Genomic DNA, 57,671 nt, shown 5'->3' on the forward strand with positions numbered 1-57,671 from the left:
CCCACCCCCGGCACGACCCCCGCCCGGGCGCCTCCCGCCCGTCGACCTGGCCCCCGGGGGCCCTGGACGCGTCCCCGGCCCCCGGGGCGCCCCGGAGCCGTGCGAGGGCCTGTGCGGGGCGCATGTGCCCCTGGCATGCGCGAGGGCGGCCGCTCCTGGTCGGGAGTGGCCGCCCTCATTGCGCCTCGAAGGGTTACTTACCCTTGGCGGCTTCCTTGAGCTTCGAGCCCGCGGAGACCTTCACGCTGTAGCCGGCGGGGATGTTGATCGGGTCGCCGGTCTGCGGGTTGCGAGCGGTGCGAGCGGCACGGTGGGTGCGCTCGAAGGTCAGGAAGCCGGGGATGGTGACCTTCTCGTCGCCCTTGGCGACGATCTCACCGACGGTCTCGGCGAGCGCGGCCAGCACGGCGTCGGCGTCCTTGCGAGTCACCTCGGCGCGGTCGGCCAGGGCGGCCACCAGCTCACTGCGGTTCATGTTGTTACTCCCGTGTTCTTCTTGCCTGTGAGGCGTGAGATCGAAGCCGATGCTGCCAGGGCCCTGTGAGCAGTCCCCGGACCCGGGTCTGATGTCAGACCCTCGCGCCCGATTACGCATCCTGCCCCCACCTGCGGCGGGAAAGCCAATCCGGAACCCTTCAGGGTCAACGAAAAGCGCCACTGTCTGCTCGTGGTGACGTTCCGTCGGCTTCCCTTTGCGGTCCGCAGCGGATGCCGGGCCCCGCGGGGCCCACTGCCCGCCCACCCTAAAGGGGCGTTTGGGGCGCCGCGACCCGCGACGCGCCGTACGGCACGGGCGGGTGCGGCCCGGGGTCTTTCCCGCGTACCCCTTGAGGACGCCGCGAAACGGGTGGGGTCAGACGGAGGCGGAGGGGGCCGATCCGGTGCCCGGGGTGGCCTTGGCGGCCGCACGGACGGCTCCGGCGACCGCACCGGCGACCTTGTCGTTGAAGACGGAGGGGATGATGTAGTTCGCGTTGACCTCGTCCTCGCCGACCACATCGGCGAGGGCACCGGCGGCGGCGAGCATCATCTCCGTGTTGACGGTGCGGGACTGAGCGTCCAGCAGACCGCGGAAGACACCCGGGAAGACCAGCACGTTGTTGATCTGGTTGGGGAAGTCGGAACGGCCGGTGGCCACGACGGCGGCGGTCTCACGGGCGACCGCCGGGTCGACCTCCGGGTCCGGGTTCGCGAGCGCGAACACGATCGCGCCCTCCGCCATCGCCGCGACGTCGTCGCCGTTCAGGACGTTGGGGGCGGAGACGCCGATGAAGACGTCGGCGCCGACGACGGCCTCCTTGAGGGTGCCGGTGACGCCCTCGGGGTTGGTGTTGTCGGCGATCCAGCACAGCGGCGAGTCCGGGGCGGCGGCGACCAGGTCCTCGCGGCCGCTGTGCACCACCCCGTGGATGTCGGCGACGACGGCGTGCTTGACGCCGGCGGCGATGAGGAGCTTCAGGATGGCCGTACCGGCGGCTCCGGCACCGGACATGACGACCCGTACGTCACCGATGTTCTTGCCCACCACGCGCAGGGCGTTGGTCAGCGAGGCCAGGACGACGATGGCGGTGCCGTGCTGGTCGTCGTGGAAGACGGGGATGTCGAGGGCCTCGCGCAGCCGGGCCTCGATCTCGAAGCAGCGGGGGGCGGAGATGTCCTCCAGATTGATTCCCGCGAAGCCGGGGGCGATGGCCTTGACGATCTCCACGATGGCGTCGGTGTCCTGGGTGTCCAGGCAGATCGGCCAGGCGTCGATGCCCGCGAAGCGCTTGAAGAGGGCCGCTTTGCCCTCCATGACGGGCAGCGCGGCCATCGGGCCGATGTTGCCGAGGCCCAGCACCGCGGAGCCGTCCGTCACGACTGCGACGGAGTTGCGCTTGATGGTGAGGCGGCGTGCGTCCTCGGGATTCTCGGCGATGGCCATGCAGACCCGGGCGACGCCGGGGGTGTAGATCATCGAGAGGTCGTCACGGTTGCGGATGGGGTGCTTGGACGCCATCTCGATCTTGCCGCCGAGGTGCATGAGGAACGTACGGTCGGAGACCTTGCCCAGCACGACGCCCTCGATGTCGCGCAGACCTTCGACGATCTCGTCCGCGTGCGAGGTGGAGGAAGCGGCGATCGTGACGTCGATCCGCAGCTTCTCGTGGCCGGACGCTGTGACGTCGAGGCCGGTGACCGACCCTCCGGAGGACTCGACCGCGGTGGTGAGCTGGGAGACCGCGGTGCCGCTCGCGGGCACCTCCAGCCTGACCGTCATCGAGTACGAGACGCTGGGCGCCGTTGCCATGGCCGAGTCCTTCGCTTTCCTCAAGCTTCATTGCTTCGCATCCGGAACCCTCGTTCCGGTCACGCTTCCCGATCGTCGCACCTACCGACTGGTAGCCGGTAATGAGCGCCGCTTTTCGGAAAGCAGTTTCCACCATACGAGAATCCACCCGTTCGGCGGAACCCTCGACGCCGGAAAACACGGCAGGCCGACCCGAGAACGAGAACAGACCCGCGCCACCATCAGGTGACGCGGGTCTGTCTTTTTCGTTTGGGTGGCACCGACCCGCCATGCTCGCCTCGCGGCAAGTGGTCGCTCGAAGCGACGAAGGTTGGGCCCGGGGGCTTGGATCGAGCCGGTGCCACTACCACGGTAACAAAGACCCCGGAGAAGTGATTCCCGTGCGACGGGTTGACTCGCCCGCCGCCGCTCCCGCGGCACGTCCGGGTCAGTCCCGCAGCAGGTCCGGCACCCCGTCCTCGTCCGGCATGTCCCGCTCCCCCGACACCACCGTGAGCTGCTGGGTGGCCCGGGTCAGCGCCACGTACAGCACCCGCAGCCCGGCCGGGGACTCGTCCGCGATCTCCGCGGGCGAGAGCACCACCGTGGCGTCGTACTCCAGGCCCTTCGCCTCCAGGCTGCCCAGCGCCACCACCCGCTCCCCCAGCTCCGCGAGCCACTCGCGGGCCTGGGCGCGGCGGTCCATCGCCACGACCACACCGACCGTGCCGTCCACCTCCGCCAGCAGCCGCCGCGCCTCCTCGCGGACCGTGGCGGCCAGGTCGCCGTCCCCCACCGGCACGAAGCGCGGCACCACCCCGGTCGAGCGGACCGCCGACGGGGACTCCATGCCGGGCATGGCCAGCGCCAGCACCTTCGCGGCCAGTTCCGCGATCTCGGCCGGGTTGCGGTAGTTGACGGTGAGGGTGAAGCGGCGGCGCGGCCGGGAGCCGAGCGCCTCGTCCCGGGCCGTGGCCGCCTCGTCCGGGTCGGACCAGGAGGACTGCGCCGGGTCGCCGACGACGGTCCAGGTGGCGTGGCGGCCCCGGCGGCCGACCATCCGCCACTGCATGGGCGTGAGGTCCTGCGCCTCGTCGACGATGACGTGGGCGTACTCGGTGCGCTCGGCCGCGAGCCGCTCGGCCCGCTCCCACTGGGTCTCCTCGCGCCGCGGCATCAGCTCCTCCAGCCCGGAGAGCTGGTCCAGCGGGTCCATCTCGCGCTTGCGCCTGGGCCGGACCACCGTGCCCAGCAGCGCCTGGAGCTCGTCCAGGAGCGCCACGTCGTGGACGGAGAGCGGGCCGCTGCCGTCGGCCGCGTCCAGCCGCCTGAGGGAGCGCGCCAGGCGGCGCACCTCGCCCTGGTTGAGGATGCGCCGGGACCAGCGGGCCAGCCGCTTCTCGTCGGCCATCGCGGCCAGCACCCGGCGCGGGGTCAGCTCGGGCCACCACGCGTTCAGGAACTCCAGGAACGGCGTCTCGGTGGAGACGTCCTCGTCGAAGGACGAGCGCAACTCCGCCACCAGCTGCGGGTCGGTGTAGCGGCCGCGCCCCGAGGACCTGCTCCACAGGGCGTCGAGCAGCAGCTTGCGGGCGCGCGGGCGCAGCAGGTTGACGGGGGCGGTGCCGCTGAGCACGTTGTTCCGGATGCGGCGGAGCTCGTCGGCCTCCAGCTCGACCCGGGCGCCGAAGGCGACGACGCGCAGCCGGGTCGGGGTGCCGGTGGGGACGCTCCGCGCGGGCTCCTCGCCGAAGGAGAGCTGGCCGTCGGTGTCCGCCTTCGGCGCCTCCAGGGCGCCCCGGGCCGCCTTGCGCAGCACGTGGAGCATCCGGGAGGAGCCCTTGATCCGGGCCACGGCCGGTTCGTCGTAGGTGGTGGCGCCCTCCACCCCGGCCGCCTCCTCCGAGAGCGAGCCGACCGCGCGGATCGCGACCTGGCCCTCCTCACCGAGCGAGGGCAGCACGCCCTCGGTGTAGGCGACCAGGAGCGGGGTCGGGGAGACGACGAGGATGCCGCCCGCGTACCGCCGCCGGTCCTGGTAGAGGAGGTACGCGGCCCGGTGCAGGGCGACGGCCGTCTTGCCGGTGCCGGGGCCGCCGGTGACCTCGGTGACCGAGGCGGCCGGCGCCCGGATCACCAGGTCCTGTTCGGCCTGGATGGAGGCGACGATGTCCCGCATGGTGTGGCTGCGGGCCTGGCCGAGCGCCGCCATCAGGGCGCCGTCGCCGATCACCGGCAGCTTCCCGCCGTCCAGGTACGCCGTCAGCTCCGGGCGCATCAGGTCGTCCTCGACCCCGAGGACCCTGCGGCCCTTGGAGCGGATGACCCGGCGGCGTACGACGCGGCCGGGCTCCTTCGGGGTGGAGCGGTAGAACGGGGCGGCGGCCGGGGCCCGCCAGTCGATCACCAGCGGCGCGTAGTCGGAGTCGAGGACCCCGATCCGGCCGATGTGGAGCGTCTCGGCGATGTCGGCGGTGGCGTCCTGGCGTACGGCGTCGTCGGCCGGCTCGACGGAGGTGAACGCGCCGTCCGGGCCGCGCTCACCGTCCTTGCCGAGGAGCAGGTCGATGCGCCCGAAGAGGAAGTCCTCGAACTCGCTGTTCAGCCGGTTGAGGTGGACGCCCGCCCGGAAGACCTGGGCGTCCCGTTCGGCGAGGGCGCCGGGCGTGCCGACCTGCCCGCGTTTGACGGCGTCGTGCATGAGAAATTCCGCCTCGTCGATCTTCTCTTCGAGGCGGTGGTAAACCCGGTCCAGATGTTCCTGCTCGACACCGATTTCCCGGTCCCGCAGCGAATCGACAGCGGCATCCTGCGCGGCCACCGAGGCCCCCTTCTGACGTGCATTGGGCAGCCGTCAACCTTATGCGACGAGGGGCCCCGGCGCACCTGCCGTCCGCGTCGCGAGTGTTGCGATTGCGCGTCGGAACGTGTGCCGGGGTCACGGAAGCCGAGGCGGCCGGCGCCTCCGGGGCACCTGGGGTCCGTGCCGTCGTGCCGGGGGCGCGGGGAGGTACGCCCGGCCCTGAGGGATGTGCGGGGCCCTGCGGGACTGAGGGGACGCAGGGGGGCGCGGGGAACAGAGCCGGTCGCGCCCTCCGCGGCACGGCGCCGGGTCATGTCTCCTTCGCCGAGAACCCCGGGGCGGCGGCCGTACGGCGCCGGTGCCGGGCGACCCGTTCCCGGTTGCCGCAGATCTCACCGGAGCACCAGCGGCGCCGGCCCCCGCGTGAGGTGTCCAGGTAGAGCCGGTGGCAGGACCCGCCCGCGCAGCGGCGCAGCGCGGCCCGCGCCACCGGGTCGGTGAGCAGGTCCACCGCGTCCCGCGCCACGACCGCCAGGAGCCCCGCGCAGTCGGGTTCGGCGCTCAGGGTCCGTACCAGGGAACCGCCCTCGCCGCGCACCGCGCGCGGGCCCGGCGGGGCTTCCGCCGCGAGGGAGTTGAGCCGGTCGATGGCGTTCCCGTCGCCCGGTCGGCCCAGTTGGGCACCCGCCGGGTCAACTCGTACGTCGGTGTCGGCGAGTTGGGCCGACATCAGCAGGCCCACATCCGCGCGCAACGCCCGGAACCGGTGCAGCCAGCCGGCGTCCAGCGCGCCCAGCGCCGTGCCCGGCGGGACGAGTCCGGCGGCGGCCAGCCACTCCGCGAGCCGCGTGGGGCCGTCCAGTTGTTCCCGGGCGCGGGGTGTCCCGCCCCCGGGCCCGGTGGCCACCAGGTCGAGACAGATCCGGCCGGAGTCGAACCGCCACGCGTACGCGCCCCTGCTGCTCGCCATGCGCCTGTCACCGCCTCGGGATCACCGGCCGGATGCCACCTTCCAGAGTGCCCCCGGCGGAGCCCGGCCGTAACCCCCGCTGCCGTGACGGCCATGAGCGATCACGGGGGCGAGGGTCACCGCTCAGCGCGCGCCCGGCCTGTCCCCCGCCGGGTCCAGCGACAGCCGGTAGCCGCGTTTGACGACGGTCTGGATCAGTCGCGGCGCCCCCAGCGCGGCGCGCAGCCGGGCCATCGCCGTCTCCACCGCGTGCTCGTCGGTGCCGCTGCCGGGCAGGGCCCGCAGCAGCTCGGCGCGGGCCACCACCCAGCCGGGGCGGCGGGCCAGGGTGCGCAGGAGGGCCATGCCCGCGGGCGGCACCGCGCGCAGTTCGTCGTCGACGAGCACGGCGTGGCCCCGGATCTCGACGCGGTGGCCGGCGATGGGCAGGACCCGGGCCCGGGTGGGGAGTTGGGCGCAGACCAGCTGGACGAGGGGGCCCAGGCGGAAGCGTTCGGGCTGGACGACGGGGATGGAGCGGGCCTGGAGCGGGAGGGCGGTGACCGGTCCGACGCAGGCAGCCAGGACGTCGTCGCGCAGCGCCCCCAGGATCTCCGGGAGGAGCCCGCGGGTCTCGGCGCGGCCCAGGAACGAGGCGGCGGCGGGGGCGCTGGTGAAGGTGACGGCGTCCAGGCCCCGGGCGGCGGTGGCGTCGAGCAGCCGGTCGAGCGGGGCGATGTCCTGCGGGGGCATCCAGCGGTAGACGGGGACGCCGACCACCTCGGCGCCCGCCGCCTGGAGGGACTCGATGAAGCCGGGGAGCGGTTCGCCGTGCAGCTGGAGGGCGATGCGGCGGCCCGCGACGCCCTCGCCGAGGAGCCGGTCGAGGACTTCGGCCATCGACTCGGACCCGGGTGACCAGGCCTCGGTCAGCCCGGCGGCCCGGACGGAGCCCTTGACCTTGGGGCCACGGGCGAGGAGTTCGACACCGCGCAGCCGTTCCAGGAGCGCGTCGCCGATGCCCCAGCCGTCGGCGGCCTCCACCCAGCCCCGGAAGCCGATCGCGGTGGTGGCGACCACCACATCGGGGGCGTGGTCGATCAACTCCTTCGTGGCGTCCAGGAGTTCGCTGTCGTCGGCGAGCGGAACGATCCGCAGCGCGGGGGCGTGCTGGACGGCGGCGCCGCGCCGTTTGAGAAGGGTGATGAGCTCCTCGGCGCGGCGGGCGGCGGTCACCCCGACCGTGAAGCCCGCGAGGGGGCCGTGCGTCGTGTCGTCGTCCTGCATGGCGGATTCCCGGCTCTCGTGGTGCTGCTGGTGCGCGGTGTGCGGTGGCCCGAGACTGCCAACCGTGCGTGACAGGCTCGGTTCCCCTGTATTTCCCGGCCGTTACGTCGCCCGTGGGCCGGACGGTCCCCCTTCTACACCTCCACGTAACCGACCTGCGGTTTCGCGGGTACCGGCGCGGGGCGGCGAAGGTATACCAACCAGGTGAGCCCGGAGCACACGGCGTAGAAGGCGAGGAAGGACCAGAAGGCGGCCGTCCCGGTGCCGGAGGTCTGGAAGGACTGGCGGAAGGCGAGGTTGATCGCGAGGCCGCCCAGCGCGCCGACGGCCCCGATGAAGCCCATGGCGGCGCCGGAGAGCCGCCGTCCGTGGGCGGCGGCCGCCTCGCCGACGAGCCCCTTCTCCAGTGCCTGGGCGTGGAAGACGCCGGGGATCATCTTGTACGTCGATCCGTTGCCCAGCCCGGTCAGGACGAACAGGGCGGTGAAGCCGACGAGGAAGACGGGCAGGGACGCGGTGGCGGAGGCGTGGATGACGATCGCGGTGGCGCCCCCCATCGCGGCGAAGGCGGCCAGGGTGATGCGGGCGCCGCCGTGCCGGTCGGCGAGCCGGCCCCCGACCGGGCGGATCAGGGAGCCGAGCAGCGGGCCCAGGAAGGTGAGCGAGGCGGCCTGGAGCGGGGTGCGGCCGAACTGGATCTGGAGGACCAGGCCGAAGGCGAAGCTGTAGCCGATGAACGAGCCGAACGTGCCGATGTAGAGCGCCGAGATGATCCATGTGTGCGGGGAGCGGGCCGCCGCCCGCGCGGCCCCGGTGTCGTTGCGTACGGGCCGGAGGTTGTCCATGTACAGGGCGGCGCAGACGGCGGCCACGACGATCAGCGGGATGTAGACGCCGAGCACGATCCGGGGGTGGGCCGCGCCCAGCGTGCCGATGACGAGGAGGCCGACGAGCTGGACGACGGGGACGCCGATGTTGCCGCCGCCCGCGTTGAGGCCGAGCGCCCAGCCCTTCTCGCGGAGCGGGAAGAAGGCGTTGATGTTGGTCATGGAGGAGGCGAAGTTGCCGCCGCCGATCCCGGTGAGCGCGGCGACCACCACGAAGGTGGCGTACGAGGTCCCCGGCTCCATCACCAGAAACGCGGCCAGCGTCGGGACCAGCAGGCCCACCGCCGTGAGGACGGTCCAGTTGCGGCCGCCGAACCGGGCGACGGCGAAGGTGTACGGCACCCGCACCAGCGCTCCGACCAGGGTGGCGGTGGAGATCAGGAAGAACTTTCCGGCCGGGTCGATGCCGTACTCGGGCCCCATGAACAGGACCATCACCGACCACAGGGTCCAGACGGAGAATCCGATGTGCTCGGAGAGCACGGAGAACCACAGGTTGCGGCGGGCGACGCGCTCGCCCCGCTCCCGCCAGAACGTCTCGTCCTCCGGCTCCCAGGTCTCGATCCAGCGGCCTGCCATCACGCGCCTCCACAGGGGGTCGGGGTGTTGTCCCCGACGCTAGGGAGCGCGCGTTTCGGTGCGGTGCCGTGAGGTGACCGGTGGGCAACCTTGCTCTCACCGGGCCGGAGGCGGCCCGGTGAGATGAGCCCCTACGGCCGCCCGTCCGGCCACAGTCGGGGCCGGCGCCTGGCGGCGACGTCCTCGGCCCAGCCGAAGGCGAGGACGCAGAGCGCGATGAGGGCCCAGGTGACGAGGAGGACGGGTATCCAGCTCTCCAGCAGCCAGGGCACGTTCTCGCTCAGGGCGTCCACGGACCAGAGCCGGTCGTAGAGCGTGGCGGCGGTCAGGATGCAGACGTTGTGCCACAGGTAGACGGTGACGGCCCGCGAGTTGAGCAGGGTGATCGGCCGGGCGAAGGGCCGCAGGCGGCTCGGCCACTCGGTCCAGGAGGGGCTGTAGTGCAGCAGGAGCAGCACGCAGCCGAAGGACCACAGGGCCTGGGCGAGCGGGATGGAGTCCAGGTCGAAGCCGCTGCGGAACCCCTCGTGGCTCGCCCACCACAGTCCGGCGCCGGCGAAGACCGGTGCGATGGACGGCACGATGTAGGCGGGCAGCCGCTTGAGGACGCCCTCCTGGTGGGCCATGCCCAGCACCCAGCAGGCGCCGAAGGTGGAGAAGTCGGTGATGGCGGAGTCGAGCCGTTCGGTGGTGGAGAACAGGTCGAGCCGCAGCACGACGGCGAGCGCCAGGGGGGCGAGCAGCGTCGGCCAGGGCAGCCTGCGCAGGCCGCGCAGGATCAGCGGCGAGAACAGGACGAACCAGAGGTAGGCCCGGATGTACCAGAGCGGTCCGGCGAGTTCCTCCGGCCAGCTCGCGCCGAGGACCCCCTCGATGCCCGCCACGTCGGAGGCGTACGGCGGGTCGCTGAGCGGCAGGATCCAGTACGCCAGGTGCTGCCACCACCAGCCGGGGTGGCTCTCCGCGTCCGGGCCCCACCCCTGGGCGACCATGCCGGTGACGCCGATCGCGCCGAGCAGCCACAGCGGCGGCAGCAGCCGCCGGACGCGGCCGCGGATCACCTGGACGGCGGGCCGCTCGAGGGAGCGGGCCATCAGGGTCCCGGCCAGGGCGAACATGACGCCCATGGAGGGGAAGACGATGGGCAGCCAGGCCCAGCCGGTGAGGTGGTAGAGGACGACCCGGAAGAGGGCGAGCGCCCGCAGCAGGTCGAAGTACCGGTCGCGGACGGCCCCCCGGCGCTCGGGAGCCGGAACCCCGGCCCCGGGGGCCGAGGCGGCCGGGCCGGCGGCCGGCAGCGGCGGGCCGGCCGTCAGGAAGGGCGGGCCGGCGGCCGGAGAGGACGGTCCCGAGGCCGGGAACGGCGGGCCGGCCACCGGGAAGGGCGGCGGTGCGGTCATACGTACGGCCTCCGGTCCACGGCCTCGAACCCGGCGTCGGCAGCGGGTGGCTGCGGGCGCTGGGCGGACATCCCGCCGGGCGCCTCCACCGCGCCCGTGCGGCGCAGCTTCTGCCAGCGCAGCCGGCCGCCGGTGAGAGCGGTGATCCACGACTGGAGCAGCACCACGTACATGAGCTGCCGGTACAGGATCTGCTGGAGCGGCAGCGAGATCAGGTGGACCATCCGCTCCTTGTCCAGCCGGAACGCGTACGCGGCACAGACGGCCTGCACCACCAGCACCCCGAACCACGCCGCCACGGTCTTGGCGGTCGGGCCGAAGACCAGCCCGTACAGCAGGAAGACGTCGATCAGGGGCGCCAGCAGCGGGCCGACGACCATGAAGAGGGAGACGAACGGCAGCCCGACCCGTCCGAAGCGGCCCGAGGGCCCGCGCTCGATGACCGCGCGGCGGTGCTTCCAGATGGCCTGCATGGTGCCGTAACTCCACCGGTAGCGCTGCGACCATAGCTGCTGCACGGACTCCGGCGCCTCGGTCCAGGCGCGGGCGTTCTCCGCGTAGACCACGCGCCAGCCGTCCCGGTGCAGGGCCATCGTGACGTCGGTGTCCTCGGCGAGGGTGTCCTCGCTCATCCCGCCGACCCGCTCCAGGGCCTCGCGGCGGAACGCCCCGACGGCGCCGGGGATGGTGGGCATGCAGCCGAGGACGTCGTACATCCGGCGGTCCAGGTTGAAGCCCATCACGTACTCGATGTGCTGCCAGGCGCCGATCAGCGAGTCGCGGTTGCCGACCTTGGCGTTGCCCGCGACGGCCCCGACCCGGGGGTCGGCGAAGGGCTGGACCAGCTCGCGGACGGTGGACGGTTCGAAGACGGTGTCGCCGTCCATCATCACGACGATGTCGTAGCGGGCGTGCCGGATGCCGTTGTTGAGGGCGGCCGGCTTGCCCGCGTTCTGCTGGCGCACCACCCGTACGCCCGGCAGCCGCATCGCCTCGACGAGGTCGGCGGTGCCGTCGGTGGAGCCGTCGTCGATGACGATGATCTCGATGGGGTGGTCGCTGACGGCCAGGGAGCGCACGGTCGCCTCGATGCACTCGCGTTCGTTGTACGCGGGCACGAGGACGGAGACCGGGCGGGTGAGGGGTTCGCCCCAGCTGAAGTCCTTGCGGCGGACCTTGCGGGCGTGCAGGAAGGAGAGCAGCAGCATCAGCCCGAAGCGGGCCAGGACCAGGACGCCGATGGCGGCGAGGCCGACGACCAGGACGCCGGTGACGCGCTCCGAGACGCTGACGGCGGAGACGAACGCCTTGCCCTTCCAGAGCTCGAAGCCGGTGACCGGGGTGTGCGCGCTGGGGGCGTCGAGGGCGGTGGTGAGCCGGGTGAAGGTGTAGCCCTTCTCCTGGAGGTCCGGCAGCATCCGGTCGAGCGCGGCCACGGTCTGCGAGCGGTCGCCGCCGGAGTCGTGCATCAGGACGATGGCGCCCTTGCCGTGCCTGGGGGTGGCGCGCTCGACGATGGCGGAGACGCCGGGGCGCTTCCAGTCCTCGCTGTCGGTGTCGTTGACGACCGTGAGGTAGCCGCGGCTGCCTATGTACCGGGTGACCGGCCAGGACTTGTTGTCCATGGCCGCGGAGTACGAGGAGTACGGCGGCCGGAACAGCGAGGTGCGCACCCCGGCCGCGCCCGCCAGCGCCAGCTGGTTCTGGGAGAGCTCCCGGTCGATGCGGCTGGTGGACTGGTAGGAGAGGTCGGGGTGGTTGAAGGTGTGCAGGCCTATCTCGTGGCCCTCCTCCACCATCCGCCGGACCAGGCCCGGGTGACGGGCGGCCATGGTGCCGGTGACGAAGAAGACGCCGTGGGCGTCGTACTCCTTCAGCTTGTCCAGCACCCTGGGGGTCCAGACCGGGTCGGGCCCGTCGTCGAAGGTGAGCACGACCCGGCGGTCCGGTAGGGACAGGGTCTTCACGTCGGCGGAGCGGGCGTCGATGACGGGCCCGCCCGTGAGGACCTCCTCGGGCACCTGGCTGGTGGGCGCGGGCGGGCGGACCCGGTGGTCGGCGAGGATCTCGCTGTGCACGTAGCCGCGCAGCATCAGCATGGCGAGCAGGGCGACCAGCAGCATGAAGGGCAGGAGGTAGCGCATGGGGAGCTTGCGCCGGGGCCGCTTGCGCGCGTTGCGCTTCCGTGCGGTGCGCGGCGCCAGGGGCGCCTGGGGTCCGGTGCGCTTCCCTCCGGTCCCCTGGGACCGGTCGTTCCTGCCCCGCGGGGCGGGGTGTGTCATTTAGAGGGCGCTCTCTTCTTCCCCCGGAGGTTCCGGGGACTCGGCGGGAGCGCTCGTGCTGACGGTGGGCTCCGGCTCGGGTGTGGGCTTCGTGGGCTCGGCGGGAGGCTTGGTGGCCGAGGTGGTGGGGGCCGGTTTCGTGGCGCTGCCGCTTCCGGTGGGGTCCGAGGGCGTCACGGAGGGCGAGGCGGACGGGGTGCGGGCCGCGGATCCGGTGGGGCCGGTGACGGCGGTGGCCGAGGGAGCGGTGGGGGTGGAGGGGCCCGGCTCCGGGATCCCGGTCGGCCCGGTGGCCGGGGGGACCGGGTCCGGGTCGTCGGAGGGCTGCGCGGAGTCGCTCGGCGCGGGACGCACCTCGGCCTCCTCCGCCTTCGCCTCCTCCTGCCCGGAGAGCGGCAGCCAGGGGGCGGTGGAGTTGCCGCCGAGGACGGCGAAGACCAGCGTCACGGCGTACGCGGCACAGAGCGAGGCGACCACCCAGCCGAGCCGGCGGTAGGTCTTGCTGCGGCGGCCGCTCTCGTCGACGAAGACCGGACCGTCGGAACCGCCCGGCGGTACGGGCTCGCCGGGCAGCTCGGCGAGCCGGTGTCCCAGCCCGTCCAGCTGCATCGTGACGTCATCGGGTTCGTGCGTGTGCCCGCTTCGAGCACCTTCGCGCCAGTTGTCCACAGGTGTAGCTCATCCCCCACTCAACGAACAGGGCGCCAAAATTGACCGGTTCTTTACTGTCGACGAGCCCCACCTCGTCAACGAGAACAAGCGTCCATGCACCCGAAGGACGAATGTAGCGCACGCCATTGACACCCAAGTCCCCCCCAACGAAGTTGATCAGGAACGGTTGCGCATCAGTGACCGGTCCGCCTCCGGAAGCCAGGCTCCGGAGGGGGGCACGAGCCAGCCTTTTTCCGTACCCAACTGGGCAGTAGCACGACGCAGAGCATCCACTCCGGGGTGGCGCAGACCCCTGCGCCAGACCAGCGTCAGAGGCGAAAGCGGAACGGGATCGACGAGCGGACGCACCACGGCCCCCGGCAGCGGAGGGAAGTCCACCACCGCAAGTACGGGGTGTCCCGCCTTCGCGATGACCCGTTGAAATTCGGCCACGCCCACGGCGAGCGGAACGGGCGGGGCCAGCTCGATGCCCCATACGGCGAACAACTGGGCCGCGAGGTCCGTCCACTCCCGCGTCCGCTCGTTGCCCGCCCCCGCGTGAACGGTCGTCCCCGACAGCTCGGACAGCGGGATGGCCGCGCGCCCGGCGAGGGGGTGGGAGGCCGGCAGCATCAGCGCCATGGGCTCGTACCGCACCGGCTGTACGCGGAGCCCGGCGCGCACCCCGGGGGCGAGCCCGGCGGCCCGGCCGAAGGAGACGTCCAGCCGCCCGGCCAGGATCTCGGAGGCGGCCCAGGTCAGCCCGGACTCGAACCGCGCCATCAGCTCGCACTCCGGAGCCAGCTCGCGGGCCCGCTCCAGCACCCGGGAGGCGGTCATCCCGTCGCTGTTCAGGTCGACGAGCAACGGCCGGGCGGGCCCGCCGCTGAAGGCCGCGGCCAGCTCGGCGTGCGCGTCGAGCACCCGGCGCGCGTACGGGAGCAGACGCTCGCCGTCCGGGGTGAGGGAGACCTGCCGGGTGGTGCGGACGAACAGCTCCGCGCCGAGCTCGCGCTCCAGCCGGCGGATGTCCCGGCTCAGCGCCTGCTGGGCGACGAAGAGGCGGGCGGCGGCCCGGGTGAAGTGCAGCTCCTCGGCGACGGCGAGGAAGGCGCGCAGGAGCCGGGGGTCGGTGTCGGGGGTGGGCACGCGCCGAACCTACAACGCTCCGCCCCATTCACAACAGGGGTGCGTGAATGGGTGGGGAGAAGGTGTTGGACCAAAGAGGCGGGGCGGGGCGAGCCTGGCCCCATGCCGAGATCCCCCGCTGCCCGCACCGTCCCTCCCGTCACCCCCCTGCTCACGGTCGCCGGGGGCCAGCTGGTGGCGGCCCCGCGCGCGGGGCGCGAGCGCCCACGGCGGCCCGCGCCCGCCAACCCCTACCTCCGGCTGCTCGCCACCCCCGGCGCCCGCGCCTTCACGGCGGGGAACCTGATCGCCCGGCTCCCCATGGGGATGCTCAGTGTCAGCGCGGTCATCATGATCGCCGGGTCGCGGGGCTCGTACGCGCTGGCCGGGGCCGTCACCGCGACCGGGCTCGCCGCGACGGCGGTCGTCGCGCCCTTCACCGCCCGGCTGGTGGACCGCTTCGGGCAGGCCAGGATCGCGGTGCCCGCGGCCGCGCTCGCCGTGCTCGGCTCGCTGGCGCTGGTGCTGTGCGTGCACCACGACGCCCCGGCCTGGACGCTCTTCGCCGCGTACGCCGCCACCGCGACGACCCCCAACACCGGCGGGATGTCCCGGGCCCGCTGGGCTCACCTGCACCGGGGCGACCCGGCGGCCCTGCACACCGCGAACTCCTTCGAGCAGGCCGCCGACGAGCTCTGCTTCATGCTGGGCCCGGTCCTGGCGGCGACGCTGTGCGGGGCGCTGTTCCCTGAGGCGGGCACGCTGGTGGGCGCGTTCCTGCTGATGACGGGCGTACTGATCTTCGCCGCCCAGCGCGCGACGGAGCCGCCGCCCACCCCCCGCACCCGGACCGCGCTCTCCCCTCTCCGTACACCCGGCATGCCCGCGCTGCTGGTGGTGTTCCTGGCCACGGGGGCGGTGTTCGGGGCGCTGGAAGTCGTCTCCATCGCCCACGCCGGGGGCGCGATCCTGGCGCTCCAGGCGGCGGGGTCCTGCGCGGCGGGGCTGCTCTACGGTGCGCTGCGGCCCGCCCGCGACGTCCGGCGCAGGCTGCTGCTCTGCCTGGCCGGGATGACGGCGCTGATGTCCCTGCCGCTGCTGGCCGCCGCCTCGACGGCCTCCCTGCCCGTCCTGGCGCTCTGCCTGCTGCTGGCGGGTGCGGCGACCGCACCCACCATGGTCACGGGCATGACGCTGATCCAACGCGCCACGCCTGCGGGCCGGTTGAACGAGGGCATGACGCTCTCGGTCACCGCGCTGCTGGGCGGGGTGGCGGCCGGGGCGGCCACGGGCGGCGCGCTGGTGGAGCACGCGGGGACGGTCTTCGGCTACGCGGCCCCGATGAGCGCGGCGGCCCTGGCCCTGGTCATCGCGGCGGCGGGGACGGCTGTGCGGCGGCCTTGAGGGATGCCCCACACGTGGGGACGATGGTCAGCGGTGGCTCAGCACGTTGACCACGCGGCCGTTGGGGTCGCGGACCATGAACCGCCGCACGCCCCACTCCTCGTCCTGCAACGGATGAACGATCTCCGCACCGCTCGCCCGCACGACCGCGTGGGCCGCGTCCACATCGTCGACCTCCACGCTCAGGTCGGGGGTGACGGGGGCGGTCTTGTCGCTGGTCACCAGGCTGACCTGCGCCGACGGGTTGGACGGCGAGGCGAGCGTCACGATCCAGCCGTGGTTCATGACCTCCTCGAAGCCCAGCAGGCCGTAGAACTCCCGGCTCTCCCGCAGGGCTTCCGACCGGACGAGGGGCATGACACGGCGAACGGCCATCGACGGCTCCAGATGAGAGGGGACAGGAACGCTGGGATGTCCACACTTACCAGAACCCGCCCTCGGCACTCACCGTACGTACTTTCGCCACACGCTTTCGAGCGCCTCGGCCAGGTCTTTGGCGGCCAGGTCGCCTTCCACGAGCACTGCGCCTGCCCGGAAGTGGGCCGCGCCCATCAGCGCGAGGGCGGTAAGGACTGTGCGTTCCCTGTCAGAGGGCGGGACGGGCCACGGCCAGCAGGTGTGATGCGGCGGCCAACAACTCGGGGTAGGGCTCGGCAAGGCGGGCGGCAGCCAGCGCGGCCCGGAACAGCGCCAGTGTCCGTGACCGAGGTGCCCGCGTGGAGTTCGGCGGCTTTGACCGCGCCCCAGGCCGGGCCCTCGACACCGTACAGGGCCACCTGCTCCAGCCCGGCGTCCGCAAGTTCCCCGGTCAGCTCGCCGGGGTGTGGAACGCCACATCGGTAAAGCCCCTGTTGGCGATGTAGTGGCCCTCCCGAAGGATCGTTTCCACCGAGTCGTGTACCGGCCACCTGGTGGCGAGGAGCGTGGTGGCGGTGTGCTCGAACAGCGAGGCGTACCGGCCGATGGCGGCAGCGGCGACCAGGCCGCCAGGACGCACAGCGCGGGCAGCTCTCGAAGAGCCTGAAGCCGGTCATCGCCGTCGAGCAGGTGGTACAGCGGCCCCATGACGAGTACGGCGTCGTAGGAACCATCGGCGGCGGTCAGAGCGCGTGCGTCGCCGAGTTCGGCCGTGACGCCATCGATTGCGGCCGCTTGGGCGACGTGTCGGGCCACGGGGTCCACCACGTGAACCGCGTAGCCGTCCTCGGCGAGCCAGCGGGCGTGCACGCCGGGGCCACCGCCGACGTCGAGCACGGTCGCGGGGGTGGGGGCAGGTGTCGGCGCAGGAGTTCCTGTGTGCGCACCATCTCCAGCACGCCGTCTGCCGGTCCGGTCAGACGATCGGATTCGTCGTAGGCGGTCTCGTAGTAATCAGTGATCTTCGCGTCGGTGGTGGGGGGCGTGGGCATGGGCGCCATCCTGGCACCGCGCCGGCTCCTGGCGCAGGGCCACCTCCACGGCTGTTCCCCGGACCACGACGGCCGGTTCCTCTTCCCGCCCTCATCTTCGGCGCCCGGAGGGAAGGCGGTGGCCCGATCCACCGGCCGCGACCGACTGACCCGCCCCCAGGAACCGGCACTTCAGGCCCGTTCGCGGATCCACGCGGCCAACTCGCGTACGACTTCGGCGGAGGCGCCACCGAGGTGGACGAGCGCCTTGTCGGTGATGGTGGGGATGTCACCGTAGAGGGAGGGCAGGGAGAAGCCCGCCAGTCGCAGCGCCTCGGCCAGGTCACGGGCGGCCTCGCTGCCCTCCACGAGCGCTGCGGCATACATCGGTCGGTGCATGGGGGATCAGCCTTTCGACGGTAAAGGGATTACGGGGGCGGCGCATCGGCCCGTCACGAACCGCGCGGGGGCACCGAGAGCACGAACCCCAGCTCTCCGGCGGCGTCCACGACGAGCGACATGAGCTGAGCGGTGGTGAGCGCCTCGCGCCGCTCTCCGTGCGGGCCGAAGAGCAGGACGTACGCGGCCGGCTCCTCCCGGACCAGCGGCACCCGGAGCCCCGGTGTCGTCCCCGGCGCCGGTCCGGACCTGTCTGTCACGGGGCTCCTCCAGAGCGCGGGGGTCTCCGGCCGGGCCGTCACCGGCCCGCGACCGCGGCACGGAGAGGACGAAGTAGGTGGCCTTGCCCCGGGGCAGGGCGCGTACGCCCCAGTCGTCGGCGAGACTCTCCACCAGGAGCAGCCCTCGCCCCGAGGTGGCGCCCAGGTCGCCGTGCCGGACGACCGGGAGACCGCCACCGTGGTCAACGACGGTCACGGTGAAGGAACTTGCGGACCGCGCACAGGTGACACGACAGGAGGGGCTGCCCGTGGCGTGCAGGACGGCGTTGGTGACGAGTTCGCTGACGAGAAGCTCCGCGGTCTCCGACAGCTCGTCACCGAGCCCCCAGTCACGCATCACCCCACGTACAGATTTTCTAGCCGCCCGGACGGACCCCTCGGCGGCGGGGAAAGTAAAGGTCGGCTCTTCGCTGGACACCAGAGTTCACCTCTCGGCATGCGGTGCGGGCAGGCGGAATCCCGGCTCGCACCACGGGCGTTGCCACGCTTCGCCATCATGGGATGACGTTCCGTGACCGACAGGGACACCGTAGCTCTGCATACACCCGATCTGCAACTACCCTTTCGCATGTATGCATATCCTCTTGCTAGCGCTCCCGCCGGAGCAGCGGGCAAACTGAGCACCGACACATTCGAGGAGCGTGATGGGCCAGACGATCAGGAGCCGTCGACTCGGTTCGGACCTGCGGCAACTGCGCCGCAAGGCCAACCTGACGGCCGAGGCGGTCGGCGACGAACTCGGCTTCTCCCAGTCCAAGATGAGCCGGATAGAGAGCGGGGACGTCCGCGTCTCCCGTACCGACCTGAAGGCTCTGCTCGCCCTCTACGACGTCACCGACGAGAAGCAGATCACCGCCTTCGTGGAGGCGGCGAAGGACGCCAAGTCCCGTGGCTGGTGGATCGCCTACGAGGACGCGCTGCCGCGCGAGTACCGCGACTTCATCGCGCTGGAGGGCTCGGCGGCCGGCATCCGGACGTTCGAGGGCATGATCGTGCCGGGCCTGATGCAGACGCCCGACTACACGCGCCACATCATCACGGCCGGACCGGCGGTCCTGCCGCCCGGACATGTGGACTCACTGATCACGGTGCGGATGGAGCGCCAGTCCATCCTGGACGGCGAACACCCGCCGAAGATCTGGGCGATCGTGACCGAGGGCGCGCTGCGCCAGGTGGTCGGCGGCTATGCGGTGATGCTGGACCAGCTCCACCACCTGACGCGCCTCACGGAACGCAGCAACATCACGTTGCAGGTGCTTCCGTTCGAGGCGGGCGCGCACGCGGGCGTACAGAGCCCCTTCGTGCTCTTCGATTTCCCGGCGGACCCCAGCATCGCCTGCGTGGCCAACCTGACCGGGACGCTGTTCATGGACCAGACCGGACAGCTCGACGCGTTCTCGGACGCCTTCGACAACCTCCGGGCCAGTGCTCTGAGCCCGGCCGATTCACTGACGCGCATCACCGACATCATGGGCCTGATGCGCCGCGAACAAGACAAGAGGAAGCCATCATGACCACCGCCACCGCCACCGTCGTCGGCCCGTTCGTCAAGGCCACCGCAAGCGGCCAGCAGGACAACTGCGTGGAGGTGGCCCCCCTCTCCGACGGCGGCCGAGCAGTCCGCGACAGCAAGAACCAGCACGGCCCCCGCCTCCACTTCGCCCCGGCCCAGTGGGCGGCCTTCACCGACGGCGTGAAGAGCGACGCGTACGGGAGCTGACGGACAGCACCAGCAGCACAGGGCCGGGCCGGGCCGCACGGATGACCGCCGCGGCCCGGCCCGCTCATGTCATGGGGCAGGGTGGGGGCATGTCTGCCTACGAGACCATGCCCTTCCACCTGGAGACCGAGCGGCTGGTACTGCGGCCCTGGGCCGAGTCGGACGCGGCCGAGTTCAGCGCCCTGCTGTCCGAACGCGGCGAGGAGACCTTCACGGTCGAGCGCGGCCGGAAGGGGATCGTGGAACTGCTCACCGCGACGGAGACCACGGGCATCGCCCTCCTGCCCGTCCAGCGCCGCGCCGAGGGCGACTTCATCGGCTACTGCGGCCTGATCATCGGCCGCGCCACCCTGGAGGAGCCCGAGATCGCCTACGAGCTGTTCCAGCACGCGCACGGACGCGGCTACGCCACCGAGGCGGCCCGCGCGGTGCTCGACGCCGCCGCCGCGACCGGGCGGAAGCGGCTCTGGTCCACCGTCGGCACGTGGAACACGCCCTCGCTCCGCGTCCTGGAGAAGCTCGGATTCGAGCGGGACCGCGTCTCCACGGAGGGCAGCAAAGAAGTGGTGTGGCTCACCCGCTCGCTGCCGTGAAACGCCTCTGCGCCATGAAAAAACCTCTGCCCCGCGAGCGAACTCGCGGGGCAGAGGTTTACATGGGGTGGTGGAGATGGCGGGAATCGAACCCGCGTCCAACGGTGCGGAACCAGGGCTTCTCCGAGTGCAGTTCGCTACGCTTTTCTCGGCCCCGGAGGTCACGCGAACAAGCCTCCGACAGGCTCAGCCACTGTTTGGTTTCCTTCTCGGCCCCGTGGCCGGGCCGAGAAGTTTAGATCCCTAGTTGATGCCAGGATCCGGGTCGGGATCACCCCCGGGCTGACACTCCGCAGAGTCTTCGCTTAGCTGCTAATTAGGCAGCGAGGGCGAAGGCGGAGGAATCGCGCTTGGAATTGGCGATTATTGTTTGCGACATATGGTTTACGAGATCATTGCCGCTTCCTCGACTCGCTTCCCCTGCTTCGACATCCGCTGTCGAAACCGATCATCCCCATGTTGATTTTTCAAAACGCGCACCTTCGCTGAGGTGCACGGCCCATCGTACGTGAACAACGGCGGACGATGCCAGCGTATTCCCACCGGGGGCGGCGCCCCCGGCCACGGCGGCCCCGGTCAGGCGTTGCGCTGCCGCCTGCGGGCCGCCGAGATCGCGCGGTTCGTCTCCCTCGTGTCCTGCTTCTCGCGGAGCGTCTGGCGCTTGTCGTACTCCTTCTTGCCCTTCGCCAGCGCGATCTCGACCTTGACCCGGCCGTCCTTGAAGTACAGGGCGAGCGGCACGATCGTGTGGCCGCTCTCCTGGGACTTCGACGCCAGCTTGTCGATCTCGGCCCGGTGGAGGAGCAGCTTGCGCTTGCGCTTGGCCGTGTGGTTGGTCCAGGTGCCCTGGACGTACTCGGGTACGTGGATGTTGTGCAGCCACGCCTCGTGGTCGTCGATCTGGACGAACCCGTCGACCAGGGAGGCCCGGCCCATGCGCAGGGACTTCACCTCGGTGCCCATGAGCACGAGGCCGCACTCGTAGGTGTCGAGGATCGTGTAGTCGTGCCGCGCCTTCTTGTTCTGCGCGATCATCTTGCGCCCGGTGTCTTTTTCCTTTGCCATAGTGCGGTCATTTTCGCACTACGACCCACCCCCGAGGCCACTCAATACCGTCTCGGCCCGCTGCTGGGCCCTCTCGCGCACCACCAGGTCGGGTGTGATGCCCCGTCCCTCGACGCTCCGGCCGGCCGGAGTGCGGTAGTGGCCCACGGTCAGCTCGGCCACCGAACCGCCCGGAAGCTCGCTGGGCATCTGCACCGAGCCCTTGCCGAAGGTGCGCGAGCCCACGGTGACCGCGCGGCCGCGGTCCTGGAGGGCGCCGGTGAGCAGCTCGGCCGCGCTCATCGTGCCGCCGTCGACCAGGACCACCACGGGCCGCTCGGTGTCGCCGCCGGGGTCCGCGTACAGGGCCTGCTCCTCGCCGCGTACGTCGTACGTGGCGACCAGGCCGCCGTCCAGGAAGGCGGAGGCGGCGGTGACGGCCTCGGTGACCAGGCCGCCGGAGTTGGCGCGGAGGTCCAGGAGTATCCCGGCGTCCTCGGGGGCCGCGCGGACCGCGTTCCGTACCTCCTCGCCGGTCCCCTTGGTGAACGTGGCGACCTTGAGGAGGAGCGTCGCGGAGGGGCCGGTGCCCAGGCGGCTCACGGTGACCGCGTCGGGCGTCAGACGGGCGCGTTCCAGCGTCTGCGAGGAGGGCTTTCCGTCCCGTACGAGACCGAGGACGACGCGGGTGCCTTCCCCGGCCCCCGTACCGTCCCCGCGGAGCAGGGCGACGACCTCGGGGACGGGGCGCCGGTCGACGCGGCGGCCGTCGACCGTGCGGAGCAGGTCGCCCTCGCGGATGCCGGCCCGGTCGGCGGGCCCGCCGGGCTGGACCCGGGAGACGGCGACGCCCCCGCCGGCCGTGCGGCGGGCGGAGAGTCCGACGCCCAGGTACGAACCGTCGAGGGCCTGCTCGAACTCCTCGTACTCCCGCTCGTCGTAGACCGCGCCCCAGCGGTCCCCGCTGCGGCTGACGACCTCCCCGGCCGCGTCCTTCACGGACTTGCCGTCGGCCTCGGCCTTCGCCGCCGCGTCCTCGATCTCCTCGCGGTCGACCGGGGCGAGGGTGGAGGCGACGGCGCGCGCCGGGAGTTCCGGGAGAGGGTCGGGGTCCTGCGGCAGCGAACCGGTCGCCGCGCCCGTGGCGAGGACGCACCCGAAGAGCAATGCCAGGGCCGCCCCGCGGCAGAGGCCGCGGGGCCGAAAGCGGTGCGAACAACCCGACATGGCGCCGAGTCTAGGACAAGCCTCCTGGGGCGCACGGGTACTTGCCCGCGCGCCCCAGGAGGCGTAAGTCATACCTTCAGATACTTGCGCAGCGCGAAGAGCGCGGCGACGGCCGGCATCAGGAGGCCGATCGCGAGGACCAGCGGCAGCTTCGTGAGGACCGCGTCCCAGCCGATGAAGTTGATCAGGTTCAGCTTCTCCTGGAGCGCGAGGCCGCCGTCGATCAGGAAGTACCGGCCGCCGAGCAGCATCGCGCAGGCCAGCAGCCCGCCGATGAGGCCGGCGACGGCCGCCTCCATGATGAAGGGGGCCTGGATGTAGAAGCCGGAGGCTCCCACCAGGCGCATGATGCCTGTCTCACGTCTCCGGCTGAACGCGGAGACGCGCACGGTGTTGACGATCAGGATCAACGCGATGACGAGCATCAGGATCATCACGTAGATCGCGACGACGTTCATGCCGTTCATCAGCTCGAAGAGGTTGTCCAGGATGGACCGCTGGTCCTGGACGGACTGCACCCCGTCGCGCCCCGCGAAGGCCGTCGCGACGACCTTGTACTTCTGCGGGTCCTTCAGTTTGACGCGGAACGACTCCTGCATCTGGTCGGGCGTGATGTTGCCCGCCATCGGGGAGTCGCCGAACTGCTCCTGGTAGTGCTTGTACGCCTCGTCGACCGTCTCGAAGTGGACCGGCTTCTGGACGGCCTCCATCTTCTCCAGGTCGGCCTTGATCTGGGCCTTCTGCTCCGCGGTGACAGCGCCCTTCGCACACTTGGGCATGTCCTTGGCGTCGTTCTTGTTGCAGAGGAAGATCGAGACGTTGACCTTGTCGTACCAGTAGTCCTTCATCGTGCTGACCTGTTCGCGCATCAGCAGCGCGCCCCCGAACAGGGCGAGCGAGAGGGCGACGGAGACCACGACGGCGAAGGTCATCGTGAGGTTGCGACGGAGACCGACGCCGATCTCCGACAGGACGAACTGGGCGCGCATGGCGTCCTTTCAGTGCTCGATACTCGAAATGCGCGAGGAGCCCGCGGGCCCCTCGGTCAGTGCTGGTAGCCGTAGACGCCGCGCGCCTGGTCACGTACGAGACGGCCCTGTTCGAGCTCGATGACGCGCTTGCGCATCTGGTCGACGATGTTCTGGTCGTGGGTCGCCATGATCACGGTGGTGCCGGTCCGGTTGATCCGGTCCAGCAGCTTCATGATGCCGACGGAGGTCTGCGGGTCGAGGTTGCCGGTCGGCTCGTCCGCGATCAGCAGCATCGGGCGGTTGACGAAGGCCCGCGCGATGGCCACACGCTGCTGCTCACCACCGGAGAGCTCACCGGGCATCCGCTCCTCCTTGCCGCCGAGGCCGACGAGGTCGAGCACCTGGGGCACGGCCTTGCGGATCTCGCCGCGCGGCTTGCCGATGACCTCCTGGGCGAAGGCCACGTTCTGCGCGACGGTCTTGTTGGGCAGCAGGCGGAAGTCCTGGAAGACCGTGCCCAGCTGGCGGCGCATCTGCGGCACCTTCCAGTTGGACAGCCGCGCGAGGTCCTTGCCGAGCACATGGACCATGCCCGTGCTGGCGCGCTCCTCGCGCAGGATCAGCCGCATGAAGGTCGACTTGCCGGAGCCGGAGGAGCCCACCAGGAAGACGAACTCACCCTTCTCGATGTCCAGCGAGACATCGCGCAGAGCCGGTCGGGTCTGCTTCGGGTAGGTCTTGGAGACGTTGTCGAATCGGATCACGGATGCACCACGGTCGGCCGGGAGTAGGTGAGCGTGACCATACGCGAACCGGGCTCACGCGCGCAGGCGGCGTCCGGCAATGGGCGTTTTATGGCGGATCGCCACCCAGAACGCATCGGGTCGGACCACCCCTTGTCCGGCGGGCCGCGCCGAAAGCCGCGGGAGCTGGCACAGTGGTGGGGGGAACGGTTGCGTTTCCCGGAGCGTTGTGCGGAGAGAGAAGCAGTCAGCGGCTCCGCCGCGCGGGAGGAGGAATGCGCATGACCTATGACCGACTGGTGTGCGCGAACTGCGCGGCCCCCGTCACCGAGGGGCGCTGCCGCGTCTGCCGTGCCGTGCGGCAGCAGATGCTGGAGGAGCAGGGGCAGGGCCCGCTGGCCGGGATGAACCCGGCCGCGCTGATCGCCCTGATGGTCGTGCTGCTGGCGGCGCTCGCGCTGCTGGCCCACCAGACCGCCTGACCCCGCCGAACTGCCTGTTCCCCCTGTACGGCCCCTTGGGGGCCTCTGGAAGAGCTGCACCCCCGCCGGGCGCCGTGAAGCGGCGGGGGCCTGAGGGCGCCCGCGTACGGCCGCCGGAGGCGGTTCGCGCACACAGGAAGCACGCAGAAGGGCCCGGGAGGCGTTGTACGGCCTCCCGGGCCCTTCGCTGTGCCGTGCCGACCCCCGTACGGGGTTCAGGTGCGCCCGTACGCGGTGGTCAGCGGGGTCCGCGCGAGACCCTAGGCGACCGTGCGGCCGCCGCCGACCAGACGCGGCAGGATGCGGAAGCCGATGCCGCCGGCGATCATCGTCGCGGCGCCGATGACCAGGAAGGTCGTCTCGGCCGCACCGGTCTCGGCGAGCTCTTCCTTGCCCTTGCTCTGCTCGACCGGCTGGTTGCCGACGCTGTTGGGGCCCGTGTTGTCGGCGCACTCGACCACGCCGGATTCGACGGTGCAGGCGTCGTCGCCACCGGTCACGGAACCGGAGGTGTTGGAGCCGGTGGTGCCGCCGTTGTTGCCGGTGGTGCCGCTGTTGCCGTTGCCGCCGTTGTTCCCGTTGCCGCCCTGGTCAGCGCCACCCTGGTCGGCACCGCCCTGGTCAGCGCCACCCTGGTCGGCACCGCCCTGGTCAGCGCCACCCTGGTCGGCACCGCCCTGGTTGCCACCATTGCCGTTGCCACCCTGGTTGCCGTTGCCGCCCTGGTCGCCACCACCCTGGTTGCCACCATTGCCGTTGCCACCCTGGTTGCCGTTGCCGCCCTGGTCGCCACCACCCTGGTTGCCACCATTGCCGTTGCCGCCCTGGTCGGCACCGCCCTGGTCAGCGCCACCCTGGTCGGCACCGCCCTGGTCAGCGCCACCCTGGTCAGCACCGCCCTGATCGGCACCGCCCTGATCGGCACCGCCCTGATCGGCACCGCCCTGGTCAGCGCCACCCTGGTCAGCACCGCCCTGGTCAGCACCGCCCTGGTCAGCACCGCCCTGGTCAGCACCACCCTGGTCAGCACCGCCCTGGTCAGCACCGCCCTGGTCAGCACCGCCCTGGTCAGCACCACCCTGGTCAGCGCCCTGGTCAGCACCGCCGATGGGGTTCTCGCCGGACGCGCCGCCCTGGTCGGCACCGCCGGCCGGGTTGGCGTCGTTCTGGATCGTCACCTCGGTACCGGAGCCGGCGTCGACCCCGATCTCCAGTGCCTGCGCCGCGCCCGCGGCGGTCAGCGAGGCACCTGCTGCGATAACCGCACCCGCGGCTATCCGCGCGACGCGAACGCGCGTCTTCTTCGTCATCTGTTGCTACCCCCAGTAGCTGATCTCGTCATTGGAGCAGCCATATGCGGGGCCACGGCCCTGCGGGGAATCGCCTCGGCAGGGCCACGTCGTGTCGTGGTCACCCCGCCAGCCCCCCGGTTCACACCTGTCCCAGACATACGCATGCTGCTCTAGCACCCTGGCCAGAGTTAAGGATTCCGTCAAGGCCGTTGTGTGCAGTACACACCCTTATGAGGGTTCTTGACGGCTATTCGGCAGCACGACTGTGACGCATCGGGCACAGCGTCCCCCCAACTCGTCGCAGCGGTGCCCCGACGCGAACGGGCCCGGACAGTTGCCTGTCCGGGCCCAACCTTCGTACGGCCGAGGCTACTTCTCGCGCTGCTTGCGCCAGCGGATGCCCGCCTCGACGAAACCGTCGATCTCGCCGTTGAAGACCGCTTCGGGGTTGCCCATCTCGAACTCCGTACGCAGGTCCTTGACCATCTGGTACGGGTGGAGGACGTACGAACGCATCTGGTTGCCCCAGGAGTTGCCGCCGTCGCCCTTGAGCGCGTTCATCTTCGCCTGCTCCTCCTGGCGGCGGCGCTCGAGGAGCTTGGCCTGGAGGACGTTCATCGCGGACGCCTTGTTCTGGATCTGCGAGCGCTCGTTCTGGCAGGAGACGACGATGCCGGTCGACAGGTGGGTCAGACGGACCGCGGAGTCCGTGGTGTTGACGCCCTGTCCGCCGGGGCCCGAGGAGCGGTACACGTCGACGCGCAGCTCGGACTCGTCGATCTCGATGTGGTCGGTCTGCTCCACGACCGGGAGCACCTCGACGCCCGCGAAGGACGTCTGGCGGCGGCCCTGGTTGTCGAAGGGCGAGATCCTCACCAGGCGGTGGGTGCCCTGCTCGACGGAGAGGGTGCCGTAGGCGTACGGGACCTGGACGGAGAAGGTGGTCGACTTGATGCCGGCCTCTTCGGCGTACGCGGTCTCGTAGACCTCGGTCTTGTAGTTGTGCCGCTCCGCCCAGCGGAGGTACATGCGCTGGAGCTTCTCCGCGAAGTCGGCGGCGTCCACGCCACCGGCCTCGGCGCGGATGGTGACGAGCGCCTCGCGGGCGTCGTACTCGCCGGACAGGAGGGTGCGGACCTCCATCTCGTCCAGCGCCTTGCGCACCGACTCCAGCTCGGTCTCGGCCTCGGCGAGCGCGTCGGCGTCGCCCTCGTCCTCGGCGAGCTCGAAGAGGACTCCGAGGTCGTCGATACGGCTGCGCAGGGCCTCGGTCTTGCGGACCTCGGCCTGGAGGTGCGAAAGCTTGCTGGTGATCTTCTGGGCCGCGTCCGGGTCGTCCCACAGGGACGGTGCCGCTGCCTGCTCCTCGAGCGCGGCGATGTCCGCCCTCAGCGCATCCAGGTCCAGGACGGCCTCGATCGACCCCATGGTCGAGGAGAGGGACTTCAGCTCTTCGGAAATATCGACGACTGCCACGGGTCCAGCGTAACGGCATGGCGGATGAAGCTCGCCCTCCCCCGGGAACCCGTTCCGGCACCCCGCCGCGGAACCCGCCTCTCAGCCCTCCCCCGAACCCTTCCCGGGAAGGCTTCTACGGGATCGCGGGAGCCGAGTTCTCGCTGTCCTGGGGCGTCGGATCCCCGTCCCCGCCGCCCGTGGCCAGCCAGCCGCCCACCCCCACGGCCGCGCACAGCAGGAGGGCGGCGGCGCCCAGGGTGATGCGGCGCTTGCGGACGGCCGCCGCCTTGTTGCGGGCGGAGCCGGGGCGCGGCTTTCCGGGGGCGCGCGGGGCGCGGGCGGTGCCGAGGGGGCCGCCGGCCAGCTCGTCGGGGGCGGGGACGCGCATGCTCGTATGGGTGTCCCGGTTGGAGTCCGGGGCGGAACCCGGCACCAGCGGGACGGCCCCGCGGCGGCGGGGCTCCTCGGCGGACGGGGTGTACTGCTGTTCGTCGTACGCGGGGGCCTGCTGCTCCGCCTCGTCGCCGCCGGGCTCGTCCACGTCCAGCGGCGGGATGCCCGCGAGGAGCGGGAGCAGCTCCCGCAAGCGTATGGCGAGCTCGGAGGCGCGCAGGCGGGAGGCCGGGGCCTTGGCCAGGCACTGCACCAGGAGCTGCCACAGCTCCTCGGGGATGCCGGGGAGCGGGACGACGGTCTCGGTGACGTGGCGGCGCAGGACCGCGCCCGGGTGGCCGCCGCCGAAGGGGGTGAACCCGGCGAGCAGCTCGTACAGCACGGTCGCCAGGGCGTAGATGTCGACGGCGGCGCGCGGCGGGAGGCCCTCGACGATCTCGGGGGCCAGGTAGTCCGGCGTACCGATGATCTTGGTCGCCTTGGTGCGGCGCGGGGTGTCGATGAGCTTGGCCACGCCGAAGTCGGTGAGCAGGGCCGGGTGCGCGCCGCCGGGGCCGAGGGGGCCCTCCATGTCGAGCAGGATGTTCTCGGGCTTGACGTCCCGGTGGACCACCTGGGCCTTGTGGGCGGCGGCCAGGGCGTCGGCGACGTCCGCGATGATCGCGACGGCGGCCTCGGGGGCGAGGCGGCGTTCGCGGTCCAGGCGGGTGCGCAGGTCGGTGCCGCGTACGAGGGTCATGACCAGGGCGAGGTCGTTGCCGTCCACCACGAGGTCCCGGACGGCGACCACGTTGGGGTGGTCGAGCCCGAGCAGGGCGGTGCGCTCCTGTACGAAGCGGCCCACGAGCTCCTGGTCGGACGCGAGGTCCTCACGGAGCAGTTTGATGGCGACCGGGCCCTCGGGCCCTTCGCCGAGCCACACCGTGCCGGCGCTGCCGCGTCCCAGGATCTGGTGGGCCGTGTACCGGCTGCCGATATTCCGTGCCAAGACTGCTCCCTCAGCGGCTGGCGGTGGACCCCCGGTCGACAAAGTTACGCGGCGTTCGGGGTGGTGCGTGCCCGGGACGGTGCCAACCTGCACTTCTCCGGGCCAAATAGGCCCGGAGAAGTCGACAAAGGGACAGGGTTGCCGTCAGGCCCCGTCCGTACCTCCGTCACCGGTGGCCTCACCGATCTTGGAGATCCAGTCGGTGACCGTGCCGAGGGCGTCGCCGATCGCTTCCCAGTAGCCCTTGCCCTGGGCGACCCAGTCCTGGAGCGGGGTCAGCTCCCAGATGAGCCAGCCGGCGATGATCAGCAGCACCACGGTGAACAGGCAGCCCTTGAGGCAGCCGAGGCCGGGGATGCGCATCGGGTTGGCGCTGCGCTGCCGGGGCGGACGCGGCTCGCGCGGGGCGGGCGGCTGGGGCTGCTGCGGCTGCGGGGGCTGCTGCGGCGCGTACTGCTGCCGCTGGGGCTGCTGCGGCGGGGCCTGGTAGCGCTGAGGCTGCTGTTGCTGGTGCTGCTGCTGTTGTGCATGCGGGTACTGCTGCTGGAGCGGCTGCTGCCTGTGCTGCGGGGGCTGCTGCTGCCGCTGGGGAGGCTGCTGGGGCGCCTGGCGCTGGGGGCGGCGGCGCAGCGGGTCCTGGCTCGGGTCCAGGTACTGCACCTGCGTCTGCTCGTTGCGGTCGCGGGCCGCCTGGAGCTGCGACTGCCAGGGGTGCGGGCCGTCCGGCTGCGGCGGCCCGTCGGGGCCCTGCGGGACGGGCGGCATGACGGCGGTCGGGTCGGCATGGCCACCGGGCCCCTGGTTGCCGGGTCCCCGGCCGCCGGGTCCCTGGTTGGAGCCAGGGCCGCCCGGACCCGCGGTCTGCGGGAGGACGCTGGTGGCGGCGGCGGGGTCGTACGAGCCCGCGTTGCTCGGCAGCACCTGGGTGGGGTCGGCGGCTCCGGGCGCCTCCGGGACGGCCGTGGGCGCCGGGTCGGGGGCGAGCAGGGCGCCCACCCCTTCGGCGGCGGCGATCTGGGCGGAGTCGGCGTGGACGCCGATGCCCGAGGCGACCGTACGCAGGCCGCGGGCCAGGTTCTCGGCGCTGGGCCGCTGGTCGGGGTCCTTGCGCAGGCACCGCTCCATGACCGTCCACAGCGGTTCGGGGACGGTGGAGGGGCGGCGGGGCTCCTCGCTGAGGTGCCGGTGCAGGACTTCGAGGGCGGTGCCCCCGGCGAACGGCGGGCGGCCGGTGACCAGCTCGTACAGCAGGATGCCCGCGCCGTAGATGTCCACGGCGGAGGTCTGCGGGCGGCCCTCGGCGGACTCCGGGGCCACATAGGCGGGGGTGCCGACGAACTCGTGCGTCCGGGTCAGGCCCGGGGAGTCGGCCAGCCGCGCGATGCCGAAGTCGGTGAGCATCGGGGTCATCCCGCCGTCGCGCTCGTCCAGCAGGACGTTGGCCGGCTTGAGGTCGCGGTGGACGACCCCGTCGGCGTGGCTGGCGGCGAGCGCGTCGGCGATCTGCGCGGTGAGCAGGGCCGCGGCGACCGGGGTGAGCGGGCCGTTCTCGCGCAGGTAGCGGTGGAGGTCGGGACCATCGATCAGGTCCATCACCAGAGCGAGGAGGTCCCCTTCGACGACCAGGTCGCGGGTGCGCACGATGTTCGGGTGCGTGAGCCGCAACAGGACCGAGCGCTCCCGCAGGAACCGCATCACGACATCGGCGTCGTTGGCCAGCTCCTCCTTGAGGACCTTGATCGCCACGGTCTCGCCGGGCTGACCGGCGACGGCCGCCTCGGCGCCCGCGGTCTCCCGCTGGCGGGCTCGCCAGACGGTGCCCGTGGCGCCGCGTCCGAGCGGCTCCTCGAGCAGGTACTTGCTGCCTACCGGCCGCACGTCATGCGCTCCCTGCTGATCGTGGTGCTTGCGGTCCCCCGGGCCCGCCCGGATGCCCTGGGCCGATACCCCGGCCCATGTTCCGGCCCACTCTAATGCCGCTGGACAAGGGGCCGGGGTGGTGTCGGACAAGGGGCCCGGAGAGCGCGTTCCGGGGGAAGACGCGCACATCGGACAGATGGTTGCCGCACGGGGCCCACGCTCGGGGATCGCAGGCTCGAACAACAGTGCCGTCAGCCCGTCCGGGATGCGGCGGACCGCCCTCGCAACGGCTCCTGAGCGGCGGGAACCGGACGCAAGCAGGCACTTTTGCGCCCACAGCAGACCATTCAAGATCATTCAAAGGTGACCGCCGGGCGTGTTGTCAGTGGCAGGTGCGAGGATGCCTCCAAGGACGGATCTGACGGGCCGGAAGCCCGGGGTCCGTGACGACCTGTACGGACGACCTGTCCGTGCCGGGTGGGGGGAATCACAGGGCGTTTCCCCGGCCGGGCACCCCGCGCAGAAGGGACCGCCGACGGCGATGCAGATCCGGCTGACCGTCCTCGCGCCGCGCAGCGGCCAGACCCCGGCGCGCGCCTGCGACGTGCTCGTCACCGCCCCCGCCGGGACGGCTCTGGCCGCTGTCGCCTCCGGCCTGGCCCAGGCCGTCTCGGGGCCCGAGGGCTCCCAGAGCGGCGGGGCGGTCGTCCTCTTCGCCGGCCGGGAGCGGCTGGACGCCCAGCGCATACCCCTCGGTGAGCCGCCGCTGGTGGACGGGGCGGTGCTCTCGCTCCAGGTCCCCGGCGAGGAGGAGGCGACGGACGACGCCGCTCCGGCCCAGCTCCACGTGGTCGCCGGTCCGGACGCGGGCGGGGTCCACCTGCTGCACGGCGGGCAGATCCGGATCGGCCGCTCCGCCGAGGCCGATGTCCCGCTGGACGACCCGGACGTGTCGCGCCTGCACTGCGCGGTGACGGTCTCCGAGGACGGCCGGGTCTCGGTCGCCGACCTCGGCTCGACGAACGGCACCTCTCTGGACGGTACGGAGGTCCGCGACCGGCCCGTCCGCTTCCCGCCCGGCGCCCTGCTGCGGCTCGGCGAATCGACCCTCCGGCTCACGGCGGGCCCGCGCACGGTGACGCTGCCGACGACCCCGGACGGCGAGGGCCACCTGCGGGTGAGCCGCGCCGAGACGGAGCCGCACGCCCCGGTCCCCCACCGCTCCGGCGGCGCGTCCGCCGCCGCGGCGGCCCCCTCTGCGGCCCACCCGCACGGCAGCGACGGCGGCGGCAGCGGCGGCAGCAGCGGCAGCAATGGCGACGACGGCCAGGGGGACGCGTACGGGCGCCCGTCGCCCTACGCCTTCGGCTCGGAGCAGGCGGGGTACGGGGGGCAGGGGCCTGGCCAAGGCTCCGGGGGCGGCTCCGGTTCCGGTCGCGGCTCCGGGGGCGGGGGTGGCTCCGGTTCCGGTTACGAGTCCGGTCGCGGCTCCGGGGATGGCTCCGGCTCAGGTGCCGGTCACGAATCCGGTCGCGGCTCCGGCTCCGGTTACGAACCCGGTCGCGGCTCCGGTGACGAATCCGGGCACGGTGCCCCCGAGGCGTCGGCGCCCCCGCGTCAGCGCACCCACGGCGGCCGAGAGCAGTTCGGCACCGGTGAGACGCCCCGGCGCGGGGGCATAGGCGCCTGGGCCCGGCGGCTCAAGGGCGGCGGCGGAAGCAGGGGCGAGCAGGCGCGAGGGCCGGAGCGGCCGGGCCGGGACCCGTGGCAGGAGGCGGGGGCCACCCCGTCGTCCGGTCACCCGCACACCGCCTCCCCCGACGCCACGGGCGCAGACCCGTACGCCTCCTCCGGCGACTCCGGGCACCGCCACCTCGCCACCCCCGCCTCGCCGCTCTCCCCCTTCTCCGCCGTGCCGTCCGCGCCCGAGGGCACCTGGCCGGACCCGGCGGCCGTGCTGCTGACCGCGCTGGGCCCGGGGCCCCGGCTCTGGGAGCGCCACGACGGGCACCCGGAGGCGCTGGTGGTGCGGCTCGGGACGACCGACCGGGCCGATGTGCCGTCGGTGCCCGTGACGGTGGGGCTGCGGGAGGCCGGTTCGCTGGGTCTCGCCGGGCCGCGCGCCCGGCTGGCCGGGCTGGCCCGCGCCACGGTGGCGCAGCTCGCCGCGCTGCACTCCCCCTTCGACCTGGAGATCGTGCTCATCTCCACGGACCGCTCCCGCTCATTGGAGGAGCGGCGGCGCGAGTGGTCCTGGCTGGGGTGGCTGCCCCACCTGCGCCCGACGCACGGCCAGGACTGCCGGCTCCTCCTCGCGTACGACCGTGAGCAGGCGGCCGCCCGGACGGCCGAGCTGGTCCGCCGCCTCGACGAGGGGCCGCTCGGCCCCGGCTGGCCCAACCTGGACCGGACCGAGGTGGCCGAGGCGGCCCGCGCCCACACGGGCCCGCACACGGTGGTCGTGCTGGACGGCGACCCCGGTACGGCGGCGCTGCGCGAGACCACGGCCCGGCTCGCCGGTGCGGGGGCGGCGGCCGGCATCCATCTGGTCTGCCTGGCCGAGACCCCGGCCGCCTCTCCCACCTCCCCGGTGGCCGCGACCTACGACGCCGCCTGCCGGGCCTCCATCGCCTTCCGCGAGTGCGGGGCGGTCGCGATACTCAGCGGCGACGTCGCCACGGCGCTGCGCCTGCTGCGCACGGCGGGCGGCCAGGCGGCGGGCCACGGCACGGTGGCCGCGGTGGACGCGGTGTCGGCGGCCTGGGCCGAGCGGTTCGGGCGGGCGCTGGCCCCCTTGCGCGACGAGGGCTCGGCCGCGCTGGCGGGCCGCCCGACGACGGCGGCGCTGCCGCCCTCCGCCCGGCTGCTGGACGAGCTGGGGCTGGCACGGGCGACCCCGGCGTCGCTGATGGCCCGCTGGGCCTTCACGGCCGAGGAGCAGCCGGGCGCCTCGGCGCCCCGGGCCGCGGCCGTCCCCCCGTCCCGGGCGGACCTGGAGTCCCCCGGCTCGGGCCGCACGCTGAGCACGGGCCCACGCGTCGGCCCCCAGCGCACGGCCACCGACAGCCACCGCTCCCCCGACACCCCGGCGTCGGGGCGCACGCCGTACCCGTCGGCGGGCGACCGGGACACGGGCCGTACGCCGTACCCGAGGTCGGAGACGCCGTATCCAGGGGCCGAGGCCAGGAGCTCCGGCCGTACGCCGTACCCGTCGGCCGAGAGCCGGGGCTCGGGGCGCACGCCGTATCCGGGGGCGGACCGCCGTGACTCCAGCCGCACCCTGTCCCCGGACACGGACGACCGGGGCTCCGGGCGCACGCCGTACCCGGCCGGTGAGAGCCGGGGCTCCGGCCGTACGCCGTACCCCTCGGCCGAGCCGCACGGCTCCGGCCGCACACCGCACCCGGGCACGTCAGGCACGGGCACCCGGGGCTCCGGCCGCACCCCCTACCCCGGCACGGACGCCCGCGACTCCGGCCGCACCCCCTACCCGGGGTCGGACAGCCGGGGCTCCGCCCGCACCGCCCCCCGGGTCGGTCCGCAGGGCGGTGAGGCGTCGGCGGGCAGCACACCGCAGGCCGTGCGCGCCGGGCGGCCCGTGCTCGTGCTCGGGGCCGGCCCCCAGGGCGCCCTCAGCGTCGACCTCGCCGACGAGGGCCCGCACCTGCTCATCGAGGGGCCCGCCGGCAGCGGGCGCACCGAGCTGCTGCGGGCCGTCGCCGCCTCCCTCGCCTCCGCCGCCCGGCCCGACCGGCTCGGCATCCTGCTGGTCGACGGCGCCGGCGGCAAGCCCGAGGAGCGCGGCAGCTCAGCACCGGGGCTGCTCCCCTGTACGGAGCTGCCGCACGTCTTCACGCACCTCGTCGCCTCCGACCCGGTCCGGATGCGGGAGTTCGCGCAGGCCCTGGGCGGCGAGCTGAAGCGCCGCGCCGAGCTGCTCGGCCCGCTGGACTTCGCCGCCTGGCACGCCCAGCACGCCCGGCAGGAGAAGGCGGCCCGGCAGGAGGAGTCCCGGCGCGTCGTGGGCCAGCGGCCCCCGAGCGGTGCGGAGCGCCGGGGCGACCTGGACTCCCCGGCCAGTGGGACCCTGCGGCTGCGCACGGTCGCCGCGCGGGCGTCGGACCCGGGCCCCTCGCCGCTGCCGCGCCTGGTCGTGCTCGCCGACGACTTCGACGCGCTGGTCGCCCCGGGGCTCGGCAGCCCCGGCCGCCCCGCCGCCGGTTCCGTGGTGCGGGCGCTGGAGGCCGTGGCCCGGGACGGCGGCCGGCTCGGGGTGCACCTGGTCGCCACCTCGGCGCGCCCGGACCGCACGGAGGACACCGAGCTGGCCCGGGGGGCGAGACTGCGCATCGTGCTCGACGCCCCGGTCCTGCCGCCCTCCCCGGACGAACCGGCCCCGGGGCGCGGCCGGTTGGGGCACCCGGACGGCCGGGTGACCCCGTTCCAGGGGGGCCGGGTCACGGGCCGCATCCCGCGTACGGCGACGCTGCGGCCCACCGTCATCCCGCTGGAGTGGGAGCGGATGGGCGATCCGCCGACCCGCCGCCCGGTCCGCGAGCTGGGCAACGGGCCCACGGACCTGGCGCTGCTCGCCAGCGCCCTGGAGCGCGCGGCCCGTTCGGTGAACGCCGAGCGGCTGCCCCCGCTGATCCCGTTCCCGACGTGAGCCCCGCACCGCACCCGGCGGGGCCTTGACCACACCCTCCCCGGGCCCGACACCCCTGCCACTCCTGTCCCTCCTGCCCCTGCCCGCCCGTCCCTCACCTCATTCCGCTCCTTTTCCCGGCATTCCCTGACGCGACGTCACGAGCCCATCACGATCAGCGTGTTGGGCCGGGCGTCGGTATTGCGGGGCCCGTGCACCGGGCGTAGGACTGTGCGCACGGACGACGCAGCCCGAGCGACGACGACGTGGTCGGGCGCGTACGGAAGAGACGGGGCAGGAATGCGTACAACCCTTTCCATACGCAGGGCCGCACTCGTCTTCACGGCGGTCGGCGCTCTGGCGCTGACCGGCTGCGGGGACGGCGGCGGCGCGGACAAGTCGGACGACGGTGCGGGCAAGGGCACGGACAGCGTGCCCACGGTCACCCTGCCGAAGCTGGACGGGGAGAACATCTCCGTCGCCGCGGTCTGGACGGGACCCGAGCAGGCCAACTTCACCAAGGTGCTGGGCGAGTTCGAGAAGCGTACGGGCGCGAAGGTCACCTTCGTCCCGGCCCAGGACCCGATCGTCAACTTCCTCGGTACGAAGATCGCCGGCGGCCAGCCCCCGGACGTCGCGATGATCCCGCAGGTCGGCGCCGTCCAGCAGGCGGTGGCCAAGAAGTGGGCCAAGCCGGTCGGCGAGGAGGCGAAGGCCCAGCTGACGAAGAACTACGCCCAGGTCTGGCAGGACCTCGGGGCCGTGGACGGCACCCAGTACGGCGTCTACTTCAAGGCCGCCAACAAGTCCCTGATCTGGTACAACGCGGCGGCCTTCGACAACGCGGGGGCGGCCGAGCCGGAGACCTGGAAGGACTTCATCGCCACCGCGGAGACCATCTCCGACTCCGGCGTCACCCCGGTCTCCGTGGCGGGCGCCGACGGCTGGACGCTCACCGACTGGTTCGAGAACGTCTACCTCTCCCAGGCGGGCCCGGAGAAGTACGACCAGCTGGCGCAGCACGAGATCCCGTGGACCGACCCGTCCGTCAAGGACGCGCTGACCACCCTGGCCGAGCTGTTCGGCAGGCCGGAGCTGATCGCGGGCGGCGCGGACGGGGCGCTCCAGACGGAGTTCCCGACCTCGGTGACCCAGACGTTCACCGGCGGTGACCAGCCCAAGGGCGCCATGGTCTTCGAGGGCGACTTCGTCTCCGTCAACATCGCGCAGACCGAGGCGGAGATCGGTACGGACGCCAAGGTCTTCCCGTTCCCGGCGGTCGGCGCGGACTCCCCCGTGGTGACCGGTGGCGACGCCGCCGTGGCGCTGAAGGACAGCAAGGGCGCCCAGGCGCTGCTGACGTGGCTGGCCTCGGTGGACGCGGCGAAGATCTGGGCCGAGGCGGGCGGGTTCATCTCGCCGAACAAGAACCTGGACTCGGCCGCGTACCCCAACGACGTGCAGCGCACGATGGCCGAGGCGCTCGTCCAGGCCGGTGACGACGTCCGCTTCGACATGTCCGACCAGGCCCCGCAGTCGTTCGGCGGGACGCCCGGGAAGGGTGAGTGGAAGATCCTCCAGGACTTCCTGAAGAACCCGAAGGACATCGCGGGGGCCCAGCAGAAGCTGGAGTCCGAAGCGGCCAAGGCGTACAAGAGCTGACGCGGTGGCCACCACGAACGCGGGGGGCGCCGGTGCGGTGCCCCCCGCCGACCCGCATCCGCGCCCGGCGGCCGGAAGCCCACCGCCCCCGGAGCCGAGGACGGCGTCCCGCCGGAGCGTGACCGGGACCCGCCGGGCCATCGCGGCGGTGTTCCTGCTGCCCGCCCTCGTACTGCTCGGCGCCCTGGTGCTCTATCCGATCGGCTACTCGGTCTACCGGTCGTTCCTCGACCAGGCCGGTACGGGCTTCGCCGGGCTCGACAACTACAAGGCGCTGTTCACCGACGACACGATCCTCACCGCGGTGAAGAACAACGCGATCTGGGTGGTGTTCGCCCCGACCGTCGCGACCGCGCTGGGCCTGATCTTCGCGGTGCTGACCGAGCGGATCCGCTGGGGCACGGCGTTCAAGCTGATCGTCTTCATGCCGATGGCGATCTCGATGCTGGCGGCGGGCATCATCTTCCGCCTCGTCTACGACCAGGCGCCCGAGCGCGGGGTGGCCAACGCCGTCGCGGTGAGCGTGCACGACACGTTCAGCGAGTCGGCCGGCTTCCCCAAGGCGCGCCCGCTGCCCGTGCACCCGCTGGAGAAGGGCGAGGGCGGGGCGTACGTCTCCAAGGAGCCGGTACGGGCCGGGGAGGCCGTCCGGGTGCCGCTGGTCGGCGTGGCCCCCGGCAAGATGCCCGGCGACGCCCGCCCGGCGAAGGCGGACCCGGTCGCGGACGGCGACGAGATCACCGGCACGGCCTGGCTGGACTTCACCCGGGGCGGGGGCGGGAAACCCAATGTCGTCGACCCCCAGGAGCTGGGCCTGAAGGGGCTCACGGTGGAGGCGGTCAGGGACGGCAGGGTCATCGCCACGGCGACCGCCGGGGCCGACGGGGTGTTCACCCTGCCCGCGTCGGCCGACGGGGCCCAACTGCGCCTGCCCGCAGACAACTTCCGCGAGCCCTACAACGGCGTCGACTGGCTCGGCCCGACGCTCGTCACCCCCGCGATCATCGGAAGTTACGTGTGGATGTGGGCCGGGTTCGCGATGGTGCTGATCGCGGCCGGTCTGGCCGGCCTGCCGCGCGAACTCCTGGAGGCCGCCCGGGTGGACGGTGCCAACGAGTGGCAGGTGTTCCGCAGGATCACCGTGCCGATGCTGGCCCCGGTCCTCGCGGTGGTGACGGTGACGCTGATGATCAACGTGCTGAAGGTCTTCGACCTGGTCTTCATCATCGCGCCGGGCTCCACCCAGGACGACGCCAACGTCCTGGCCCTCCAGCTGTACCGGTCCTCCTTCGGCACGGACGCCGATCTGGGCATCGGGAGCGCCATCGCGGTGCTGCTGTTGCTGCTGGTGCTCCCGGTGATGCTGTTCAACATCCGGCGGATGAGGAAGGAGGGGCGGCGATGACGGAACCGGCCAGCCCCGTGACGCCTCCCGGCCGGGGGCCCGGGGGTCGCCCCCCGGGAAGAGACAGCAACATCCGGCGGATGAGGAAGGAGGGGCGGCGATGACCACACCCGAGACCCGCAAGGCCAAGCGGTCCCTCGGCGCCCGGATCGCGGCGCGCGCCGGCGGCGGGGTGATGCGGGTCTTCCTGATCCTGGTCGCCCTGTTCTGGATCATGCCGACGATCGGCCTGTTCCTCTCCTCGCTGCGCGGACCCGAGGACATCGCCGCGACCGGCTGGTGGAAGATCTTCACCGCCCCCTCCGAGCTGACCTTCGACAACTACCAGCGCCTGCTGGACAATGCGACGATCACCGGCTCCCTCCTCAGCACCATCATGATCACCGTGCCGTCCACCGTGCTGGTGGTGGTGATCGGTTCGCTCGCCGGATACGCCTTCGCGTGGATGGACTTCCCCGGCCGCGACTGGTGGTTCCTGCTGGTCGTCGGGTTGCTGGTGGTCCCCGTCCAGGTCGCGCTGATCCCGGTCTCCGAACTCTTCGGCACCATCGGGATCTTCGAGACGACGCTCGGGGTGGTCCTGTTCCACACGGCGTTCGGGCTGCCGTTCGCGATCTTCCTGCTGCGGAACTTCTTCGCGGAGATCCCGCGCGAACTGCTGGAGGCCGCACGGCTCGACGGGGCGGGCGAGATCCGTCTCTTCACCCGGGTCGTGATGCCGCTGGGCGGTCCGGCCATCGCCTCGCTCGGGATCTTCCAGTTCCTGTGGGTGTGGAACGACATGCTGGTGGCGCTGATCTTCGCGAGCTCCGACTCGCCGCCGATCACCGTGGCGCTCCAGCAGCAGGTACGCCAGTTCGGCAACAACATCGACGTCCTGGCGCCGGGCGCCTTCGTGTCGATGGTGATCCCGCTGGCGGTGTTCTTCGCCTTCCAGCGGCAGTTCGTCTCCGGCGTGATGGCGGGGGCGGTCAAGTAGCCCCGTAACCACGCCCGCACGGGCGACTCGTACGGGCGGCCCGTCTGGACGGCCCGTCCGGACGGCCCGTCGGGCGACTCGTACGGGCGATTCACGCGGACCACGCCACGCACGCCCGTACGGCGGCACCGCACAGCCGTACGTCAACCCGGAGCGGCCCGGTTCCCCGGAACCGGGCCGTTTCGCCGCGCACTTCGCCCGAATGCCACGTCCGGCGTAACCCTGTCATTCCATCCGACGTTTGCGGGCCACCTGGTTCCCGCGAACGACCCATGGATGTGTAGTGCCCCGGTTCACTGTCATCGTGCCCGCATTCCGGGTCCAGGCGTATCTGCACGCGTGTCTGGATTCCGTGCTGAGCCAGTCCTTCAAGGACTTCGAGATCGTCGTGGTCGACGACTGCTCCCCGGACGCCTGCGGGCCGATCGCCGACGAGTACGCCCGCCGGGACCCCCGCGTCACCGCGCTCCACCTGCCCCGCAACTCCGGCCTCGGACCGGCCCGCAACGCCGGTATGGAACGGGCCTCCGGGGACTACCTGATCTTCCTGGACGGCGACGACACGCTCCTGCCCGAGGCGCTCCTTACCATCGCCGACCGGCTCGGGGCGACCGGCGACCCCGACGTCCTGATGTACGACTACGCGCGGACGTACTGGTCGGGCCGGAGCGTCCGCAACGTCCTCGCGGACCGGCTCGACGAGCGCGGCCCGGACACCTTCCGGCTGGCCGACCGCCCCGAGCTGCTCCAACTCCTCATGGTGGTCTGGAACAAGGCGTACCGCCGGGCATTCGTCGAGGCCGAGGGGTTCACCTTCCCGCCCGGCTACTACGAGGACACCCCCTGGACCTACCCGGTGCTGATGTCGGCCGGATCGATCGCGGTCCTGGACGCGGTCTGCGTCTCCTACCGGCAGCGGCGGCGCGGCAACATCCTCTCCACCACCAGCGAGAAGCACTTCGACATCTTCGACCAGTACGACCGGGTCTTCGCGTTCCTCGACGCCCACCCCGAACTCGGCTCGTGGAGACCGGTGTTGTTCCGCCGGATGCTCGACCACTTCTGCGCCGTCCACGCCTCCCGGGACCGGCTCCCGCACCCCAGCCGCGCCGCCTTCTTCCGCCGGGCCACCGCCTCCTGCCGCCGCCACCACACCCCCGGCGCCCCGGTCCCCCGCCGCGCCCGGCTCCGCCACGGCCTGCTGTGGCTGGGCGCGCGCCGCACCTACCGGGCCCTGGCGGCGGGCCGCCGTTTCGGCGACGGGCTGCGGCGGAGCGTCGCCGCCCTGCGCCGGGCGGTGCGGGGCGCGGCGCTCCAGGCCCACTACCGCGTCCAGCTCCGGCTGCCGCTGCGCCCCCGGGACGCGGTGTTCGCCGCCCACGGGGGCGGGGCGTACGCGTGCCACCCGGCCGCGATCGAGGCGAAGGCCCGCGAACTCGTCCCGGGGCTGCGGACCGCGTGGATCTGCCGCCCCGCCGAGGCCCACACCGTGCCGACCGCCACCCGCCGCCTCACGCCCGGCACCTTCGCGTACTGGAGCGCCCTGGCCCGCTCCACGTACCTCGTCGACAACGCCGGCTTCGACCGGCGGCTGGTGAAGCGGCGCGGCCAGACGCTCCTCCAGACCCACCGCGGCACCCCGCTCAGGACCGTCGGCACCGACCTGCTGGACCGGCCCGCCGCCGCCCGGGACACCGACTTCGAGCAGCTGCTGCGCTCCGTCGACACCTGGGACTTCGCGCTCTCCGCCAACCCGCACTCCACCCTCGTGGGGGAGCGGGCCTACCCGTCCGCGTACACGACGCTGGAGTACGGCTCCCCGCGCAACGACGTCTACCACCGCACCGGCCCCGCCGACGTGGCGCGGCTCCGCGAGACGCTCGGCATCCCGGCGGGCGCGACGGCCCTCCTGTACGCCCCGGTCCACCGCGACTACCGGCGCGTCCAGCGGCCCGGCCTCGACCTGGAGCGGCTGATCCGGGTCCTGGGCCCGCGGTTCGTGATCCTGGAGCGGGCGCCGCGCCGGTACGGCTCCGGCCACGCGGCCCCCCGGAGCAGCGGCCGTACGCGTACGAGTCACCCCCGGATCATCGACGTGACCGGCCACCCCTGCCCGCAGACACCGGTGCTCGCCTCGGACGCGCTGATCACGGACTACGCGTCGCTGATGTTCGACTACGTCAACCTGGACCGTCCGGTGATCCTGCATCTGGACGACATCGAGGCGTACGAGGCGGCCCGGGGAACCTACTTCGACATCACGGCGTTCCCGCCCGGCGTCGTCGCGCGCAGCCAGGAGGAGCTGTTCGACGTCTTCGCCACGGACCACTGGCGGGGCTCGCGCTCCGCGCAGCTGAGGGCGGCGTTCCGGGCCCGGTTCTGCCCGTACGACGACGGGAACGCGGCCGAGCGCGTGGTGCGGCGGGTCTTCCTCGGGGAGACGGACGGGCTGCCGCCCCTCTCGCCCTCGGCCCGGCGGACTCTCGTCCCGGCCCAGCAGAACCCGGCGGGGGCGCGGGTCGGGCCGGGCTGAGGCGACCGGGCCCCACCCGCGGGGGCCCGCTCACCGCTCCAGGAACGCGAACAGCTCCTCCCAGCGCCGCCCCACCTCCGGCTCGGAGAACCGCTGGGCGCCCGACCGTGCCCGCGCGCCCAGCGCGTCGCGCAGCCGGGGGTTGCCGGTCAGCCGGAGCAGCCGGTCGGCGAGGGCGGCGGTGTCCCCGGCGGGGGCGAGGAGCCCGTCCTCGCCGTCCCGGACGATCTCGCGGACCCCGGGCGCGCAGTCGAAGGCGGCGCACGGCACCCCGCTGGCCATCGCCTCCAGCAGCGCGAGCGGGAAGCCCTCGCCCCGGGAGGACTGGACGAAGACGGAGGCGTCGGCGAGGGCCGCCTCCACGTCGTCCGTACGGCCCATCCACTCCACGGACCCGTCGAGCCCGAGGCCGGTGCACCGCGCCTTCAGCGCTTCCTCGTCCTCGCCCGTCCCGTACACGCGCAGCCGCCAGTCGGGGCGCTGCGGGGCGACCAGGGCCCAGGTGTCCAGGAGCAGGTCGATGCCCTTCTGGTCGGTGAGGCGGCCGATGCTCGCCACGGTCCTCCCGGTGCGCGGGGAGGGGACGTCGGGCAGGCGGGCGAGGGCGTTGGGGAGGAAGCCGACGTTGTCGAAGCCGTCGCCCGCCCACCGGTCGGCGTCCTCCTCGGTGAGGACGAGCCAGTGGTCGATGTCCCTGTAGTGGTTCTTGATCCAGCGGTAGCGGTGGCTCGCGCGGGAGTAGTCGTAGGACTCGTGGCTCATCCCGATGACCCGCAGCCCGGTGGTGTCGGCCTCCCCCACCCACTCCATCGCCCAGACCTGGGTGACGATGACAACGGCGCCGGGCCGGGCGGTGGCGAAGAGCTCCGAGAGGTGGGCCAGGACCCGCCGCTTCTCCGCGACCCGGGCCGCCTCCCGCCGCCGGCTCGGGATGCGGAAGCGGTCCCGCACGCCCTGGGGTGCCCAGGGCGTCGGCGGGTGGGCCGGGTAGAGCGCGGTGACGGGGTGGCCGGGGTGCGCGGGCAGGGCCATCTTCCGGTCGGAGGCGTGGATGCCGATGGTGTGGACGCGGTGGCCCAGCTCGGTGAAGAGGCGGGCGCTCTGGTGCGTCCAGGCGGTGACACCGCCGAGTTCGTCGGTGCTGTTGGAGACGATGAAGATGTCACGGCTCATCGGCCGGCCCCCTGGTGGTGTCGGTCGGCGGTCGGGCGGGCGCCCCGGGCGGAGAACACCTCGGCGACGACCCGGCGGGCCGCGTCTCCCCGGTCGTAGGCGCCGAACTCCGCTGCGAACGCGGCCCGTCGGGAGGCGTGCCGCAGGTCGGACTTCTTCAGCTCGGCCAGTTCGGCGAAGAGCTCCTCCTGTGTCGCGGTCAGCGGGCCCGGCGCCTTCTCCCGCAGGTCGAAGTAGCTGCCGCGCTCGGCGGCGTACGCGTCGAGGTCGGGGGCGTACAGGACGACGGGCCGGTCCAGCAGCGCGAAGTCGAACATGATCGAGGAGTAGTCGGTGACCAGCACGTCCGTCAGGGCGAGGATCTCGCTGACGTCGTGGTGGCGCGAGACGTCGATCACCGTGCCGGGCGGGCAGAGCGGCAGCCGGGCGGCCTCCAGGTAGTGCGCCCGGACGAGGAGGGTGTACGTGTCCCCGAACCGCTCGGCGAACTCCCGTACGTCCAGGAGCAGTCGGCGCCTTGCCTGCTTCCCGCCCGCCGGGCCGCCCCGGAACGTCGGCGCGTACAGGACCACCTTCCTGTGGTCCTCCAGCCCCAGCTCCCGGGCCAGCGGCGGGCGCGGCAGCCGCCCCTCGCTCTCGCTCCGGGCGCGCTCCGCGATCAGGGCGTCGTTGCGCGGATAGCCGGTGCGCAGCAGCCGGTCCTCGGGCAGCCGGTAGGCGCGGGCGAGGGTGGCCACGTCGCGTTCGGAGCGGACGAGGAAGTGGTCGAAGCGGTGGACGGCCTGCTGGAGCCGTTCGCGCTGGGGGGCGGCCAGGAGCTGCACGCGGGTCTCGTCGAAGCCCATGCGTTTGTACGCCGAGCCGTGCCAGGTCTGGAGGTAGGTGGTGCGGGCGGGCTTGCGCAGGTGCTGGGGGAAGCCCTGGTTGTCGACCCAGTGCTCGGCGCGGGCCAGCGCCCACAGGTACCGCCAGGACCAGCGGCGTACGAGGCGGGCGTCGTCCGGGAAGCCGGCCGGGGAGGTGTCGTAGGACCAGGTGGCGTGGAGCTTCAGCCCCTGGCGCCGGATCTCCTCGTGCAGGGCGCGCGGGCTGTCGCCGTAGCAGCGGCCCATGTGGCTCTCGAAGACGACGGAGCCCCGGCGCGCGGGGAGCCGGATGAGCCAGGTGTTGTAGACGCTCACCTTGAAGCCCCGGGAGCGGTAGCGGTCCAGCTGCCCGCGTACGGCGCGGACCAGGAGCTTCGCCTTGCGGGCGGGGCGGAAGCGGGTGGCGTACCGCACCAGGCTCCGGGTGGTCCGGGCCGGGCGGCGACGGGCGGTGAGGCGGAGGGCCAGGTGGTCCTTGAGGGTGATGTAGGGCTCCCAGGCGTCCCCGGCCAGCCGCCCGAGCCGGGGGCGGGCGGCGAACCGGACCGCCCCGTCCACCAGGTCCTGCGGGCCGAAGAGATCGCTGACGGACCGCACCCCGCCGGATTCCACGGTCAGCCGCGCGTCCCAGGCGGTGTCGCGGAGGCCGATGGGGCGCAGGAGGCGGGTGACGTCGGCGCGCGCCCCCCACGTGATCCCGTTCCCCTCGCGCCGTACCTCCTCCACCGGGAACGCGACGGCGCGCGCCCCGCCCCGGGCCCGGAACTCCAGGGTGGCGGTGAAGGGGGCGTCGGGGGCGGTGTGCGGGGGCAGCACGAGGCGGCCCTCCAGCACCAGCCGACCGTGCTCGGCGGTGCAGCGGGTGAGCCGGTTCATCAGCCGGGCCCCGCCGAACCGGCGGTACTGGTGGCCGAGTTCGGTGACGTCGACGCGGCAGCGGTCGTCCCACTCCACCCGCCCGTCCGCCCCGGCGACCACCGGGGCGCAGAGGGTCGCGGGCCGGCTCAGCGCGTACGCCGCCGTCAGGACGCCCTCCGCGTCGCCCCGGGCCAGCAGGGTGGCCGCGACCCGCTCCAGCGGCGGCAGCCCCTGCGGTACGGGGCCGGTCAGGACGCGGGCGGCCGTGGCGGCGACCCGGGCGCGGCGGGCGGCGGGGAGCCGGGGGAAGGAGCGGGCCAGCGGCACCAGGTGGTCGCGTACGAAGGCCCGCTCCCGCTCCTCGCGCAGCTCGGGCAGTCCCCGGGCGTCCAGGTCTGCCGCGACCCGGCGGTGGGCCTCCACCAGGGCGGCGAGGTCGCGGGCCCGGTCGGGTACGGCCCGGCCGGTCACGATGAGCCGCCGGACCAGGGCGATCCGCCCGACGGCCGCAGCGGCGAGGGGGCCGAAGAGGATCTCGCCGTGGGCCGACTCCTCCTCGTACCGCAGCCCGTGGCGCGAGACGGCCTCCCGGCGCAGACAGAACCCGGTCACCAGGGCGTCCCGGACGACGAGTTGGGGCGCCTCGGCGAACCGGGTGACGGTACGGGAGCGGGCGTACAGCTCGTCCTGCCAGGGCGGCTCCTGCTCCTTGCCGCCCTCGCCCACGGTCCGGCTCCACCGCCCGGCGACCAGGTCGGCGCGGCTGCGTTCGCCCGCCTGCCAGAGGTTGCGGCAGGCGTGGCGGTGGAGGCGCTCGCCGGGGGTGAGCACCAGGACGTACCGGCCCGTGGCCACGTCCAGGCCTACGTTGCGCAGGGCTCCGGTGGTGCGGGCGGCCGGGTCGGCGTGGATCAGGCGGATCCGGTCGGGGGCGGCGTCGGCCAGGGCGCGGGCGGTGGAGCGGGTGGGCGCGTCGGCGCCGGGGGCCAGGACGACGAGGGCCTCGCTGCCGCGCAACGACTGGCCGAGGACGGACTCCACGGAGGCGCGCAGGGCCTCGGGGCCGCCCGAGCCCTCACCACCGTCCCCGTTCCTCGCGTCGTCCTTGCTCTTCCCACTCTTCCCGCTCTTCCCGCTCTTTTCGCCGCTGGTGATCACACAGGTGAAGTCGTTCATGCCTGGTTCCCCTCGGGCCCGGAGCCGTCCTGCTGGGGGGCCGGGTCGTCCTGTTCCAGCCCCGCGCCGTCCTTGAGCATCCGGTCGGCGACCTGCACGGCCGCGCTCCCGTCGTCGAGATCGCAGAACGCCTCCCGGAACCACTCGTACGCCTCCCGGTGCCCGGCGACGGCGGCCTCGGGGTCGCGCAGTGCGTCCACGAGCTCCGGGGAGCCGGGGATCAGGGGCCCGGGGGCCCGGTGCTCGAAGTCGAAGCAGAAGCCGCGCAGGGTGTCCCGGTAGTGCGCCAGGTCGTGGGTGTGGAAGAGCATCGGGCGGCCGGTCTGCGCGAAGTCGAACATGACCGAGGAGTAGTCGGTGACCAGGACATCGCTGATCAGCAGCAGTTCGGCGATGTCCGGGTGGCGTGAGACGTCCCGCACGAAGTCGGTGTCGGGGACGCTGCCGCCGACGAGGTAGTGGTGGCGCACCAGGAGTACGTGGTCGTCGCCGAGGGCCTCGCGGGCCCGGTCCAGGTCGAGTTGGAGGCCGGGGTCGTACCGCCCGCCCTGCCGGGGCCGGTCCTCGCGCCAGGTAGGTGCGTACAGGACGACGCGCCGCCCCTCGGGGATCGCGAGCCGCTCCCGTACGGCGGTGGCGACCTTCGCCCGGTCGGGCGCGTACAGCAGGTCGTTGCGCGGGTAGCCGCACTCCAGCACCTCGCCCGAGTAGCCGAAGGCGCGGCGCAGGACGGGGGTGGAGAAGCTGTTCGGGGAGACGAGCACGCTCCACTGGGCGGACCGGTGCTCCATGGAGGCCATATAGGCGGCGTCCGCGTGCGGGGTGCCCGCGAGGTCGCGGCCGATGCGCTTGAGCGGGGTGCCGTGCCAGGTCTGGACGACGTACTGGCCCTCGGCCCGCTCGAACCACTGCGGCAGGTGGGTGTTGGTGACGATCCAGCGGCTGCGGGCGAGCGCCTCGTACCACTCGGCGCTGTGCAGGGCGATGGCGCGCACGCCCTCCGGCACCGCCGCCTGCTGGTCGCGGACCACCCACAGGTGCTCGATGTCCGGTCGGCGGGCGGCCAGTTCGCGGTGGACGGCTCGGGGCGAGTCGGAGAACTGGCGGCCGTCGAAGCTGGAGTAGAGGGCGGCCGGGCGCAGTTGGCCCCGGGTGGTGGCGCGGAGTCCGGCGTACCGCTCGCGCTGCGTCCGCTGCCCGTACGGGCCCTGCTCGGTGACCGGCAGGGCGCTGCCCGACTCCAGGACGAGCCGGTCGTGGTGGCGGCGCTGAAGGGTGAACGGCCGTCCCTTCAGCTCCTGTTGGAGGGGGAGGCGGGCGTGGAGCGGGGGTGCCAGGCGCAGCGGCCGGTACGCGTCGGGGTCGCGCTCGCCCGGCTCGCGGAGGAAGAGGTACCAGCGCCCCTCGGCGAGCGGCAGCGGTCCGCCCGGACCGTCGACGGCGGCGGGGCGGACGACACCACGGAATTGGCCGCCCTCGCCCAACTCCGCTCGGGCGACCGCCTCTTCGTGGTGGCCGCTGTGGCGCAGCACCAGCTCGCCGATGGTGCCGGACGGCTCCGGGAAGGCCCCGTCGAGGACCAGCTCCCCGTCCTCGGACCAGGCCACGGAGGCGACGACGGGCTGCACGGCCCGGTCGGTGAGGACGAGGTCGCCGGACGGGTTCGGGGCCGCGTACAGCTCACGGCCGCCGGGGAGCGGATAGCGTCCGCCCTTGGCGTCGGTACGGGCGGCGACCGTCAACCGGCTCTTGCCGCCGACCAGTTGTACGCCCCAGAGGTCGTCGGCCCCCCGGAAGGCGCTGAGCGGGATGTCGGCGGCCCGGGACCCCATCGAGCCGCGCAGGGCGAACTCCTGGGTCTCCTTGGTGCGCCACTCGGTCAACCGCAGCACGACCGGCCCGTCGTCGTCGAGCACCTTCACTTCGAGGCGCAGGGAGCCGTCGACGGCCGACTGTCCGGTGAGGACGGCGGCGACACGTTCGGTGCGCAGCTCCAGCTTGTTGCCGGAGAGGACGGGCACGACGCGGGTCCGCTCGTCGGTGTACAGGGCGGCGGGCGGGGCCGGGGTGCCGGTCAGCCGCATCGGCCCCCGGCGGACGCGGCCTGCGCCGAACAGGACGGACTCCAGCTTCCAGGTCGTACGCCCGGCCCCGGCCCCGGCGGCGAGGGTGCGCGGGTCGACGACGGCCTCGAACCCGGCGCGGGCGTACCGGTGCAGGGAGTGCCCGGAGCGGGCGGTGGCCTCGTCGCCGCCTGCCGGGCGCGGGCGCAGGCGCAGCGGGACGAGCCGCTTCCCGGACCGCAGCCAGCCGAGGCGCGGGGGGCCGCCCGGGGCGTTGCGTACGTAGGCGTACCCGGTCAGCCGCAACCGGCCGTCGCGCCACACGGCCTCGGTGAGGTGGGCGTGGACGGGCAGGTCGACGGGGGTGAGGGCGGTGACGGCGGACGGCAGCGGGTCGCGGACGGCGGGGTGGTGGGCGCGGGGACGCAGGAGCCCGCGTACGTGGAAGGCGTCCCGGCCGTACCGCTCGCCGCTCCCGCCCTTACCGTCGCTCGCGCCGCTCCCACCCCGACTGCCACTCCCGCCGTTCTCGCCGCTCCCACCCCGACTGCCACTCCCGCCGTTCCCGCCGTTCCCGCCGTTCCCGCCGGACCCACCCCTACCGCCGTTCCCGCCCTTCTCGTCCGCGAGCAGGGCGAGGAGTTCGGCGAGCCGGCGCTCCCGGATGAGCTGCCACTTGACCCGCAGGTCCAGGGGCAGGCCGGCCAGGACGGCGGGTTCGACGGTGGCGGCGAAGGCCCCCGCGTGGTCGAGGAAGGCTTCGTGGAACTCCTCGTCGCCGTCCGGCAGGGCCTCGATGAACAGCCACAGGTCGCCGGAGAGCGCGTGCGCGTCGTAGCGGCGCCTGGCCTCGGCCAGGCCGGGGCGGCCGGCGAGGAAGCCGCTGACGGCGGTGACGGCGGTGACCCGGTCGCGGATGCCCCGGGGAACGGCCCGGCGGGTGGTGATCGAGCCGTCCCGGTCGCGCCAGTGGTAGACGGGCTCCTCGACGACGTCGACCGAGCGGGCCAGGAAGTGGGCGGGCAGGACGACGGCGATGTCCTCGTACAGCACGCCCGTCGGGAAGGCGAAGGCGTGCTCGTCCCAGAAGGTGCGGCGGAACACCTTGTTGCAGGCGATGCGGTCGCCCAGCAGGACCCAGTCCCGGGTGACGTGGGTGGCCGGGCGGGCCTTCTCCATCGGCTTGCGGAACATCGGGGACTGTTCGAGCGTCCCGTTCGGCCGCAGCCGCAGGACGTTGCCGGTCGCGAAGTCGGAGCCGGAGCGGTCGAGTTCGGCGAGCATGCGCTCGTACGCGCCGGGGGGCACGACGTCGTCGCTGTCGACGAAGGTGAGGAACTCCGCAGCGGAGTGCGCCTCGCGCACCCCGGCGTTGCGGGCCGCTCCCAGCCCGGCGTTCTCCTGGCGGATCAGCCGGAAACGGGGGTCCTGGTCGGCGAACTCCTGGGCCAGCGCGGGTCCTTCGTCCGTGGAGCCGTCGTCGACGAGGACGACCTCCAGGTCCGCCATGGTCTGTTCGGCGAGCGAGGTCAAGCAGGCACCGAGGTACTCCTCGACGTTGTAGAGGGGGACGACGACGGTGAGACGGGGTGCCATCGCAGCGCACGATCCTTCCGGGCGGACGACATCGGGGGATGCCCCTCAAGGGGGGCGGGGGGTGAGGCATGAGGGAGACGCGGGGCCGTGAGGGGCCATGGAGTACAACCCGCGCCACGGGGCCCGGTCACCCGAGGGGAGCCGTTCGGGTGACGGGGAGGGCGGACTCACGCACCGGGGGGCGCGCCCGTGACGCGGTCGAGCCCCGTACCGGAAAGGGCACGGGGCTCGGGCTCGCTGCTGCCGTGGGGGCTCCGCTTCGGGCTGTGTGTCAGGGTTTGACGGCGATCCGGCCCTCGTCCATGCGCAGCAGCAGCAACCGCTCCCCCGTCTTGTCGAGGAACTCGTCGACGGCCTGGCGGGACCCCTGCCAGTAGCCGTAGTCGTCGATCAGCAGCACACCGCCGCTGACCAGCCGGGAGTAGAGGTGCTCCAGCTCGTGCTTGGTGGAGGCGTACCAGTCGGTGTCCAGGCGCAGGATCGCGATCTGCTCGGGCGCCTGCCCGGGAACCGTGTCCTCGACCCGGCCCCGCACGTAGTGGACGCGCTCCTTCGGGTACGGGACCTGTTCGAACCCCGCCTGGACGTCCTCCAGCGAGGCGACCGCCCAGATCGGCCGGTCCTTGCCCTGCGCGTCCAGCAGCTCCTGCGCCGGGCGGCCGTCGCGCCGCAGGTCCTCGGCGGTGGGCGGGGTCATGCCCTCGTACGTGTCGAAGAGGTACAGCTCGCGCTCGGTCTCCCCGAGCGAGAGCAGGGTCTTGGCGCACGCCTGCATGGAGCCGCCGCGCCAGACGCCGCACTCGACGACGGAGCCGGGGATGTCGTGCCGGGCGATGTACCGGGTGGCGAGGATGAAGGCGTTGAGCCGCTCCGGCGAGGTCATCGAGTACGGCTTGACCGCCCGGATGATCTCCCTGGCCTCGTCGTCGTAGTCCTCCGGGAAGGCGAGGGCGGGCTTCTTCGTCGGGGGCTTCGCGGAGGGCTTCGGCTCGGTGGACTTCGGCTCGGTGGGCTTCGGCTCGGTGGCCGTCGCGGGGGCGGGAGTGGGGGTAGAAGCGGGGGTGGGGGCCGGGGCGGAGACCGAGGCCGGAGCTGCGGGGGGTTCGGCCGGGGCCGTGCGGGCGGCGGGCACCGTCACGCGCCTGAGCTGGTATCCGGTGAGCTGCTGAAGGACGCCGTTGACGGCGTTGCGCCAAGCCATGCCCCGGGACAGTACGCGCGGTTTGTGGCGCATGTCACTTTTCGTCAACCTGTCATTGATCGGGACGGATTCTGTTCGAGCGAAGGCGCCTGCGCGGGCACGGCCTCCGGGCGCCCGCACTGCCCGCGGCCGTCGAGCGGCGGGGGCAGCGGGACGGAGTCGACGCCGCCGGTCCGGTTGGCCCACCACACCGCCACCTCCCGTACGGCGAACATCGTCAGCCGGGGATAGCGCTGCGGCTTGCGGAAGACGCCGACCGAGTCGCCCCAGTAGGCGGCCTTCCCGTCGATGGCCCGGTAGTCGTGCCAGATGCCCTTGCTCGGCGGGAAGTCGGTGTAGGCCTCGCGGAGTTCGAGCCGGGAGTGGGCGGCCAGGGCGCGGAACCCGTCCGGGTAGTAGCGCCAGCAGTCCTGGGCGTCGTGGACATGGCCGCGCGAGGGCGCGGTGATGAAGGCGTGGCCGCCCGGCTTCAGGACCCGGGCGATCTCCAGCATGGTGGCCCAGAAGAACGGGATGTGCTCGAACGCCTGCCCGGAGAGCACGACATCGACGCTGTTGGAGCGGGCGGGGATGCGGTACGGCTTCCTCATCACCGCGTCCACGTTGGGCCCGTCCTGCACGTCGACGCCGAAGTAGTCGACGGAGTGCCCGGCGAGGAGCGCCCGGTGGGTGCGGGTCTGCTTGCCGGAGATACGGGAACCGAGGTCGACGACCCGGCAGGTGCCGGGCGTGGGTCCTTCGGCAGGCAGATACTCCCGGATGCAGAGTTCCATCTGCTCGTAGGCGGACCGGTGCATGGACGTCTCCCAACCTGGCGGTGTGCGCGAGCTGTCGGAATCAACGACCGGGCGGGGCAGAGGGAGCGCGCGGAGGCGTGGGGGCTGAGCCATTCGGGGGGCGGACGTCAGTGCGGGGTGCCGAAGAACCGCCGTACGACCCGTTCCGCCGCGCGCCCGTCGTCGTACGGGCAGAACCGCTCCCGGAACGCGGTGCGCAGCGCGGCCGACGCGGGCGAGCGCCACTCCCCCGTACGGAACGCCTCTGCCAGCTCCTCAAAGGTGGTGGTGACGGTGCCGGGGGTGTCGCCCGGCCGGCCGGAGAGCAGGTCGAAGTACGTGCCGCGCGCGGTGCGGTAGGTGTCCCAGTCGGGGGCGTGGACGACGATCGGGCGGTCCAGGCAGGCGTAGTCGAACGTCAGCGACGAGTAGTCGGTGACCAACGCGTCGGCGGCCAGGCAGAGTTCCTCGACCCGGGGGTGCGCGGTGACGTCCAGGACCCGGCCGGTCGGCGCCCCGGTACCGGAGCCGGCTCCGGCGGACCGCCCGTAGAAGTAGTGGGCGCGCACCAGAACCACGTAGTCCGGGCCGAGTTCGCGGGCCAGGCGCTCGGGGTCGAGATCGGGGACGAAGCCCTCGCGGTAGTCACGGTAGTCGCGGTGGGTCGGGGCGTAGAGCAGGACCGTCCGGTCCTCCCGGATGCCCAACTCGGCGCGGATCTTCGCGATCTCCTCGGCGGTGGCGGTGAAGTAGACGTCGTTACGGGGGTAGCCGAGGTTCAGGTGTTCGTAGGGCGAACTCGGTGGAGCCGGGTAGACGCGGCCCCAGACCTCGGTGCTGTGCGGGTTGGCGGAGAGGCTGAAGTCCCACTGGCCCACATGGGCGAGGAGCTTGGCGAAGTCCGTCCTCCCCGCCAGGGCGGGATAGGCGCGCTGGTCCAGGCCCATCGTCTTGAGCGGGGTGCCGTGGTGGGTCTGGAGGTAGCGCTGGCCGGGGCGCTTGGTGAAGCCGCCGGGGAAGCTGGAGTTGTTGACCAGGTAGGTGGCGGTGGCCATCGCCCGCCAGTAGGGCCGCGAGCCCTCGATGACGTACGGCACACCGGGCGGCACCCGGTCGCGGTGCCGGGAGGAGACGACCCACACGCCCTTGATGTGCGGGGCGAGTTCGCGCGCCTTGGCGTGGATAGCGGCGGGGTTGCAGGCGACGCCCCGGTTCCAGTAGGCGCCGTAGAGGGCGAGGTCGGGGTCGAGCGGGCGGTGGCGGTCGGTGCGGTAGGCGGCCCGCATGACCTGCCGGCGGACGAACCGCTTCGCGGCGCCTGCGGGGACGAACCGCTTCGCGGCAGCCGCAGAGACGGCGGGGCTGTCGGGCACGGTGGTCCCCGTGGGCGCGGTGGTCCCCGCAGACACGGCGGGTACGGCGGGTACGGCGGACACGGCGGACACGGCGGACACGGTGGGCGCACGGCGGGGCATGGCAGCCGAGAGTAGTCGCGGGGCCGCCCGCCCGGCTGTCCGCGTTCACCCGTTCGGGGCAGCGGCGGTGACCCCGGGACCTGGCCCCTGTTGACCAGGACATGAAGCCACTCCTCAGCGTCGTCGTCCCGGTCCACAACGTCGAGGACTACCTCGAGGACTGCCTGCGCTCGGTGGCGGAACAGAGCCTCTACGCGATCGAGGTGGTGCTCGTCGACGACGGCTCGACGGACTCCAGCGGGCGGATCGCCGCCGGATTCGCCGCCCGGGACAGCCGGTTCCGGCTGGTACGGCAGGAGAACGCCGGACTGAGCGCGGCCCGCAACACCGGCGTCCGGCACACCACCCCCACCGTCCCCTACCTGGCGTTCGCGGACAGCGACGACTTCGTCGTCCACGACGCGTACGAGCGGATGGTGGCCTCGCTGGAGTCGACCGGTTCCGACCTGGTGACCGGCAACGTGTGGCGGCTGACCGGGCAGGGGCGGCACCAGGCGTGGCAGTACCGCTGGCTGACCGCCACGCGTCCGCGCACCCACATCACCCGGGACCCGCGCCTGCTCGCCGACCGGGTGGCGTGGAACAAGGTGTTCCGCCGCTCCTTCTGGGACGGGCACGCCTTCGCGTTCCCCGAGGGGAAGCTGTACGAGGACACCCCGGTGATGATCCCGGCGCACTATCTCGCCGGGTCCGTCGACGTCCTGCACGAGCATGTCTACCACTGGCGGGTGCGGGAGGGCTCGATCACCCGGCGGCGTACGGACGTGACCGGCGTACGGGACCGGATCGCCGCGTGCGAGCAGGTCAGCGCGTTCCTGGGCGAGCGGCGGGACGCGGCGCAGCGGCGGGCGTACGACGCGTCGTGCCTGCGCGACGACTTCGGGTACTTCCTGGACGGGCTGCCGATGGGCGGCGATGCGTACCGGGCGGCGTTCCTGGAGGGTGCCGGGGCGTTCGTCGACCGGGCGGGGGACGGGGCGCTGGAGGGGCTGCCGGTGGAGCTGCGCATCAAGTGGCGGCTGGTGCGGGAGCGGCGGATGGACGAGCTGCTGGCCGTCCTCGCCTTCGAACGGGCCAACGGGGCGGGCACGTTCGCGGTGGAGGGGCTACCGGGGCGGCGGCGTGCGGTGTACCCCGGCGTGCGCGGCGCGAGCGCCCGGCTCGCGCGCACCGACGTACCGGCGGTCGCACGGCTCGTGGAGGCGCGGTGGGGCGCGGACGGGAAGCTCCGGCTGCGCGGGTACGCCTACCTGCGCAACCTTCCGGCCGGGTCGCGGCGGTCGCAGCTCAGGGTGGGGATGGTCCGGGCGGAGGGCGGAAGCCGTCGGGTGCGGACGGTTCCGGTACGGGCGGCCTCCACGCCCGAGGCGACGGTGAACTCCGTGCAGGAGCTGCATGGTTACGACCACGCGGGCTTCGAGATGGTCCTCGACCCGGACCGGCTGCCCACTGCGGGTGACGACGGTTCCGGTGGCGGTGCCGGTGGCAGGGGTGGGGGCGGTGGGTGGCTGGTCGGGCTGGTCGTCGCGGCGCGCGGGACGGTCCGGCGGGTGGCGGTGCGCGCGCCGGACGCGGGCGCGGACCAGCCGCTCGTGCACGACCTGGACGACGGCCGGCGGGCGGTGCTCGACTACCGGGGCGGGCGGCTGCGGCTGAAGGTGTGGCGGCCGGCGGCCCTGGTGGAGGGCAGTGGAGGTATGGAGGGGAGCGGAGGTACGGAGGAGGGCCTGCTGGAGCTGACGGGCCGGTTCTTCGAGGGCCCTGTGCCCACGGCCGTCCTGCTCACGCGCGACGGGGCCGAGGAGCGCTCGTTCCCGGTGGAGTGCCCGGCGGCGGAGGGGCTCGGGGCGGGTGCGGAGCGCGGGAGGGCGTTCACGGTACGGGTCCCGCTCGACGGCCTCGACGACGTGCCGGCCGCCCCGCACCGGGCCCCCCGCGAGGTCGAGCAGGAGACCGGCGCACGCTGGCGGGCCCGTCTGCTGCTCGCCGACGGGACCCGTATCCCGCTGCCCGCCGCCCCCGGCCTGGCCCCGCCCGCGTGTGCGGACGCGGCGGGGAACCTGGTGGTGGACCTGGGCGGGCCGCCGGTCGTGGACGGGGTGAAGCGGTCGGAGGACGGATCGCTGCGGATCTCGGGGACGTACGCCCCGGCGCCCTCGGCGGCGAGCACCTCCACCGGCGCACGCCTCGTCCTGCGCCACGAGACCCTGCACGAGACGGTCCCGGTCACGGAGATCACCACCGAGGGGCCGGGGGGCTTCGACGAGGCTGAGAGGCTTGAAGGGCCCGGGGGGCTTGAAGGGCCCGGGGGGCTTGAAGGGCCCGGGGGGCTTGAGCGGGCCGAGGGACGTGAGGGGCCGGGGAGCCGTGAAAGGCCCGAGGATCCCCAGGCCCGCCCCGCCCACCGCTTCTCCGCACGGATCGCCCCGCCGCTCCCCGAAGGCCGCTGGAGCCTCCACCTCGACGGCCGCCCCGTGCGCGTCCTCGCCTCCCTCGCCGCGCGCCTCCCCTGCGGCGACCCGGCCCTCGCCCTGGAGCGGCGGAACGGCGACCGGCTGACCGTCCTGGCGGGACCGGCGCTCCCGGTCGCCGAGCGGAGCGCGTACAGCAGACGGCTCCTGCGCGCCGCGCACCACGGCGCGCGGCGCACCACAACCGCCACGCTCACGCCCCCGCTCATGAACACCGTCCTCTACGCGGGCGGCGACTCCCCGCGCGCCGTGCACGCCGAGCTCGTGCGCCGGGGCACGGAGACCGAGCACCTGTGGGTCACCGGTGCCACCCCCGGCCGCACGACCCACGTCCCGCCCGGTGCGCGGGCCGTCCCCGTGCACAGCGCCGCCTGGTACGAGGCGCTGGCCCGCTCCCGCCGCATCGTCACGGACGAGCAGCTGCCCGCCTGGTTCGAGCGGCGCCCCGGGCAGAGCGTCGTCCAGACCTGGCACGGCAGCCCGCTCGGCCGCTTCGGCACCGGCCTGACGGACACCCTCTACGCCGACCACCACCATCTCGCCACCCTGGCGCACCGATCGGCCCAGTGGTCGGTGCTGGTCTCCCCCAGCCGCTTCGCCACCCCGCTGCTGCGCAGCTCACTGGCGTACGGGGGCGAGGTCCTGGAAGCCGGATCGCCCGCCAACGACGTGCTCTTCCCGCCGGACCGGGACAAGGCGGCCGACGAGGTCCGGCGCACGCTCGGCCTCCCGGAGGGCCACCGCGTCGTCCTGTACGCGCCGACCTACCGCGACCACCTGGCCCACCCCCCGTCCGCCTCCCGCGACTCCCCCGACCGCACGGCCCCCGGCCCGTACCGCTGGGACCCCGCGCTCGACCCGCACGCCCTCGCCCGCTCGCTGGGCCCCGGCCACACGGTGCTGGTGCGCCGGCACCCCCGGGTCACCGGCGGCGTCCCGGAAGGGCCCGGCGTACTCGACGTCTCGGGCCACCCGGGCGCGGCCGGGCTGCTCCTGATCGCGGACGTCCTGGTCACCGACTACGCGGGGCTGGTGTTCGACTTCGCGCTGACGGGCCGCCCGATGCTCTTCCACACGTACGACCTGGAGCACTACCGCGACACCGTGCGCGGCTTCTGCCTGGACTTCGAGACCCGGGCACCCGGTCCGCTGCTGGTCACGACGGACGAGGTGGCACAGGCGCTGCACGGCGTCGGCACGCTGGCCGCCCGGCACGCCGACGCGTACGAGAGCTTCCGCCGCGACTACTGCGACCTGGACGACGGCGGGGCGGCGGGGCGGGTGGCGGACCGGCTGCTGGCGGACGTCCCGTAGAGCCCCCACCTGCCCCGGGAGGCAGCCCGCCGCTTCCGCCCCCGGGAGACCTTCCACCGACCAGTCCACCCCGTTCGTCCCTCGGGAGACAGCCCGCCCCACGTCCCCCGGAAGAGTGGCGGCCGGGACGGAACGGCCCGCGCACGGAACCCATGACGTGTGTCCCTCTCCTCTCCCACACCCGCCGCGCCCGACGCTCCTCCCCCGCCTCCCGCTCCCACGGCGACCGATGACGACGAGCGCGTCGTAGCGCCACGGTGGCTGCCCTCGCCCTACGTCCTGCTGGGCGGTCTGCTGTGGGCGGTGCTGTCGGCGGCGGCCTGGCGGGTGCCGATGTGCTGCGAGGCCGGGCTCAACGCGGCCGTCGTCGAACGGCTGCGGAGCAGCCTGCTGCACCCGGCGTTCCCGATGACGGACCTGCCCGCCGTGGCCAGCGCGCACTACTCCCCGTACGCCCTCCTCCAGGGCCTGACCGCCCGGGTCAGCGGGCTCTCCGGGCAGTCCGTGCTCGCGTTCTGCGCCGCCGTGAACCTGGCGCTGCTGCTGACCGGGGTCGGCCGGCTGACCCGGCTGCTGACCCCGAACCGCTGGGTGCCGGTCCTCGCGCTGGTCCCGCTCGCCCTGATCCACTGGGCGGACCCGGGGCGGTGGAGTGCGCCGAGCACGTTCGCCGTCGCCGTCACCCTCCACCTGTGGGCGTGGACCGGTCACGCGGTCACCCGGCTCCCCCGACCCGGCTCCGGGCGACCACCGGGGAAGGCGCCCCGGTGGGCGGAGGCTGCGGGGATCGGCGCCCTGCTCGGGCTCGTCGTGCTGGTCCATCCCCCGACCGCGCTGGGTGCGGCGCTGGGCGTGGTCGCGCTGATCGCGGTGGTGCAGCGGACCCGGATCCGGCCGACCGTACGGCGGTGGGCGCTGGCCGGGCTGTGCGCGGTGGCCGTGGCGGCGTCGTGGCCGTACTACAACGGGCTCACCGCCCGGCCGGCCCCGTTGTCCGCCG

The 57,671-nt window shown here is 73.1% G+C and carries 40 protein-coding genes, 1 other RNA gene and 2 pseudogenes (1 of these 43 running past the window's edge); 12 read left to right on the forward strand and 31 right to left on the reverse strand.

The features are described from left to right. Positions 1 to 193: 193 nt before the first annotated feature. From AB0917_RS08500 to AB0917_RS08545, 10 genes are all read right to left on the reverse strand, one after another. Positions 194 to 475: an HU family DNA-binding protein gene (locus AB0917_RS08500; RefSeq protein WP_003968811.1), complete on the reverse strand. Its 282-nt coding sequence runs from the start codon at positions 473 to 475 to the stop codon at positions 194 to 196. 378 nt (positions 476 to 853) lie between these two features. Then, entirely contained in the window at positions 854 to 2,290 is a 1,437-nt protein-coding gene (locus AB0917_RS08505; RefSeq protein WP_366818736.1) for an NAD-dependent malic enzyme, read from the reverse strand. 427 nt (positions 2,291 to 2,717) lie between these two features. Then, entirely contained in the window at positions 2,718 to 5,090 is a 2,373-nt protein-coding gene (locus AB0917_RS08510; protein ID WP_366818737.1) for a UvrD-helicase domain-containing protein, read from the reverse strand. A 292-nt stretch (positions 5,091 to 5,382) separates the two neighbouring features. After that, on the reverse strand, positions 5,383 to 6,042 hold the full coding sequence (locus tag AB0917_RS08515; RefSeq protein WP_366818738.1) for a CGNR zinc finger domain-containing protein: 660 nt from the start codon (positions 6,040 to 6,042) through the stop codon (positions 5,383 to 5,385). Positions 6,043 to 6,165: 123 nt separating this feature from the next. Beyond that, a complete protein-coding gene (locus AB0917_RS08520) occupies positions 6,166 to 7,308 on the reverse strand; it encodes a uroporphyrinogen-III synthase (RefSeq protein WP_366818739.1) in 1,143 nt (380 codons plus the stop codon). Between the two features lie 134 nt (positions 7,309 to 7,442). Then, on the reverse strand, positions 7,443 to 8,774 hold the full coding sequence (locus AB0917_RS08525) for a nitrate/nitrite transporter (protein WP_366818740.1): 1,332 nt from the start codon (positions 8,772 to 8,774) through the stop codon (positions 7,443 to 7,445). A gap of 131 nt (positions 8,775 to 8,905) precedes the next feature. Next, entirely contained in the window at positions 8,906 to 10,174 is a 1,269-nt protein-coding gene (locus tag AB0917_RS08530; RefSeq protein WP_366818741.1) for an acyltransferase family protein, read from the reverse strand. Then, entirely contained in the window at positions 10,171 to 12,318 is a 2,148-nt protein-coding gene (locus AB0917_RS08535; RefSeq protein WP_366818780.1) for a glycosyltransferase, read from the reverse strand. Before AB0917_RS08535 ends, AB0917_RS08530 begins: the two co-directional genes overlap by 4 nt. A 138-nt stretch (positions 12,319 to 12,456) precedes the next feature. Beyond that, a complete protein-coding gene (locus AB0917_RS08540) occupies positions 12,457 to 13,125 on the reverse strand; it encodes a hypothetical protein (RefSeq protein ID WP_366818742.1) in 669 nt (222 codons plus the stop codon). A 159-nt stretch (positions 13,126 to 13,284) separates the two neighbouring features. After that, entirely contained in the window at positions 13,285 to 14,256 is a 972-nt protein-coding gene (locus AB0917_RS08545) for a LysR family transcriptional regulator (protein ID WP_366818743.1), read from the reverse strand. Between the two features lie 102 nt (positions 14,257 to 14,358). Between AB0917_RS08545 and AB0917_RS08550 the strand changes: the two genes are divergently transcribed. Further along, positions 14,359 to 15,639 (forward strand): MFS transporter, encoded by a 1,281-nt coding sequence (locus tag AB0917_RS08550; RefSeq protein ID WP_366818744.1) that lies wholly within the window; start codon positions 14,359 to 14,361, stop codon positions 15,637 to 15,639. A gap of 27 nt (positions 15,640 to 15,666) precedes the next feature. Here the strand turns inward: AB0917_RS08550 and AB0917_RS08555 are convergent, their stop codons facing one another. The 5 genes and pseudogenes from AB0917_RS08555 to AB0917_RS08575 all read right to left on the reverse strand — a co-directional run. Continuing rightward, positions 15,667 to 16,014 (reverse strand): VOC family protein, encoded by a 348-nt coding sequence (locus AB0917_RS08555; protein WP_366818745.1) that lies wholly within the window; start codon positions 16,012 to 16,014, stop codon positions 15,667 to 15,669. Between the two features lie 211 nt (positions 16,015 to 16,225). Beyond that, positions 16,226 to 17,048 (reverse strand): annotated as a pseudogene (locus tag AB0917_RS08560) (class I SAM-dependent methyltransferase). A 171-nt stretch (positions 17,049 to 17,219) separates the two neighbouring features. After that, complete coding sequence (locus AB0917_RS08565) at positions 17,220 to 17,426, reverse strand: hypothetical protein (protein WP_366818746.1); 207 nt, start codon at positions 17,424 to 17,426, stop codon at positions 17,220 to 17,222. Between the two features lie 53 nt (positions 17,427 to 17,479). Then, positions 17,480 to 17,686, reverse strand: coding sequence for a hypothetical protein (locus AB0917_RS08570; protein ID WP_366818747.1), 207 nt, complete (start codon positions 17,684 to 17,686; stop codon positions 17,480 to 17,482). A gap of 64 nt (positions 17,687 to 17,750) precedes the next feature. Continuing rightward, positions 17,751 to 18,125 (reverse strand): annotated as a pseudogene (locus AB0917_RS08575) (ATP-binding protein); the annotation flags it as partial. A 226-nt stretch (positions 18,126 to 18,351) separates the two neighbouring features. On the opposite strand from AB0917_RS08575, the gene AB0917_RS08580 reads away from it, so the two are divergent. The 3 genes from AB0917_RS08580 (at position 18,352) to AB0917_RS08590 (ending at position 20,020) form a co-directional block, all read left to right on the forward strand. Then, positions 18,352 to 19,221, forward strand: a complete 870-nt coding sequence (locus AB0917_RS08580) for a helix-turn-helix transcriptional regulator (protein WP_366818749.1) — start codon at positions 18,352 to 18,354, stop codon at positions 19,219 to 19,221. Further along, on the forward strand, positions 19,218 to 19,427 hold the full coding sequence (locus AB0917_RS08585; RefSeq protein WP_366818750.1) for a DUF397 domain-containing protein: 210 nt from the start codon (positions 19,218 to 19,220) through the stop codon (positions 19,425 to 19,427). The genes AB0917_RS08580 and AB0917_RS08585 overlap by 4 nt, the downstream gene beginning before the upstream one ends. Positions 19,428 to 19,516: 89 nt before the next feature. Further along, positions 19,517 to 20,020, forward strand: a complete 504-nt coding sequence (locus AB0917_RS08590) for a GNAT family N-acetyltransferase (RefSeq protein WP_366818751.1) — start codon at positions 19,517 to 19,519, stop codon at positions 20,018 to 20,020. A gap of 68 nt (positions 20,021 to 20,088) precedes the next feature. Here AB0917_RS08590 and ssrA read toward each other — a convergent pair. The 5 genes from ssrA to ftsE all read right to left on the reverse strand — a co-directional run bounded on the left by ssrA (position 20,089) and on the right by ftsE (position 24,026). Then, positions 20,089 to 20,476: a transfer-messenger RNA gene (ssrA, locus tag AB0917_RS08595) on the reverse strand. A gap of 120 nt (positions 20,477 to 20,596) precedes the next feature. Beyond that, positions 20,597 to 21,085, reverse strand: coding sequence for an SsrA-binding protein SmpB (gene smpB / locus AB0917_RS08600; RefSeq protein WP_366818752.1), 489 nt, complete (start codon positions 21,083 to 21,085; stop codon positions 20,597 to 20,599). 18 nt (positions 21,086 to 21,103) lie between these two features. Then, positions 21,104 to 22,291 carry a S41 family peptidase gene (locus tag AB0917_RS08605; protein WP_366818753.1) on the reverse strand — a complete coding sequence of 396 codons (1,188 nt, stop codon included), beginning with the start codon at positions 22,289 to 22,291 and terminating at the stop codon, positions 21,104 to 21,106. A gap of 68 nt (positions 22,292 to 22,359) precedes the next feature. Next, entirely contained in the window at positions 22,360 to 23,280 is a 921-nt protein-coding gene (gene ftsX / locus AB0917_RS08610) for a permease-like cell division protein FtsX (protein ID WP_018512317.1), read from the reverse strand. Positions 23,281 to 23,336: 56 nt separating this feature from the next. Then, on the reverse strand, positions 23,337 to 24,026 hold the full coding sequence (ftsE, locus tag AB0917_RS08615; protein ID WP_018512316.1) for a cell division ATP-binding protein FtsE: 690 nt from the start codon (positions 24,024 to 24,026) through the stop codon (positions 23,337 to 23,339). Positions 24,027 to 24,286: 260 nt separating this feature from the next. On the opposite strand from ftsE, the gene AB0917_RS08620 reads away from it, so the two are divergent. Then, positions 24,287 to 24,487, forward strand: a complete 201-nt coding sequence (locus AB0917_RS08620) for a hypothetical protein (RefSeq protein ID WP_366818754.1) — start codon at positions 24,287 to 24,289, stop codon at positions 24,485 to 24,487. 260 nt (positions 24,488 to 24,747) lie between these two features. Here the strand turns inward: AB0917_RS08620 and AB0917_RS08625 are convergent, their stop codons facing one another. From AB0917_RS08625 to AB0917_RS08645, 5 genes are all read right to left on the reverse strand, one after another. Further along, the gene (locus AB0917_RS08625) at positions 24,748 to 24,987 is read right to left on the reverse strand and encodes an LPXTG cell wall anchor domain-containing protein (RefSeq protein ID WP_366818755.1); all 240 of its coding nucleotides are present in this window, start codon (positions 24,985 to 24,987) and stop codon (positions 24,748 to 24,750) included. Beyond that, complete coding sequence (locus AB0917_RS08630; RefSeq protein WP_366818756.1) at positions 24,984 to 25,631, reverse strand: pentapeptide repeat-containing protein; 648 nt, start codon at positions 25,629 to 25,631, stop codon at positions 24,984 to 24,986. The genes AB0917_RS08625 and AB0917_RS08630 overlap by 4 nt, the downstream gene beginning before the upstream one ends. A gap of 517 nt (positions 25,632 to 26,148) precedes the next feature. Next, positions 26,149 to 27,255, reverse strand: coding sequence for a peptide chain release factor 2 (prfB, locus tag AB0917_RS08635; RefSeq protein ID WP_366818757.1), 1,107 nt, complete (start codon positions 27,253 to 27,255; stop codon positions 26,149 to 26,151). 115 nt (positions 27,256 to 27,370) lie between these two features. Beyond that, positions 27,371 to 28,618 (reverse strand): serine/threonine-protein kinase, encoded by a 1,248-nt coding sequence (locus tag AB0917_RS08640; protein WP_366818759.1) that lies wholly within the window; start codon positions 28,616 to 28,618, stop codon positions 27,371 to 27,373. A 144-nt stretch (positions 28,619 to 28,762) separates the two neighbouring features. Further along, on the reverse strand, positions 28,763 to 30,496 hold the full coding sequence (locus AB0917_RS08645; RefSeq protein ID WP_366818760.1) for a serine/threonine-protein kinase: 1,734 nt from the start codon (positions 30,494 to 30,496) through the stop codon (positions 28,763 to 28,765). 523 nt (positions 30,497 to 31,019) lie between these two features. Here AB0917_RS08645 and AB0917_RS08650 point away from each other — a divergent pair. The 5 genes from AB0917_RS08650 to AB0917_RS08670 all read left to right on the forward strand — a co-directional run bounded on the left by AB0917_RS08650 (position 31,020) and on the right by AB0917_RS08670 (position 41,702). Continuing rightward, entirely contained in the window at positions 31,020 to 35,144 is a 4,125-nt protein-coding gene (locus tag AB0917_RS08650; protein WP_366818761.1) for an FHA domain-containing protein, read from the forward strand. Positions 35,145 to 35,423: 279 nt separating this feature from the next. Then, positions 35,424 to 36,785, forward strand: a complete 1,362-nt coding sequence (locus tag AB0917_RS08655) for an ABC transporter substrate-binding protein (protein WP_366818762.1) — start codon at positions 35,424 to 35,426, stop codon at positions 36,783 to 36,785. Positions 36,786 to 36,903: 118 nt separating this feature from the next. Continuing rightward, complete coding sequence (locus tag AB0917_RS08660) at positions 36,904 to 38,190, forward strand: sugar ABC transporter permease (RefSeq protein WP_366818763.1); 1,287 nt, start codon at positions 36,904 to 36,906, stop codon at positions 38,188 to 38,190. A gap of 100 nt (positions 38,191 to 38,290) precedes the next feature. Beyond that, a complete protein-coding gene (locus AB0917_RS08665; RefSeq protein ID WP_366818764.1) occupies positions 38,291 to 39,169 on the forward strand; it encodes a carbohydrate ABC transporter permease in 879 nt (292 codons plus the stop codon). A 283-nt stretch (positions 39,170 to 39,452) separates the two neighbouring features. Continuing rightward, positions 39,453 to 41,702, forward strand: a complete 2,250-nt coding sequence (locus tag AB0917_RS08670) for a CDP-glycerol glycerophosphotransferase family protein (RefSeq protein ID WP_366818765.1) — start codon at positions 39,453 to 39,455, stop codon at positions 41,700 to 41,702. 30 nt (positions 41,703 to 41,732) lie between these two features. On the opposite strand, the gene AB0917_RS08675 is transcribed toward AB0917_RS08670, so the two are convergent. The 6 genes from AB0917_RS08675 to AB0917_RS08700 all read right to left on the reverse strand — a co-directional run bounded on the left by AB0917_RS08675 (position 41,733) and on the right by AB0917_RS08700 (position 52,697). Beyond that, positions 41,733 to 42,875 (reverse strand): glycosyltransferase, encoded by a 1,143-nt coding sequence (locus AB0917_RS08675; protein ID WP_366818766.1) that lies wholly within the window; start codon positions 42,873 to 42,875, stop codon positions 41,733 to 41,735. Next, positions 42,872 to 45,775, reverse strand: a complete 2,904-nt coding sequence (locus AB0917_RS08680) for a CDP-glycerol glycerophosphotransferase family protein (RefSeq protein WP_366818767.1) — start codon at positions 45,773 to 45,775, stop codon at positions 42,872 to 42,874. The genes AB0917_RS08675 and AB0917_RS08680 overlap by 4 nt, the downstream gene beginning before the upstream one ends. Next, a complete protein-coding gene (locus AB0917_RS08685) occupies positions 45,772 to 49,434 on the reverse strand; it encodes a CDP-glycerol glycerophosphotransferase family protein (RefSeq protein WP_366818768.1) in 3,663 nt (1,220 codons plus the stop codon). The genes AB0917_RS08680 and AB0917_RS08685 overlap by 4 nt, the downstream gene beginning before the upstream one ends. 271 nt (positions 49,435 to 49,705) lie before the next feature. Then, a complete protein-coding gene (locus AB0917_RS08690; RefSeq protein ID WP_366818769.1) occupies positions 49,706 to 50,668 on the reverse strand; it encodes a TylF/MycF/NovP-related O-methyltransferase in 963 nt (320 codons plus the stop codon). Between the two features lie 11 nt (positions 50,669 to 50,679). Next, positions 50,680 to 51,432 carry a methyltransferase domain-containing protein gene (locus AB0917_RS08695; RefSeq protein ID WP_366818770.1) on the reverse strand — a complete coding sequence of 251 codons (753 nt, stop codon included), beginning with the start codon at positions 51,430 to 51,432 and terminating at the stop codon, positions 50,680 to 50,682. Positions 51,433 to 51,539: 107 nt separating this feature from the next. Next, on the reverse strand, positions 51,540 to 52,697 hold the full coding sequence (locus AB0917_RS08700; protein ID WP_366818781.1) for a CDP-glycerol glycerophosphotransferase family protein: 1,158 nt from the start codon (positions 52,695 to 52,697) through the stop codon (positions 51,540 to 51,542). Positions 52,698 to 52,987: 290 nt separating this feature from the next. On the opposite strand from AB0917_RS08700, the gene AB0917_RS08705 reads away from it, so the two are divergent. Further along, positions 52,988 to 56,671 carry a CDP-glycerol glycerophosphotransferase family protein gene (locus tag AB0917_RS08705; RefSeq protein WP_366818771.1) on the forward strand — a complete coding sequence of 1,228 codons (3,684 nt, stop codon included), beginning with the start codon at positions 52,988 to 52,990 and terminating at the stop codon, positions 56,669 to 56,671. A gap of 159 nt (positions 56,672 to 56,830) precedes the next feature. Beyond that, on the forward strand, positions 56,831 to 57,671 hold the 5' portion of the coding sequence (locus AB0917_RS08710) for a hypothetical protein (RefSeq protein WP_366818772.1). The gene runs 383 nt beyond the window's last position; only the first 841 of its 1,224 coding nucleotides appear in the window; it begins with the start codon at positions 56,831 to 56,833; its stop codon lies off the right edge, out of view.

The sequence above is a fragment of the Streptomyces sp. NPDC007346 genome (assembly GCF_040703535.1).
GTDB lineage: Bacteria > Actinomycetota > Actinomycetes > Streptomycetales > Streptomycetaceae > Streptomyces.

What these genes read in the sequence shown, in the direction of transcription:
- AB0917_RS08655 (WP_366818762.1), top strand. Translation starts at nt 35,424, where the DNA reads ATGCGTACAACCCTTTCCATACGCAGGGCCGCACTCGTCTTCACGGCG.
- AB0917_RS08605 (WP_366818753.1), bottom strand. Translation starts at nt 22,291, where the DNA reads ATGTCGGGTTGTTCGCACCGCTTTCGGCCCCGCGGCCTCTGCCGCGGG.
- AB0917_RS08505 (WP_366818736.1), bottom strand. Translation starts at nt 2,290, where the DNA reads ATGGCAACGGCGCCCAGCGTCTCGTACTCGATGACGGTCAGGCTGGAG.
- AB0917_RS08695 (WP_366818770.1), bottom strand. Translation starts at nt 51,432, where the DNA reads ATGCACCGGTCCGCCTACGAGCAGATGGAACTCTGCATCCGGGAGTAT.
- AB0917_RS08585 (WP_366818750.1), top strand. Translation starts at nt 19,218, where the DNA reads ATGACCACCGCCACCGCCACCGTCGTCGGCCCGTTCGTCAAGGCCACC.
- AB0917_RS08680 (WP_366818767.1), bottom strand. Translation starts at nt 45,775, where the DNA reads ATGAACGACTTCACCTGTGTGATCACCAGCGGCGAAAAGAGCGGGAAG.
- AB0917_RS08535 (WP_366818780.1), bottom strand. Translation starts at nt 12,318, where the DNA reads ATGCGCTACCTCCTGCCCTTCATGCTGCTGGTCGCCCTGCTCGCCATG.
- AB0917_RS08520 (WP_366818739.1), bottom strand. Translation starts at nt 7,308, where the DNA reads ATGCAGGACGACGACACGACGCACGGCCCCCTCGCGGGCTTCACGGTC.
- AB0917_RS08705 (WP_366818771.1), top strand. Translation starts at nt 52,988, where the DNA reads ATGAAGCCACTCCTCAGCGTCGTCGTCCCGGTCCACAACGTCGAGGAC.
- AB0917_RS08515 (WP_366818738.1), bottom strand. Translation starts at nt 6,042, where the DNA reads ATGGCGAGCAGCAGGGGCGCGTACGCGTGGCGGTTCGACTCCGGCCGG.
- AB0917_RS08690 (WP_366818769.1), bottom strand. Translation starts at nt 50,668, where the DNA reads ATGCGCCACAAACCGCGCGTACTGTCCCGGGGCATGGCTTGGCGCAAC.
- AB0917_RS08620 (WP_366818754.1), top strand. Translation starts at nt 24,287, where the DNA reads ATGACCTATGACCGACTGGTGTGCGCGAACTGCGCGGCCCCCGTCACC.
- AB0917_RS08530 (WP_366818741.1), bottom strand. Translation starts at nt 10,174, where the DNA reads ATGACCGCACCGCCGCCCTTCCCGGTGGCCGGCCCGCCGTTCCCGGCC.
- AB0917_RS08500 (WP_003968811.1), bottom strand. Translation starts at nt 475, where the DNA reads ATGAACCGCAGTGAGCTGGTGGCCGCCCTGGCCGACCGCGCCGAGGTG.
- AB0917_RS08685 (WP_366818768.1), bottom strand. Translation starts at nt 49,434, where the DNA reads ATGGCACCCCGTCTCACCGTCGTCGTCCCCCTCTACAACGTCGAGGAG.
- AB0917_RS08525 (WP_366818740.1), bottom strand. Translation starts at nt 8,774, where the DNA reads ATGGCAGGCCGCTGGATCGAGACCTGGGAGCCGGAGGACGAGACGTTC.
- ftsX (WP_018512317.1), bottom strand. Translation starts at nt 23,280, where the DNA reads ATGCGCGCCCAGTTCGTCCTGTCGGAGATCGGCGTCGGTCTCCGTCGC.
- smpB (WP_366818752.1), bottom strand. Translation starts at nt 21,085, where the DNA reads ATGGCAAAGGAAAAAGACACCGGGCGCAAGATGATCGCGCAGAACAAG.
- AB0917_RS08580 (WP_366818749.1), top strand. Translation starts at nt 18,352, where the DNA reads ATGGGCCAGACGATCAGGAGCCGTCGACTCGGTTCGGACCTGCGGCAA.
- AB0917_RS08700 (WP_366818781.1), bottom strand. Translation starts at nt 52,697, where the DNA reads ATGCGGGCCGCCTACCGCACCGACCGCCACCGCCCGCTCGACCCCGAC.
- AB0917_RS08590 (WP_366818751.1), top strand. Translation starts at nt 19,517, where the DNA reads ATGTCTGCCTACGAGACCATGCCCTTCCACCTGGAGACCGAGCGGCTG.
- AB0917_RS08555 (WP_366818745.1), bottom strand. Translation starts at nt 16,014, where the DNA reads ATGGCCGTTCGCCGTGTCATGCCCCTCGTCCGGTCGGAAGCCCTGCGG.
- AB0917_RS08665 (WP_366818764.1), top strand. Translation starts at nt 38,291, where the DNA reads ATGACCACACCCGAGACCCGCAAGGCCAAGCGGTCCCTCGGCGCCCGG.
- AB0917_RS08650 (WP_366818761.1), top strand. Translation starts at nt 31,020, where the DNA reads ATGCAGATCCGGCTGACCGTCCTCGCGCCGCGCAGCGGCCAGACCCCG.
- AB0917_RS08675 (WP_366818766.1), bottom strand. Translation starts at nt 42,875, where the DNA reads ATGAGCCGTGACATCTTCATCGTCTCCAACAGCACCGACGAACTCGGC.
- AB0917_RS08565 (WP_366818746.1), bottom strand. Translation starts at nt 17,426, where the DNA reads ATGCACCGACCGATGTATGCCGCAGCGCTCGTGGAGGGCAGCGAGGCC.
- AB0917_RS08550 (WP_366818744.1), top strand. Translation starts at nt 14,359, where the DNA reads ATGCCGAGATCCCCCGCTGCCCGCACCGTCCCTCCCGTCACCCCCCTG.